This window comes from Notoacmeibacter marinus (assembly GCF_002238045.1).
Classification (GTDB): Bacteria; Pseudomonadota; Alphaproteobacteria; order Rhizobiales; family Rhizobiaceae; genus Notoacmeibacter; species Notoacmeibacter marinus.
Genome location: NZ_NBYO01000002.1, coordinates 735328 through 791153, shown reverse-complemented (window position 1 = coordinate 791153; position 55826 = coordinate 735328). Strand labels below are relative to the sequence as shown.

Below are 55826 nucleotides of genomic sequence, written 5' to 3'. Positions count from 1 at the left end.
CGTCTCGATCAGCGAGAGGCGGTCGGTGATCCACAGAAAGGGCTGCTCCGCCGCACGCAGATGCGCCAGCACGAATCCCGTGCTCGCCCCGTCCGAGGGGCGCGTGGAAAAGGCTTCGGCAAGCCGGGCCCGGCCATCGGGTAGTGGGACGGGCGCAAATGGCTGCCGTGCCGAAAATCGTGGGCGAAATCCGGTCATCAGGCATGGGTCTGCTGCGTTCTAATGTTCTCTATATGTTCTAGTCATGGTTGTTTTAGAGAGTCAAGCGGAGTCCACACCGGTGGATTTTCCGAAGCGGAAAGAATGGCTCACATGAGACGGGCGGAAGCCTTACCCGCTACTCCTTCGACGGCGGTAAATGGGCCAGCCGTTCGAGACTGCGGAGCAGGAGGGACCATTCCTCCGGCGTGAACTGGCGGGCGAGTTCGCGATTATAGGCTTCGGCGGCGGCGGTCAGATCGGCGCAAGCCGCCTGGCCTGCGGGAAGCAACGACAAGATTTCGCGGCGACGGTCTTTCGCCGATGCCGTCCGCTTCAGGAAGTGCTTACGTTCCAGCGCGCTGACGGCGCGTGAAATCTTGGTTTTGTGGATCTTCGCCATCGCGCCGATCTCGGACGCCGACAGATCGCCGTAGCGGCCGAGGTGGAACAGGACCCGCCATTCGGTGCGAAGCAGGCCATAGCGCTCCCGGTAAATGGCGCTGAAGCGCAGGCTGGTCTCTTCGGCTGCCAGATTCAGCAGATAAGGGAGAAATTCCCTCAGGTCGAAATGATCGTTCTTCTCCACCACTAACCCCTCGTTTGCCGCCCTCGCTGCGCTGCGCTGGCCATCATCCAGTACACGCCCGACCGATCTTTTGGCTTGATAGTTACAAAAGCAACCATTATTTGCCTGACGAAAGGTTGGAGGAGATCGTCATGAACAAGCAGACCAAGATCGAGGCGCTGACGCAGGCAGCGACGCCGTTCGGCACAACCGAAGGCTATATGCCGGGTTTTGGCAATGATTTCGAGACCGAAGCGCTGCCCGGCGCATTGCCACAGGGTATGAACAGCCCGCAGCGCTGCAATTACGGCCTCTATGGCGAGCAGTTGACGGGCACCGCCTTCACCGCGCCTAGCCACCAGAACGAGCGGACCTGGTGCTACCGCATCCGCCCCTCGGTGAAGCACACCCACCGCTTCAAGAAGATCGATCTTCCCTATTGGGTGAGCGCGCCGAATGTCGATCCCGACGTGATCTCGCTCGGCCAGTACCGCTGGGACGCCGTCCCGCACTCCGACGAGAAGCTGACCTGGCTGACCGGCATGCGCACCATGACGACGGCGGGCGACGTCAACACGCAGGTCGGCATGGCGAGCCATATCTATCTCGTCAACGAGTCCATGGTGGACGACTATTTCTATTCGGCGGATTCCGAATTGCTGGTCGTGCCTCAGCAGGGCCGTCTGCGCTTTTCGACCGAACTCGGTATCATCGATCTGGAGCCGCAGGAGATCGCCGTCATACCGCGCGGGCTCGTCTATCGGGTCGAGGTCATCGAAGAACCCGCTCGCGGTTTTGTCTGCGAGAATTACGGCCAGAAATTCGAACTGCCGGGCCGCGGGCCGATCGGCGCGAACTGCATGGCCAACCGCCGCGATTTCAAGACGCCGGTTGCGGCCTTCGAAGATCGCGATGCGCCGTCGACCGTGACGGTGAAATGGTGCGGGCAGTTCCACACCACCGAGATCGATCACAGCCCGCTCGATGTCGTGGCGTGGCACGGCAATTACGCGCCGGTGAAATACGATCTGAAGACTTATTGCCCGGTCGGCGCAATCCTTTTCGATCACCCAGATCCGTCGATCTTCACGGTCCTCACCGCGCCGTCCGGCGTGCCGGGCACGGCCAATATCGATTTCGTGCTGTTCCGCGAGCGCTGGATGGTGATGGAGGATACGTTCCGCCCGCCCTGGTATCACAAGAATGTGATGAGCGAGATGATGGGCAATATTTATGGCCAGTACGACGCCAAGCCGCAGGGTTTCGTGCCGGGCGGCACCAGCCTGCACAATATGATGCTGCCGCACGGGCCGGATCGCGAGGCGTTCGACAAGGCGTCCAACTCGGAGCTGAAGCCGGAAAAGCTCGACAACACGATGAGTTTCATGTTCGAAACGCGCTTCCCGCAGCATCTGACGGCCTTCGCTGCGAAGGAGGCGCCGCTTCAGGACGACTACATCGACTGCTGGAAGACCATCGAAAAGAAATTCGATGGAACGCCCGGACTGAAGTAAGCAACCGCGCCCTGACCCAAACCCGGCCGCTCTGGAGGATCGATGAAGCTCGCAACCCTGAAGGATTCCACGCGCGATGGACGGCTCGTCGTCGTTTCGCGCGATCTGACCCGCTGTTCGGAGGTACCGCATATTGCGCGGACCCTGCAGGACGCGCTCGACGACTGGGCCCATATCGGGCCGCGGCTCGAACGGGTGGCGGAAGGCCTGGAAACCGGCAGCCAGCCCAGCCAGCGCTTTCACGAGCATGAGGCGGCTTCGCCCCTGCCGCGCGCCTATCAGTGGGCGGACGGCTCGGCCTATGTCAATCATGTCGAACTGGTCCGCAAGGCGCGCAATGCCGAAATGCCGGAGAGCTTCTGGACCGATCCGCTCATGTATCAGGGCGGTTCGGATTCCTTCATCTGTCCGCGCGATCCAATCGTCTTTCCCTCGAAGGCGGTACCGGACTGGGGAATCGATTTCGAGGGCGAGGTCGCGGTCATCGTCGACGATGTGCCGCTCGGCGCCGACGAAGAGACCGCGCGCGAAGCGATCCGGCTCGTCATGCTCGTCAACGATGTGTCGCTGCGCGGGCTGATCCCGAACGAGTTGGGCAAGGGGTTCGGTTTCTTCCAGTCCAAGCCGTCCAGCGCCTTTTCGCCCGTTGCGGTGACGCCGGACGAGTTGGGCGATGCCTGGGACGGCGGCAAGCTGAGCCTGCCGCTTCTGGTCTCGCTCAACGGCAAACCGTTCGGCAAGGCCGACGCCGGCACCGACATGACGTTCGATTTCGGCAAGCTGATCGCCCATGCCGCGAAGACCCGGCCGCTCGCCGCCGGCGCGATCATCGGCTCGGGCACCGTCTCCAACAAGGGACCTGAGGGCGATCCCGGCAAGCCGGTTTCGGATGGCGGTGCCGGCTATTCGTGCCTCGCGGAAGTCCGCATGGTCGAGACCATCCAGAACGGCAAGCCACAGACCGATTTCATGGCGTTCGGCGACAAGGTCAGGATCGAGATGAAGGATGCGGACGGCCATTCCATCTTCGGCGCGATCGAGCAGACCGTCGAAGAGCAGGGCTGAGCCGGGAAGCAGGACAAAAATATGAGCAAGCAGTTCGCGTCCGCCGGCGACATGGCGGAGAAGAATGTCAGCTTCAGCCAGATCGGCGAGGGGCTTTACGCCTTTACCGCCGAGGGCGATCCGAATTCGGGCGTCATCATCGGCGACGAAAGCGTGATGATCGTCGAGGCGCAGGCGACGCCGCGTCTGGCGCGCAAGGTCATCGAATGCGTGCGCTCGGTAACGGACAAGCCGATCAGCCATGTCGTGCTGACGCATTACCATGCCGTGCGGGTGCTCGGCGCGTCGGCCTTCGATGCGCGCGAGATCATCATGAGCGACAAGGCGCGTTCGATGGTCGTGGAGCGCGGGCAGGAGGACTGGGACAGCGAATTCGACCGCTTTCCGCGTCTGTTTCAAGGCCATGAGGAAATTCCGGGCCTGACCTGGCCGACCCTCAGCTTCACCGGTTCGATGACCGTCTGGCTCGGCAATCGACGGGTCGACATCAAGCAGGTCGGCCGGGCGCACACCGCCGGTGACATCGTTATCCATGTGCCGGACGAGAATGTCATGTTCACCGGCGACATCGTGGAATATCATTCCGCCTGCTATTGCGGCGACGGCCACTTCGCCGACTGGCCGGTGACGCTGGAGGCGATCCGCGCCCACGATCTGGCCGCCATCGCCCCCGGTCGCGGCGATGCGCTGACCGGATCGGACATGGTGAACAAGGCGCTCGACAACACCGCCGATTTCGTCCGCTCGACCTACGATGCGGCGGCAAAGGTGGCGGCGAAGGGCGGCTCGCTGAAGGAGGCGATGGCCGCCGTCCGCACCGCCTGCGATCCGAAGTTCGGCGATTACGCCATTTACGAACACTGCCTGCCGTTCAATGTGGCCCGCGCCTATGACGAGGCGCGCGGCATCGAGCATCCACGCATCTGGACCGCTGCGCGCGACAAGGAGATGTGGTCGCAATTGCAGGGCTGAGGCCCTAGCCGGGAGGAGACGATATGCTTGAAGACCGCTACGCGCTGGCGCATCGGCTGTACCCCTATGCGCGGGTGGCCGACCAGGAAGCGGCTGCGCCAGCACACCATCAGGCCATCGTGATCGGCGGCGGTCCGGTCGGCATGGCGGCGGCGCTGGAGCTCGGCCTGAAGGGCATCGAGACCGTGGTTCTGGACGATCATGAAGGCGTCGGGCAGGGCAGCCGCGCCATCTGCTTTTCCAAGCGCTGCCTGGAAGTGGCGCATCGGCTGGGTGCCGCCGGGCCGATGATGGAAAAGGGCGTCGAATGGAGCCTTGGCCGGGTGTTCCATGGCGACCGCGAAGTGTTCGACTTCAACCTGCTGCCCGAAGAGGGGCACCGGTTTCCCGCCTTCATCAATCTGCAGCAGCCCTATTTCGAGAAATATCTCGTCGAGCGCATCCGCCAGGTTCAGAAAGAGGGTGTGTCGATCGACATTCGCGGCCGCAACAAGGTCATCGGGATCGATCATGAGGGTGATGAAGTCACGCTTCAGGTCGAAACGCCTGACGGTGAGTACCGCCTGACCGCCGACTGGGTGATCGTTGCCGATGGCGCCAGTTCGCCGACGCGCAACATGATGGGCCTCGGCTTCGAGGGCAAAGTCTTCGAAGACAATTTCCTGATCGCCGATGTGCGGATGAAGGCCGACTTTCCGGTCGAGCGGCGGTTCTGGTTCGAGCCGACCTTCAAGGGCTCGGGCGACTCCGCCTTGCTGCATAAGCAGCCAGACGGCGAGTGGCGGATCGATTTCCAGATCGGCTGGGACATCGACCGGAAAGAGGAACTGAAGGACGAGAATGTTCGCGCACGGCTGGACGCCATGCTCGGGCCGATGGGCATCGAGTACGAGGTGGTGTGGACCTCGATTTATACCTTCCAATGCCGGCGCATGGAGAAGTTTCGCCACGGCCATGTGATCTTCGTCGGCGACAGCGCCCATCAGGTCTCTCCCTTCGGCGCGCGCGGATGCAATAGCGGCATGCAGGACGTCGACAATCTGGGCTGGAAGCTGAAGCGGGTGATCGACGGGCAGTCGCCTGAAAGCCTGCTCGACACCTATGATGAAGAGCGGCTTGTCGCGACAGACGAGAACATTCTGAACTCCACGCGCGCGACCGATTTCATCACACCGAAATCGAAGATCAGCAAGATCTTCCGCAATGCGGTGCTTGACCTGTCCGAAGAGAACGACTTCGCCCGGCCCTTCGTCAATTCCGGGCGCCTGTCGGTGCCGGCGACACTCGACGGCTCTTCGCTGAATAGCGAGGACGGTTTGCCGGACGGGCCGGAACGCAGCCGCCCCGGCGCGGTCTGCCCCGACGCGCCGCTCGACGGCGATTTTCTGCTGGACCGGATCGGCGACCGCTTCGCTGTGCTGGCCATCGGGGTCGATGTGCCGGACTTCGAAGGCGATCTCGATGCCGACCGGCTGGTCTTCGCGAAGGGCACCATTCCGGTGCTCGATGAGCGGTATCTCGGCGAGGTGAAGCAGGGGGTCTATCTCATCCGTCCCGACCAGCACGTTGCTGCGCGGTGGGCCGACTGGAACATCAACGCCGTCCGCAAGGCTTTCGAACGGGCCATCGGCAAAGGGGCGGAGGGTTAGGCGATGGCTAAGTTGAACAGAAGCCGAAATATCACGGACGCGGACGATATTTATGCCTCACTGATCGCGGCCCATGAAGGGCTTTCCGACAAGGAAAGCGCGGCACTGAATGCGCGCCTGATTCTGACGCTGTTCAACCATATCGGCGATGCCGAGGTGATCGAGGAAGCGCTGGGCATCGCCAGGCTTTCGCCGCCAGTCGAATGGTGAAGGACGGGCAATGCCGGTCTGGTGCGTTCTCGTCTTCAGGACGCTATTCGGCGCCCTAGATGGAACGGTGGTGCCGTCTTCCGCACCGATGACCGACAAGCGGTTTCAGAAGGGGCATTCCAATCGATTGGGCCAGTGTTCTCGTCGTCTTCCTGGCTTTCGGGCTGGGCGGTATTCTGAAAGGCGCCACCGGCGCGGGTGCGCCGCTCGTGGCCGTGCCGCTTCTGGCGACGCTTTACGACGTGCCCTTCGCGGTCGCCGTGTTTGCCATTCCGAATGTCGTCTCCAATGTCTGGCAGGCATGGCGTTATCGCAGATCGCTCAGTGCGCCGCGTTTCGTGCTGGTCTTCGCCGGAACCGGGGCGATCGGCACGGTGTTCGGTACGATGATGCTGGCCAGCCTGCCGCCACAGGCTCTGCTGCTCACGGTGGCGCTCATCGTCTTTGCCTATGTCGGCTTCCGTCTTCTCCGCCCGGCCTGGCAGCTTTCATGGCGCGCCGCGCACCGCCTTGTCGTGCCGGTCGGCATCGTTTCGGGCGGCCTCTACGGCACAACCGGCGTGTCGGCCCCGGTCTCGCTGACCTTTCTGAATGCCCTTCGGCTGGACCGGCCGGATTTCGTCGCGACGATCTCGCTGTTCTTCACGACCATGGCGATCCCGCAATTGCCGCTGTTGGTCGCCTACGACATATTGACGCCATGGCGTGCCCTGCTTGGCGCCGGCACGCTGATCCCAATCTTTCTGTTCATGCCGCTCGGCGCATGGCTGGCCCGATACATCTCGCGCGAAGCCTTCGACCGCGCGATCCTGATCCTGCTGTCGCTCGTGGCGGTGAAAATTTTGGCCGATGTCGTGTTGAACTAGCGATCTTGCATACCGGCGATGTTTGTCCTACATCGCGATACGGCTCCAGGCGCCAGCCGCTCGCAGACATTTGTCATGGTGAAGTCCTGGTTTGTAACTGCTGATTTTCCCGATGCATTTCGCGAGGATGGCAATGCGAGCGACCCTCCCGAACAGGCGAGATGCTGTTTGAGGAAATCGCGATGAAACCTTCAATATCGGTCGAGGCTGCAAAGCGCTCAGCCAAAACACTACGCGCCGATCTTCAAAAAGACGGCAAGTCAATTTCACACGGCAAGGCGCTCGAACTGGTCGCCCACCAATTCGGCTATGCCGACTGGAACACCTTGCACGCCGCCATAGGAAATCGACCAACCGCAGACTGGACTGTCGGCGCTCGGGTTGGTGGCCGGTATCTCGGTCACAATTTCGATGCCGAGGTCATCAGCGTCAGAAAAGTCGGCGAGGGCTGGTATCGGCTTGTGCTCGATTTGGACGAGCCGGTCGATGTCGTGACGTTCGACAGTTTTTCTGCCTACCGGAAACGGATCGCCGGTACGATCGGGCCGAACGGAACGACACTTGAAAAGACATCGGATGGCCAGCCACATCTTGTCCTTGGCCGTTGATGTCCAGGGCGCCATGTGAAACGGCGGCCCCGGCGCGTACCGGGGCCGCTTTCAGCCCTTAGATGGCCAGGTAGTCGTGGCGGAGCTGCTCATTGTCGAGCACTTCCTGCGCCGATCCCTCATAGACGATCTCGCCCGTATCCATGATGACGGCGCGGTCGGACAGGCGCAGCGCGGCCACCGCGTTCTGTTCCACGATGATGGTTGTGATGCCGATGTCGCGGATCTGTCGGACGATGCCCTCGATCTCCTGGACGATGACGGGCGCGAGGCCCTCATAGGGCTCGTCGAGAAACAGCACCTTGATGTCGCGGGCCAGTGCGCGGGCCACGGCCAGCATCTGCTGTTCGCCGCCGCTCATGGTCGTCGCTTCCTGCTTGCGCCGTTCGGCAAGACGGGGGAAGTGGCTGTAGACCTCGTCGAGATCCCAGCCGACTTCGCCGGAGACCTGGGCCAGAACGAGATTTTCCTCCACGGTCAGCCCGCCGATGATGCGCCGATCCTCCGGCACGAGCTGAATGCCGGACTGGGCGGCCTGATGGGCCTTCCTCTCATGCAACGGTTCGCCATCCAGCCAGATTTCGCCGCTGCGCAGTTGCGGATTGTCGAGCCGGGCGAGCGTGCGCAGCGTGGTGGTCTTGCCGGCGCCGTTGCGGCCGAGCAGCGACAGAACCTCGCCTTTCTTCAGATCGAAGGAGATGCCCTGAACGATGTAGCTTTCGCCGTAATAGGCGTGAATGTCGCGGACGGAGAAGAACTGGTTTTCGCCCTCGCTCATCGTATGCGCTCCCTCAAGCTCCTTGGGATCGGCCGTGACATTCATTGCTGGCTCTCCCCAAGATAGGCTTCCTTAACCTTCGGACTGTTGCGCACCTCGTCGGGCGTTCCCTCGGCGATAATGCGACCCTGCGCCAGAACCGAAATGCGGTCGGCGAGCGAGAACACCACATGCATGTCGTGTTCGATGATGACCTTGGTCATGCCGCGATCCTTCAGCGTCTTCAAAAGGTCGATCGTGGTGTTGGTGTCGTGCCGGCTCATGCCCGCCGTCGGCTCGTCCAGCAGCAGAAGGCGCGGGCTCTGGATCAGCGACATCGCCATTTCCAGCCGCCGCTTGTCGCCGCGGGAGAGCGACGCGGCATCCGTGTGGCGCTTGGCGTAAAGGCCGACCTCCTCAAGATGGCTTTCGGCTTTTTCGCGAATTTCGCCCTCAGCGGACAGTGCGCGGATCGGATTGAACTTGAACGCGCCGTCGCGCCGCGCGAAGGCCGGGATCATCACGTTTTCCAGAAGGGACAGATCGGCAAAGATCTCCGGGGTCTGGAAAACACGGCTGACGCCGAGCTGATTGATCTCGTGCGGCGTGATCTCGTCCAGTACCGTGCCGTCGAAGATCACGTGGCCGGTATCGGGCGGAATGCGGCCGATGCAAACATTGAGGAGCGTGCTCTTGCCCGCGCCGTTCGGGCCAATGATCGCATGAACCGTGCCCTCCTTGACCGAAAGGTCGACATCGGTGAGGGCCTTCAGCCCGCCGAAGCTCTTGTTCACATCGGCGACGTGCAGAACGACATTGTTGTTCGTATCCATCAGATCACTCCGCCGCCACGACGCTGCCTTCGGCGGCGTCATCCTGGGTTTTCTTTTTGGAGAACAGCGCCCTGATCCGGGCGATGCCCTCCATGATGCCGCCGGGCAGGAAGATGACGACGATCATGAAGACCAGACCGAGCGTCAGGAACCAGCCCTCGCCCACGAACAGGGCGGAGAACTCGACCGCGAAATGCCGCAGACCTTCCGGCAGGAAGTCGAAGGTCGCGTTCAGAATGTTCTCGTTGAAGGCGGAGAAGATGTTCTCGAAATATTTGATCAGCGTGGCGCCGATCACCGGGCCGACCAGCGTGCCGACGCCGCCGAGAATGGTCATCAGCACGACCTCGCCCGACGCCGTCCACTGCATCCGCTCGGCACCGGCCAACGGATCGGTGGCGACCATCAGCGCGCCGGCAAGGCCGGCATAAAGGCCGGAAATGACGAAGGCGGCGAGCAGATATGGCTTGGGGTTGAAGCCGGTATATTTCATGCGCGTCTGGTTGGATTTGATCGCCCGCAGCATCATGCCGAAGGGCGAGCGGAAGATGCGGATCGACAGATAGAAGCAAATGATCAGGATCACCGCGCAGAAGTAGAAGCCGGGCATGCCGCCGCCGGAAATATCGATGCCGAAGAAGCTGGTGCGTGGCAGACCGATGCTCTGCGATGCGCCAAGGGCGTTGTCGAGATAGCGCGGATCGCTCAGTTCGAGCTGCAGGCCCGTTTCGCCATTGGTGATGGGCGTCAGCACCGAATAGGCGACATTGTACATCATCTGCGCGAAGGCGAGCGTCAGAATGGAGAAGTAGATACCCGAACGGCGCAGGCTGATATAGCCGATGATGAGCGCGAACAGGCCGGCGCAGATCAGCGCGAAGACCGTCGACAGCACCACGTTCATGCTGAACAGCTTGAACATCCAGACGCCGGCATAGGAGCCGACGCCCAGAAAGGCGGCGTGGCCGAAGGAGAGATAGCCCGTCAGGCCGAACAGGATGTTGAAGCCGATGGCGAAGATCGCGAAGATGCAGAACTTCTCCATGATGGCCGGATAGCCGGCGCCGAGCGGGGCGAGCCAGATCGGCGCGGCCAGAACCAGGACGGTGAAGCCGGCGATCAGCAGCCAGTCGTTGCGAGAAAGATTGCCGAACATGTCAGTCCTCCATGACGCCTCTGCGCCCCATCAGTCCGCGTGGCAGGGTCAGCAGGATCAGCACGGCGACGAGATAGATGATGATCTGATCGATGCCCGGGAAAATCGATTTCACCTCGGTCATCGATGCGAAGGACTGGAGGATGCCCAGAAGGAACCCCGCCAGAACGGCGCCGCCGAGCGAGCCCATGCCGCCAACCACGACGACGACGAAGGACAGCACCAGAAAGTCCATGCCCATATGGTAGTCGGGCGGCAGTATCGGCGTGTACATCACGCCGGCAAGGCCTGCGACGACCGCAGCGATACCGAACACCACCGTGAAGCGCTTTTCGATATCGATGCCCAGCAGGCCGACCGTTTCGCGGTCGCGCATGCCGGCGCGCACCACCATGCCGTAGGTGGTGAACTGGAGAAAAGCGAAGACCGCCGCGATGCACAAAAGCGAGAAGACGAAATAGATCAGCCGCCACCAGGGATAGGCGATGATGCCGTCGAGCCCCAGCATGGCGCCGATATCGGCGCTGCCGTTGACGACGTCCGGCGCGGCCTGGGGGATCGGATTGGCGCCGAAGAAATGCTTGATGATTTCCTGCAGGACGATGGCGAGACCGAAGGTGACGAGGATCTGATCGGCATGGGGGCGGCTGTAGAAATGGCGGATCAGGCCGCGTTCCATGATCACGCCGATGATGAGCATGATCGGAATGGCGAGAATGATCGAGATCGGCACCGAATAGTCGACCAGAAAAGCGCCGAAATCGCCGAGCAGCGACTGGATGTAGGGCTCGCGGATTTCCATGGGCGTGCCCCATGGCGTCGTCTGGGTCTCGTCGATCGTGACCGTCTCGACATTGAGGAGGCGGTCGAAGACCACGGCGCAGAACGCGCCCATCATGAACAGCGCGCCATGGGCGAAGTTGACGACCCCCAGCGTGCCGAAGACGAGCGTCAGACCGAGGGCGATCAGCGCGTAGGCGCCACCCTTGTCGAGCCCGTTCAGAAGTTGAAGAAGAAGCGCGTCCATTGCTCCAGATCCCCCGATACATGCAGCGTTCGCGGCCGGCTGTCCGCGGATAGGGATGGGACCGGCCGTATTGGATACGGTCGGTCCCGGTTGTCCCTAACGATTCGCGGTCAGCACTGTTTCGCGTCTGCCGGTCCGAGGTCTCCGCCGAAGATGGACGGATCGTAGGTCACTTCGTCGCGCGGGACGATCTTGCGGATTTCGAGCAGGTCGAACTTGTCCTTCGGATCGTCCTTGCCCTGCACCACGAGCACATCCTTGAAGCACTGGTGGTCCTCGGCGCGGTAAAGCGTCGGGCCGTTGCCGAGACCATCGTGCTCGTAGCCTTCCAGCGCCGCGATCACTTCGGGAGCGTAGAAGGTGCCGGCGCGTTCGCAGGCATCGGCATAGAGGATGGTCTGGGCGAAGGCGGTCTGCGCGGCCTGGCTCGGCGGCTGGCCGTACTTCTTGCCGAAGGCCTGGGTGAAGGCTTTCGTGCCGGCATTGTTCAGCTTCCAGTCCCAGTTGGCGGTGCCGAGAATGCCCTTGATCGCGCTGCCCGCGCCCTGGGCCATCAGCTCGGAGAAGAGCGGAACGACGACCTGGAAATCCTTGCCGTTGACCTGCTTCTCACGCAGGCCGAACTGCACGGCCTGGGTCAGCGAGTTCACCATGTCCTTGCCGTAATGGTTCAGGACCAGAACGTCGGCGCCGGAATTGAGCACCGGGGTGATGTACTGGCTGAAATCGCCCGCGCCGAGCGGCGTGCGAACGGCCTGGGCCGTTTGCCAGCCCTGTTTTTCGGTAGCGTTCTTGATCGACTCTTCCTGGGTCCAGCCCCAGGTGTAGTCGGCTGTCAGATGGTAGGCCGTGCGCTCCTTGCCATATTCCTCGGCAAGCACCGAACCCAGCGCCTCACCGGACATGTAGGCGTTGAAGAAGTGGCGGAAGCCGTAGCGCTTCTTGTCCTTGCCCGTCGTGTCGTTGGAGTGGGTGAGAGCAGCCATGAAGATGACGCCGCGCTCCTGGCACAGCGACTGCACCGCGATGGCCACGCCCGAGGACGAACCACCGGTGATCATGATCGCGCCGCCATCCTCGATCATCTTCTGGGCCGAAGCACGCGCGGCGTCGGACTTGGTCTGCGTGTCACCGGTCACATAGGTGACCTTCTTGCCCAGAATGCCGTTGCCCTTCAGGTTCCCGGCGCCGGAGAAGGCGGAGATGGCGTCGGCATCGCTATCGCCATTGAGAATGTCGACCGCCATCTGATAGGCGCGCAATTCGTCCGCGCCTTCGTCCGCATAAGGGCCGGACTGCGGCACGTTGAAGCCGAGCACGACCTCGCTGCCCGTCGGCATGTTGCAAGACATCTTATCCTGCGCGTAGGCGCCCTTGACGAAATGAAGCGGCGCGCCGAGCGCAACGCCAGTGGCCGCGCCAGCCTTCAAAAGGCGACGGCGCGATAGAGTCAGCTTGGACATTCTCATCCTCCCAGAGTTTTGTCCTACGGTCCTCCCGAGACCGTTGGTCGGGAGACCCTATGAGGGGCGAGGCCGCTTTTGAAGCAAAGAAGGCAAAACTACGGCGAAGGTATTATGTGCAACGCAATATCTGTGCCGTATCGACGGTTGCGCTGCAGCAGATATGGCCACGGCAGCCACTATTCCGCACCGCTTCGTTCCAGAGGTCGTTGGCCGGCGTTCTCCTTCGATTCATCTCCTCTATGTTCCGTCGGATGGTTCGCAATGGGGTTGTTTCGATGAAACGGAGTGTTTTCAGATCGTTTATGGGTCTTCTCGGACTCGTTTCCGGTCTCGTCATCAGTCCGGTTGTGGCTTCGGACGTCGTGAAGAACGACAGTGGCGGCGGACGAATCGTCGATGCGGCAGGCGACCCGCTCACTTTTGAAGCGCTGCTCGATATGGCGGCCTCGAAGACCTTCGTCCTGATAGGCGAGATTCACCCCGCCGCTGCGCATCACGCTTTTCAGGCAGAGGTCATCGAAGGGCTGGTTCGGCGAAACCGCCGCCCCGCCATTGTGCTCGAAATGCTGCCGCCGGCCGCGCAACCCGAACTGGATCGCTGGATCGCGGGCGACATTGCGGCGCAAGCTCTTGGTGAAGCGCTGGAATGGTCCGAACGGGGTTGGCCCCATTTCGAGATGTACCGGCCAATTTTCGAAGCGGCCCGCCAATACGAACTGCCAATGGTGGCGGCGGCCATGGAGCGATCCGAAATCATGGCGCTCGGCCGGGACGGCGCAGAGGCCGTTGAGCCAATGCGGCGCGGCCAGCTTATGCTCGACCGGCCGCTGGAAGGTCCAGGTTTCGACGTTCTGCGCCGGACCATTGTCGACAGCCATTGCGGCATGGTCGAGGAGAATGCCGCCGGCCCGATGGTGCTGATCCAGCGCGCCCGGGACGGAGCGATGGCGCAGGCCATGATGGAAAGCGGGCCCGATGGCGCGGTTCTGATCGCCGGAACCGGGCATGTGCGCCGTGATCATGGCGTGCCGCGTCTCCTGCCGTCCGGACGCACTTTTGCCATCGGGCAGTTCGAAACCGGAGCCTTTCCCGCCGATGACAGCGCGGTCTTTGATGCGTTTCATCTGACCGAGCCGGTCGATCGGGGCGATCCGTGCGAAGGCATCCGCGAACGAATGAAGCGCTCTTCTAACGCTGCGGAAGGTAGCGGTTCGAAATAAAATCGTTTGAAGTCGGAACCGCAGTCGAAGAAAATATTGAACCTTTATCCGCCCTGCCCAATCTAGCAGTCGGGAGGCTATGCGGTGTCGCGGTGGACGGCTGTTTCGGCCGTGCGGCATCCAAGCAAATGCGGAGAAGCCGATGTTCGATGGATTCGACGCCACGTTTTTGGCGCGCCTGCAATTCGCCTTCACCGTTTCCTTTCATATCATCTTTCCCGCGTTCTCCATCGGGCTCGCCAGCTATCTCACCGTCCTGAACGGCCTCCACCTTGTCACCCGCAAGCCGGTCTATCTTTCCCTGTTCGACTACTGGAAAACGATCTTCGCCGTCGCCTTCGGCATGGGCGTCGTCTCCGGCATCACCATGAGCTACCAGTTCGGCACGAACTGGAGCGTCTTTTCGGACAAGACCGGTCCGATCCTCGGACCGCTGATGGGCTATGAGGTGCTGACGGCTTTCTTCCTGGAAGCCGGTTTTCTGGGGGTGATGCTGTTCGGCCGCGAGCGGGTCGGCGAGAAGCTGCATTTCTTCGCCACCGCCATGGTCGGCATCGGCACGCTGATCTCTGCCACCTGGATTTTGTCGGTCAACAGCTGGATGCAGACGCCGGCGGGCTATTCCATCAACGAGGTCGGGCAGTTCGTGCCGGAGGACTGGTGGGCCATCGTCTTCAACCCATCCTTTCCCTACCGGCTCGTTCACATGGTGCTGGCGGCCTATCTGACGACGGCGCTGGTCGTCGGCGGTGTCGGGGCGTTGCACCTCTTGCGCCGCGATGTCGATACGCCCGGCGCGAAAACCATGTTCTCAATGGCGATGTGGATGGCGGTAATCGTCGCGCCGATCCAGATTTTCGCTGGCGACCTGCACGGGCTGAACACGCTGGAGCATCAGCCGGCCAAGATCGCCGCGATGGAGGGCCACTACGAGGATCATCCCGACGGCGCGCCGCTGATCCTGTTCGGCCTGCCGGACGATGAGGAAGAGACGGTTCATTACCGCATCGAGATCCCCAAACTCTCATCCTACATTCTCACCCATGAATGGGACGGGGCGCTTCGCGGGCTGAAAAGCTGGCCGAAGGACGAGCGGCCGCCGGCGGAACTCATTTTCTGGACCTTCCGCATCATGGTCGCCATCGGTTTCGCCATGCTCGCTCTCGGGCTGTGGAGTCTCTGGGCGCGCTGGCGCGGCCATCTCTACGAGGCGCCATGGCTGCATCGCGCGGCGATTTTCATGGCGCCAATGGGGTTTGTCGCCGTTCTTTGCGGGTGGATCACAACGGAGGTCGGCCGCCAGCCCTATACCGTTTACGGCCTGCTGCGAACGGCCGAGTCCGCATCGCCACTGGACGCCCCGGCGGTGGGCACCTCACTGCTTGCCTTCATCGTCATCTACACGGCCATTTTCGGCGCCGGCACCTATTACATCATGCGGTTGATGAACCGTCCCGCGCTCGCCATCGGCGGCCCTGTCGACCAGGACGGCCCGCTGCGGTCCGGCGGCATCATGCCGGGGCCAAGTCACAAGAAGGATGCGACCGGCAATGTTTGAGCTCGATCTGGCCTTCATCTGGGCGGCGCTGATCGCCTTCGCCGTTCTCGCCTATGTTATTCTGGACGGGTTCGATCTAGGCGTCGGCATCCTGTTTCCCTTCTTCCCGGCGGGCGAGCAGCGCGACCTGATGATGAATTCCGTGGCGCCCGTCTGGGACGGCAACGAAACCTGGCTGGTGCTTGGTGGCGGCGGATTGATGGCCGTCTTTCCGCTGGTCTACGCCACGGTGCTGCCGGCCCTTTACGTGCCGATCATCGCCATGCTGCTCGGCTTGGTCTTTCGCGGCGTCGCCTTCGAATATCGCTGGCGCACCCATCGCGGTCGTTGGATCTGGGACTGGGCCTTCTTTCTCGGCAGCGTGGTCGCAGCGTTCGCGCAGGGCATCGCCCTCGGTGCGCTCGTGCAGGGCATCGCCATCGAGAACCGCGAATATGCCGGTGGCTGGTGGGACTGGCTGACACTCTTCTCGATCGTGACCGGCACCGCTCTGGTGGTCGGTTACGCGCTTCTCGGCGCGACCTGGCTCAACATGAAAACCACCGATCCCGTCCGCAAGCGGGCGCGCGGTTTTGCCTGGGCGACCATGATCGGCACATTGGCGCTGATCGGCCTCGTCAGCCTCTGGACGCCCTTCATCGATGCCATCTATTTCGAGCGCTGGTTCCGCTTCCCGACGATCATCTTCTCGATCATCGTGCCGCTGGCCATTCTCGGCTGCGTCTGGGCCATGTGGCAGGGGCTGAAACAGGAGCGTGACGCCTGGCCATTCCTCGCCGCGCTCGGCATTTTCATCCTCTGCTATGTCGGTATCGGCATCAGCTTCTACCCCTATATCGTGCCGGGATCGCTGACGATCTGGGAAGCCGCCGCGCCGGAAAGCTCGCTGAAATTCCTGCTCGTCGGCGCAGTCGTCCTCATACCGATGATCCTTGCCTATACGGCCTATGCCTATTGGGTGTTTCGCGGCAAGGTCGATCCGGAAAGCGGCTACCATTGAGCGGGGTCGGCAAACCAAGATCCAAGGGCGGAATGGCCCGCAAGCTGGGCTGGTTCGTCCTTCTATGGCTGGCCGGTGTGGCCGCCGTTTCGATTCTCGCCTATGGCATTCGGCTGATGATCGTGGCATGAAGGAATGACTGACCGACCGGTCGGGGATGAACGGTCCGGTCGGCGCGCGATGATGTTCTGGAGGAGACACCGATGGCCGAAGCCTTTATCTGCGATTACATCCGTACACCGATCGGCCGTTATGGCGGCGCGTTGTCGGCGGTCCGTGCCGACGATCTGGGTGCCATTCCGCTGAAGGCGATTGCGGAGCGCAACCCTTCCATGGATCTCGAGGCCATCGATGACGTTGTTCTCGGCTGCGCCAACCAGGCGGGCGAGGACAACCGCAATGTCGCGCGCATGGCTGTGCTGCTCGCTGGCTGGCCGGACGCCGTTCCGGGCGGCACGCTCAACCGTCTTTGCGGTTCCGGGCTGAACGCCATTGCCGACTGCGCCCGGGCGATCCGCGCCGGCGATACCGATCTGATGATCGCCTGCGGCGTGGAGAGCATGAGCCGCGCGCCCTTCGTCATGCCGAAGGCGACCAGCGCCTTCACCCGCAACAATGCCGTCTACGACACCACAATCGGCTGGCGCTTCGTCAATCCGAAGTTGGAAGAGCAATACGGCATCGAATCCATGCCGGAAACGGGCGAGAATGTCGCCGCCGATTTCGGCATCAGCCGGGAGGATCAGGACGCCTTTGCCGTGCGTAGCCAGCAGAAAGCGGCCGCAGCGATGCAGAATGGCCGTTTCGCCAAGGAGATCGTGCCGGTCACGATCCCGCAGCGCAAGAAGGATCCCATCGTTGTCGACACCGACGAGCATCCGCGCGCCGACACCACGCTGGAAAAGCTTGCCAAACTGCCGACGCCTTTCCGCAAGGACGGTACGGTTACGGCAGGCAACGCATCCGGCGTCAACGATGGCGCGGCGGCGCTGATCATCGCTTCGGAAGAAGCGGCGAAGAAGCACGGCCTGACGCCCATCGCGCGTATTCTCGGCGCAGCTGCGGCCGGCGTGCCGCCGCGCATCATGGGTATCGGACCGGCTCCGGCGACCAAGAAGCTCTGCGCGCGGCTCGGCATCAAGCCGGGCGATTTCGACGTGATCGAACTGAACGAAGCCTTCGCCAGCCAGGGCATCGCGGTGCTGCGCGAACTCGGCATCGATGAGGATGCCGAGCATGTGAACCCCAATGGCGGGGCCATTGCGCTTGGCCATCCGCTCGGCATGAGCGGCGCGCGAATCGGCGGCACGGCAGCCCTCGAACTGAAGGAGCGCGGCGGCAAGCTGGCGCTCGCGACCATGTGCATCGGCGTCGGCCAGGGTTTCGCGCTGGCCATGGAAGCAGTCTGACCGGGGCGCTCAGGCCGCCATCAGTTCGCGCACGGCGATCATATCGTCACGGAAGCGGGCGCGTTCGTCCGCTTTTCGCCTCTCATCGGGGATGCGCAGCAGAAAGGACGGGTGGACGGTGATGAAGACCCGCTGGCCCTCGTCGCTCTCGACGATCCGGCCGCGCTCCTTCGTCACCGCCACCGAGCGACCGAGCAGGCTTTGCGCAGCGGTTGCGCCGAGCGCGACGGTCAGGTCGGGGTCGATCAGCTTCAATTCCTGACCGAGCCACCACCGGCAGGTCTGAATCTCGTCGCCATTGGGCTTCTGGTGCAGGCGGAACTTGCCGCGCGGCTGGAATTTGAAATGCTTGACCGCATTCGTGACATAGACGGTCGAGCGGTCGATCCCCGCATCCTGAAGCGTCGCATCGAAAAGCTGGCCTGCCGGGCCGATGAAGGGCTGGCCGGAAATATCCTCCTTGTCGCCAGGCTGTTCGCCGACGAAGACGAGCGGCGCATCCGCCGGCCCTTCGCCGAACACGGTCTGGGTTGCCGGTTCGTGCAGCGGGCAGAGCCGGCATGTCTCGGCCTGTTTGCGCAGGGTTTCGAGATCGTTGGCGGGCGGAGGCAGCGTGTTTCCGGTTTCGCCCATTTCCGCGCCTTTCCAATGGCGGTCGCGGATCGCCGCATGGGTCGGCGGAGGCACACTCGGCATCGCGGCGACCATGGCCTTCGCCCGGTTTTCCGCGCCGGCGATGAGGTCCGGGATGAGCGCGGCCTCCGGCATGTTCTTCCAGTATTTCTTTGGCATTTCCGACTGCATGGCTTTCACCTTCAAGCGCGCCGGGTTAAAGATATTGGAGAAATAGGTGCGCCAGAGCTCTTCGGTGGCATCCTCCGCCGGCGCATCCGACCTTTTGGCGGGCGGGCCGACCGTCAGCGTCTGGCGGTTCCAGTGGATCGATCCCTTCGGTGTCAGGATCGACCAGTTCATCTGCGCGAAACGGCGCATGAAGAAGCCGGCCTCCCGCTCCACAATGAAATGGTCTGGCTCGAACCAGGCGACGTAGCGCGCCTCATCGTCGCTCGCGTCGACTTCGCCGACTTTCCGAAAGCGAACGAAGGCGTGCATTTTGTGCGCATCGCGCCGGACCGATTTCACCATTGCTTCAAGCCGACGAATATCGCTGTCCGAGGCAATCCTCAGCAGGTTCGGCTCGTCCAGAACCCGGACCAAAAGATGATAGAGGAAGTCGTAGCGATCGGGATCGGAATGGTGGCTTGCCGTCTGCGCCTTCTCTACGAAGATCTTGGAGACATTAAACGTCGTGTCGCCAGCCGGTTGCGGGAGCGGTGAAGACGCCTCAGTGAAGAGGAACTGCGAGGCTGCCGATGGCGTCAGGAAGGTAACGGCGGAAGACGGCGCGCCCGCCAGCGCCAGAGTGCGCGCAGCCTTTCGCCAACCGTCGAAATCCATCTCGCTATCGAGCGAAATGGTGAACTGCTCTGCGAATTTCCGCGCGCTTTCCATCGCATCGCTCTCTCACTCTAGAACAGCGATAGCTGCTGTGGCTGAGGCGTTAAACGCGCGCGAAGATTTTCGGTTTCCGTCAAGCCACCCGGCGACCATCCCGCAGCTGTGATGAAAGGACGGATTTTCTGGATCGACTGGACGATCGCGCCAACATCTTCCAGCCGCAACGTGCGGTAACGCCGCACTTGCAGGATTTTTGCCACCGCCTTCGTGCCGAGACCAGGAATGCGCAGCAGCATTTCCCTGTCGGCACGGTTCACATCGACCGGAAAGACATGGCGGTTGCGAAGTGCCCAGGCGAGCTTCGGGTCGATGGCGAGATCGAGCATTCCATCGGGCGATCCATCCAGAATTTCTTCATTCGCAAAACCGTAGAACCGCATCAGCCAATCCGCCTGATAGAGACGGTGCTCACGCATCAGTGGCGGTTTCATCAGCGGCAGGGCAGCGGATGAATCCGGAATGGGCGAGAAGGCCGAATAATAGACCCGGCGCAAATGGTAAGAGCTGTAGAGCCGAGCCGAGCTTTTCAGAATGATCGCATCGGAGGTCGGATCGGCGCCGACGATCATCTGCGTGGACTGACCGGCAGGTGCGAAACGCGGCTTGCGTTTCGTCCTCATCGTCGGCTCACTTCGGTTTTCGATGGCCCCGCGCACCGTACCCATGGCCCGGCGGATCGTCTGCGGCTTCTTTTCAGGAGCGAGCCGCTCGACGCCGCTATCGGTAGGCAGTTCGACATTGATGGATAGGCGATCGGCGTAAAGGCCTGCCTGTTCGAGCAGGGCAGGATCGCATTCGGGGATGGATTTGAGGTGGATGTAACCCTTGAAACAATGATCGATACGCAAACGCCGCGCGATCTCCACCATCTCGCCCATCGTATCGTCCGGCGAACGGATCACACCCGAAGACAGAAATAATCCTTCGATATAATTGCGCTTGTAGAACTCCAGCGTCAGATCGACCACTTCCTCAATAGTGAAGCGCGCGCGCTTCGTGTTCGATGAGGATCGGTTGATGCAATAGCTGCAATCGTAGATGCAGAAATTCGTCAGCAAAATTTTCAAAAGCGAGATACAGCGTCCGTCCGGCGCGTACGCATGGCAGATGCCCATGCCTTCGGTCGAACCGATTCCACCCTTGCGGCTGTCGCGCTTCGACGAGCCGCTCGATGCGCAGGACGCATCGTATTTCGCGGCATCGGAAAGAATCGCCAGTTTCTCACGAACACTGATCTTACTCATCCGTTCAATTTATGTTCTTGAAAAGTTCACGTCAATGGAACAACGATTCGCTTTCGATTGATAAAAGCGAATCTGAAGAAGACGTTAAGTGAACAGCTATGCGTTCAATCGTGAATATCGACGATGCCGCAATCGCCGGCTTCGGATGCGAAGGCGAGACGCCGGCCGCTTCCGTCCCATGCCATTGCCGTTAGCGGTCCTTGGCCGGGGCGGCGCATCAGTGCTTCCTGGGCATCGGCGAAACGCACGGCGAGAATCATGCCGTCGCGATAGCCGATGGCGACCATCGGTTCGGTTGGGTGGCAGGCCACCGCCGTGACCAGGGAATCGCCACGCGTGCCGAGTTCCAGCGGGGCCTTGCCCATCGGCCCGTCTTTGCCCTGGAACGGCCAGACGATGGCGGCGCTGGCGCCGGATGAGGCCAGCCATTTGCCTTTGGCGCTCCAGGAAAGGCTTTTCACCTTGGCGGGGTAACCTTCCATGCGCATGTGACGGCCATCGGCCAGTCGCCAGCCATGCAGCGCCGGCTCCTGCATGGCAGTGACGAGGCTGTCGCCATTCGGCGAAAAGGTCGCCAGCAGATGGGCGCCCTGCCAGCCGAGAACGGTCGGCAGGCTGTCGGTCGCAGGGAAGTGCAGGCTGACGCCATTATAGTGCGAGCAGGCAAGGCGCAGACCCTTCGGCGCGAAGGCCATCGATTCGACACTGCGTTCGTGCTCGATGGTTTTCGTGCCGTTCTTCAGCAAAACTTTCGCAAACTTGCCGTGAGCATAGGCAACCGTTCCATCCGGCGCGCTGGCGATGGCGGCAATCCACTTGCCCTTCTCGTGCGCCAGTTCCTCGCAAGCGCCGTCCGCGCTCGTCGCGACGATCCGGCCATCTTCGCCGCCCGTCAGAATGCGCCGGCGCTTCGGATCGGCCACAAAGCACAGAAGGCCGTCATGCGTTTCGGTCGCACCGGTATTCTCGCCAAGTCTATGCAGCACACCGTCCGCGTCGCCGAAAAAGGCGGTCTCGCCGAGCCAGCCCACATGGCCGACATGGCCGTCGAGATCGAGCGGAGCGACGGAGGGCATCAGCCGGTCGCCAAACAGGATTCGAAGCCATCGCGCAGCGCGGCCTCGTCCAGATCGCGGCCGATGAAGACCAGCCGGCTTTCGCGCGTCTCATCGTCCCGCCAGGGGCGCTGGTGATCGCCCTCGATAATCATATGCACGCCCTGAACGACGTAGCGTTCATCGTCGCCTGCAAAGGCGATGATGCCTTTAAGGCGCAGAATGTTCGGCCCCTGATCCTGTGTCAGGTTCTGAATCCATGAGAAGAAGCGATCCGGGTCCATTGCGCCGGCGCGCAGCGACACGCTCTTCACCGTCAGGTCGTGAATGGCGGCAGGACCATGACTGTGATCATGATCATGGTGATCGTGATCGCAGGCCGGGCCGCATTCATGGTGTGGGTCTTCGTGATCGAGGAAATGCGGATCGTTGTCGAGCACGCGCTTCAGATCGAACGCGCCGCGATCCAGCACATGGGCCAGATCGACATTGGAGCGCTCGGCGTGGTGGATGGCGGCGACAGGGTTCAGCGCGCGGATGAGCCGTTCGACCTCGGCCAGTTCGTCCGGCGAGACCAGATCGGTCTTGTTGAGAACGATCACATCGGCGAAGGCGATCTGATCCTCGGCCTCGCGGCTGTCCTTCAGGCGCTGGGGCAGATGCTTGGCGTCGACCAGCGCCACCACGGCGTCGAGCGCAGCCTTTTCCTTCACATCGTCGTCCATGAAGAAGGTCTGGGCTACGGGCGCGGGATCGGCCAGGCCGGTCGTCTCCACCACGATGGCGTCAAAGCGGCCGGGCCGGCGCATCAGGCCCTGCACCACGCGCACCAGATCGCCGCGTACCGTGCAGCAGATGCAGCCATTGTTCATCTCGTAGATCTCTTCGTCGCTTTCGACGATGAGGTCGTTATCGATGCCGATCTCGCCGAACTCATTGACGATGACGGCATAGCGCCTGCCATGGGCTTCGGAGAGGATACGGTTGAGGAGTGTCGTCTTGCCGGCGCCGAGATAGCCGGTAAGGACGGTGACGGGCGTAAGCTGCCGTTCGGCGGTGTCGGTCATGGAACCCTCGCATGTTCGTGCCGCTCATATAGGCGAGGGGGACTGCGCCTTCCTAGGGGCCGAGCGTGAAAAGGTCGCGAGATCGAAAGCGGCCATGTCACGCGCCAGTTCGGCGAGACCGCTTCCGGCCCGATCGATGAGTTGTCGACCGATTGCGGCCGAGGCGAGGGCGGCGTTGCCGGTGGCGCCGTCGGGGTTGAGATCGTCCATCAACCAGCCGAAAGCATGCGGGCCATAGGCGCGCAGATGGGCAAACCGTTCGGCAAGGTCTTTCTGGGCGCTTGGAAAGTCGCGTGCCTTCTTCATATTTACCCGGTCCGGTGCAATGGCCAGCATCACGGAGGTTTCGATCTGGCCGGCATGGATGCCGAGCGCGCGTTCGTCCGCCGATACGATCTCGCCGGGCCGGATGAAGCGGTGCCAGTTGGTCGCAACGGCCAGTATAGCGTGCTTTCGGCGCAGTTCGGTCGCGACGATTGTGAGAAGCGGTGAATTGCCGCCATGGGCGTTGAGGAGCAGAAGGCGGCGGATGCCCCGCGCCGCCAGAGCGTCGCCGATCCCGATCCAGCGGTGAATGGCCTCGTCCCAGTCGAGCGATTGCGTGACCGGCCAGTTCAGATGCTCCGGCGAATAGCCGAGCGGTTCGGCGGGAAGGATGCTTAGCGGCAGGTCCGGTGCAGCAGCCTTCAGCGCGTCCGCCATGGCGGTGGCGATCAGCGTGTCGGTCTGCGGCGGCAGATGCGGGCCGTGCTGCTCGGTCGCGCCGAGTGGCAGAACGGCAATCGTCGCCGCTGCGGTGGACCTTTGTCGGCTATCCATCATAAAAGATGTCCATTGTTTCGCTGGCTGATTTTATCAGCAGCAGTTCGTCCGGCTAGCGGTCAAGCGTCAAGAAAGGTTCGAAAGCAGAGATGACCAAGATCGACAGGCAGGATATGGGGCGCCTGCCAGCCAATCCGAAAAAGATGAACAAGGTGCCGAAGGGCGCCATGCTAAGCCAACTGGTCTCGACCGCCCGCGGCGCCCGTACGGCCTTGTCTGCGCGACTTTCCGAACTGGGCCTTCACGCCGGCCAAGAGCAAATCCTGCTTGCCTTGAGCGATGAGGAGCAGTTGCCCCTATCCTCGATAGCGGACCTTCTCGGCGTGCGTGCGCAGACCATAACCCGCGCCATCACAAGGCTCGAAGCGCAGGGGCTGGTCTTTCGTACGCCATCGCAAGAGGATGGCAGGGTCAGCTTCATCGCTTTGACACAGGCCGGACGCGATATCGTCGGTGATGTGAAAAAAGCGGTAAAGAAGGTCGAGCGCCAGATGCTCAGATCGCTGGACAAGGTTCAGCAAAAAACGCTTCTGCGACTTCTGGAAACCGTCGACATCGAATTGGCCTCCATTGCGACGAAGCGGTCCGGCGGATAGGTCATGAGCTCATAAATGGAGCTGTTTTGGCGGCTGAATGGGCAAAGAGATGGGCGGAAGCGCTTGAAAAGCGTGTCGGCCACACGGTTGAAAGCGCTGACAATGCAGATCGAAGCCCATTCGCCGTTCGGAGAATATGGCTGATTTGCCCACCCAATGCGTTGCGAAGGCATAGAAAATGCAGACATTTCCTTCGCCTTCGCGCCTGTTGTCCGGCCAAATCCGCTCATACCAAAATCAACCCCATTTATGAGTTCATGACCTGGCCTTACACTATCGTCTCGGGTCGGACGGCATTTGATTTCGCGCGGCGATGCGGCATAATTAAACTGTTTAAACGCCGCTCGAGGACCGCATCCTGGCACAGAAAATCAAATTATCGACGATTGCCGACGCACTGGGCGTATCCACCGCGACGGTTTCGTTGGCGCTGCGCGACAGCCCGCTGGTGGCGGAAACGACCCGCGAACGGGTCAAGGCCCATGCGCTTGAGATCGGCTATATCTACAATCGCCGGGCCGCTTCGCTCCGCACGTCGCGCTCGGGCATTGTCGGGGTTGTCGTCTATGACATCATGAACCCGTTCTTCGCCGAAATCCTGAAATCCATCGAGAGCGAGCTGGACCGAAGCAAGCAGACCTTCATTCTGTCCAACCACTACGATTCGGTGGAAAAGCAGCGCAATTTCATCGAGACGCTGCTTCAGCTCGGCGCCGATGGCATGATTATCAGCCCGGCCATCGGTACGCCGTCGGACGACATCAACCTGGCCGAAAAGAATGGTATGCCCGCGGTGCTGATCGCCCGCTCGGTGGAGGGTGTGTCCGCGCCGGCCTTTCGCGGCGACGACGCGTTCGGCACGGGCCTTGCCACCGATCATCTGATCGGCCTTGGGCATAGGCGGATCGCCCATGTCGGCGGAACGGATCAGACCTCGACCGGTCGCGACCGCTATGCCGGCTATCGCATGGCCATGCAGCGGGCGGGACTCGACGTGCGAGACGACTGGCGCATCTCCGGCCCGCGTACCAAACTGGCCGGTTTCGAGGCCACCGAAGCGTTTCTCAACCTTCCGGATCAACCGACCGCGGCCGTCTGCTGGAACGATCTTGTCGCGATCGGTCTCATGAACGGCCTTGCACGTGCCGGTCATCAGGCCGGCAAGGACTACTCCATCACCGGCTATGACGATCTGCAGGAGGCGGCGATCGCGACCCCGGCTCTGACAACGGTGTGGAACGGCCAGCGCGAGGTCGGGCGCATGGCGGCCAAGACGCTGGTGGCGCGGATCAACAACCACCCGACGATCAGCGGGCTGCAGCTTATCTCGCCAGAGCTTCACATTCGGGATTCGACCGCGACGCCATAGGTTTGCAGGCCCGATCTCGGCTATTTCGCGTAACGGCCCATTAACCAGAAACCTGCGAGCATGAACGCCGTTCATTCTTTGCGAGTCGTTTCATCATGCGTGTCCTTTTCAGCCTCGGTCTTTTCGTCGCCTTTGGATCGGCTGCCTTTCTGGTCGATGGGGGGCGCTGGCACGCCGGTCCTGTTTCAACGGACAATGTCGTGACCGGTTCGGTGAGCAGGGCTACTCCCGTTTATCAGGCGGTCGTCGAAGGCGAGCGCGTGAGATGCTGGTTGAATGCGTCCCGGAAGAGCGCCGATTACCGGTTCGTCGGTGCGGAATGCGGTCGGCTGGGTATCGAACAGATAGAAGCGGCTTCCGTCGGCATCGAACGAACTGGCGATCTGGAAGTGACAGACAAGGCCGGCAAAACGCTGCTGCACTTCTTCTCGGCCGATGGCGATGGTTGGGAGGCCGCGCCCGAAACCGGCCAGCTCATCGATCTGATCGCAACCTCCGACTGACCATCGCTGTCAGAGCCGATGGTGGGCGATCCGCCTTCCCGGCAGCACGCTCTTCTCATCAATGTCGATGATCCTCGTGGCCGTCATGATCGTTTGGTCTGCCGTGACCGATCGGGGCTGCATCGGTACAGGCATGGGCGGCGCACTCGCATTCCAGCGTGGCGTGAGCGATCGCGAATTCGTCCGTCAACCGTTGCTTTACGGCTTGCTTGATCGCATCGGCGTCGGCCCAGCGGCCGGCCTTTATCGCCAAATGCGCATCGACCGCGTTCTCGTGTTCCTGCATCTGCCAAAGATGCAGATGATGAACGTCCGCCACGCCATCCACGCTGCGCATCCTGTCCAGCACGTCGCTGACGTCGATCTGCGGCGGGCTGCCGAGCATTAGAATGCGGATCGCGCCGCCGATCTCGGCGAAGGACTGCCATAGAATGTAGGCGGCGATCATCATCGTCACGATAGGATCGATCAGGCGCCAGTCGTATAGGATGATGAGCGTGCCGGCAAAAATGACCGCAATGGAACCGAGCGCGTCCGCGACATTGTGCAGGAAGGCGGCGCGGATGTTCATACTCTCCTTGGAGAGGGAAAAGGTCAGCAGCGCGGTGAGGGCATCGACCACCAGCGCTACGCCCGCAATGATGACGACCAGCCAGCCATCGACGCCCTGCGGGTCGATCAGCCGCAGCACGGCTTCGTAAACGAGGTAGAGGCCGATCACGATCAGCGTGGTGTAGTTGATGAGGGCGGCCACGATCTCGGCGCGACCATAGCCGAAGGTCATCGTGGCATCGGCCTCGCGCCGGGCGATCTTCCGGGCAAAGAAGGCAATGACGAGTGCCAGTGCGTCGGACAGGTTGTGAATGGCGTCGGCGATCAGCGCAAGGCTACCGGACAGGATGCCGCCGGCGATCTGGGCGACGGTCAGGCCGAGATTGACGACGACCGCCCAGAAGACCCGCGCATCGCCGGTTTCGGGGTCGAGATGGGCGTGGCCGTGATGGCTATGCGGCATGATGTATCCTTGATCCTCCGGCCAGCGTTTCGACTTCGATCTGCGTGGTCATGGCGTGGTCTTTCCCTGACATGCCGAACTGTCTACAACCTCTAGCGGCTAGAGGTTCAAGAGGCTTTTTTGCGATGTTCTCGATAGGCGAACTGTCCCGCCGGACTGGCGTCAAGGTGCCGACGATCCGCTATTACGAGCAGTCCGGCCTGATGGAACAGCCGGAGCGCTCCGCCGGTAACCAGCGGCGCTATTCGGTGGCGGCGCTGGAGCGGCTGTCCTTCATCCGCCATGCGCGGGCGCTCGGCCTGTCGATCGATGACATTGGCGAACTCGTCGAACTGGCCGCGGACCCGGAGCGGCCTTGCGGCGAAGCCCACGCCATAGCCTCGGCTCATCTTTCCGCCGTCCGCGCGCGAATCGCGAAACTACGGAAGCTCGAGCGCGAACTGAAACGGATCGTCGGTCTCTCAGATGCCGGATGCCTCGGTGAATGCAGCGTCATTCATTCGCTGGCCGATCATCGTTACTGCGCAAGTGAGCATTAGGCGTCTGCGGACCGCCTACAATCTGCTGGCGGCATGATCGCGCACGGCATCGCCGAACGCCTCGAAAATGCGACGCGACAGGTCGTCATCCTTTGCCCAATATTCGGGGTGCCACTGGAAGCCATAGGCAAAGGCTTCGGCATTTCTGACCCGCACGGCTTCCACCGTGCCGTCCGGGGCGCTTGCTTCGACGGATAGGCGATCCGCCACACGATCGATCGCCTGGCGATGGAGCGAGTTGACGGCGATGTCGGTCTTGCCGAACAGTTCGGACAGCGCGCTGTCTTCGGAAACCCTGACGTTTTGCCGAATGGCGAAACGTTCGTCCTGCTCATCGGACGGGACGAAGCGATGATCCATCCGACCGGGCAGATCCTGAATGTCGTTGGCCAGCGTTCCGCCCAGCGCCACGTTAAGCTCCTGATGGCCACGGCAAATGGCCAGAAGCGGCAAGCCCCGGTCCAAAGCCGTCCGGATAAAGGGCAGGGAGGTTGCGTCGCGAGCCGGATCGAACGGGCCATGCTTCTCCGTTGCGGGCTCTTCATAATTGTCCGGATGCACATTGGAGCGCGCGCCAGTCAGCATCACCCCATCGACCGCCTCGAAGATGGACGGATAATCGGTTCTGTCGCCGAAGGCCGGAACGATCAGCGGTTGCAGGCGGGCAACGTCCAGCGCGGCTTTCAGATAGGTGTCCGGTGTGGCGTGCCAGACATAACTGTCCTGAACCAGCGTATCGGCGACGATGGCGATGAGCGGCGATGACATGGAGTGGCGTTCCGTCTGTTGGCCTCGATCGGTCAGAGTCTGTTTGTGAGTGGGCCGCAGCCGGAAGTCAAAAGGATAGACGACACCAATTTGTATGCCTATGGTCCGTTCCAGCTCTGAGAATGGCGGCCAACCGCCATCCGTGCTGTTACATATACGAACGATACCGAACCGGGAGGAATTTATGGATCGTCGCGACTTTTTGCGTAAGGCGGGTGTCGCCGGAGCCGGCGCAGCAGCTGCAACAGCGCTGCCATCGGCCACGGCCATCGCTCAGGATGGGGATATGCCGGAGATCACCTGGCGTTGTACCTCGTCTTTTCCGAAGGCGCTGGATACCATCTATGGCGCAGCCGAGACCATGGCCAAATTCGTCTCCGATGCGACCGGCGGCAAGTTCAACATCCAGGTCTTCTCGGCCGGTGAGATCGTTCCGGGCCTGCAGGCTGCCGACGCAGTCAGCCAGGGAACGGTGGAACTGTGCCACACGGCCTCTTACTACTACTGGGGCAAGGACCCGGTCTATGCGCTCGGCACGGCGATTCCGTTCGGCCTGAATGCGCGCCTGCAGAATGCCTGGTTCTACTATCCGACGACCGATGGTGTTTCGGGTATCGACCTGCTGAACGAGTTCTACGCCACGGAAGGCCTGATCTCCTTCCCGTGCGGCAATACCGGCGTTCAGATGGGTGGCTGGTACCGCAAGGAGATCAACACGCCCCAGGACCTCAACGGCCTGAAGATGCGTATCGGCGGCATGGGCGGCAAGATCATCGAGAAGCTCGGCGTCGTGCCGCAGCAGATCGCTGGCGGCGACATCTATGCCGCACTCGAAAAGGGCACCATCGACGCAACCGAATGGGTCGGCCCTTACGATGACGCCAAGCTCGGCTTCAACAAGGTCGCCCAGTACTATTATTATCCAGGTTGGTGGGAAGGCGGTCCCGTTCTCAACACCATGGTCAATCTGGATAAGTGGAACGAGTTGCCGGACGCCTACAAGGCCGTTCTGGAAGTCGCCTGCCGTGCGGCCAACACCGATATGATGGCCAATTATGACGCCAAGAACCCGGCGGCGCTGAAGCAGTTGCTCAATGAGGGCGCGCAGCTTCGTCCGTTCAGCCAGGAAATTCTCGAAGCCGCGTACAATGCGGCGCGGGAAACCTATGAGGAAATCTCGGCGGAAAACGCGACCTTCAAGAAGATCTACGACCACCAGCTTGCGTTCAAGAAGGACGCCTATCTGTGGATGCAGCTGGGCGAAAACACCTACGATACGTTCCTGATGATCCAGCAGCGCAACAACGCGCTCTGATCGCCGCACAAGGTGAACATCGAAGCCCGGCGGTCGTCAGACCGCCGGGTTTTTGTTTGGAGGTCAAACTATGTGTGATTTTTGGCAAGGTTTCGCAGGAGTAGCCATCGGTGCGATTGTCACGATTATAGGTCAATTTGCGAGAGATCGGTGGCTTAGCCGCGATCAAAGGATCTTGGATGAAAAACGAAAGGCTTTACTCCGCTCAATGCTTGAGAAGCCGGGACCCGAAGGTTGGCGAAAGATGGAAACACTCTCGGGTGTCATCGGAGCTGATCGCGAAGAAACTGCGCGGCTATTGATCGAAATGGATGCTCGCTCATCCGAAAGAGGTACGGATGTGTGGGCATTTACTAGAGATAAACCTCTGCCTAAGGCCGACAACTAAAGGAGACGGCCATTTCCTCAAAGCTTGCGCATCGCGACCCGGCAATCGTGGAATGCCGCGCCGCCATGGGGGGCGATGGGATCGGCGCCGATAAGCGTGTTGATGCCCCGCCCGTTCTCGTGCGCCCTGTTCGGCCAGATGCCTTCGGCCACGACGGTGCCGACAACCGCGCTCTGCGCAACGGTCGCGTGCAGGACGACCTCGCCCCGCAGGTTGGACAATGCGATCCGGTCGCCATCGGCGATGCCGAGCCGGGCGGCGTCGACACTGTTCAGCATCGCCGTCGGACGGTTCTCCTTCTTTCGCGATGTCGGGGTCTCGGCAAAAGAAGAATTGAGGTAGTTGCGTGCCGGCGCCGTCACCAGGCGGAACGGATGAGCCGCGTCGGCCTCCTCCAACAGATCGCCCGGATGGTCGGGCAGGGACGGCATGGCAGCGACAGGGCCCTGCAGACCCAGGCTGTCCGCCGGGCGCTGGCCATTCTGGACCCCGGTCCAGTCGGGATCGAAGTGAAACAGCCCGTCCGGATGGGCGAAGCCGTTCATATAGTGGGCCTCCTTGAAGGGAAGCGCCTTGTCCACCCAGCGCTTTTCGACCAGTTCATCATAGGTCCCGAGATCGCTCCGCTCGGCCAGATCGTCGAGCATTTCGCGCTCGGTCAGTCCGAACCCTTCCATCTCGGCGACGTCCAACCACCGCGCCAGTTCCTCGAACACGAAATGGTTCGGCTTCGGCCCCTCAGGGGGATCGATCAGCTTGGGGCCGGGCAGGATATGGGTGTGGCCGCCGCCGCGATAAATATCGTCGTGCTCCAGAAACATGGTGGCCGGCAGAACGACGTCGGCCAGTTCCGCCGTCTCGGTCATGAACTGCTCATGGACGACGGTGAAGAGATCGTCGCGCATGAAGCCGTTCCGCACCAGGGTCTGCTCCGGCGCGACATTCATCGGGTTGGTGTTCTGGATCAGCATGGCGGTAACGGGCGGGCCGCCATTCAGCGCGTCGGGATCGTTCGTGAGAATTGCTCCGATACGGCTCTGGTCGAGATGGCGGATGGACGGATCGGCCAGCGTTTTGCCTTTGACGAGCGATGAATCGATGCCGAAAATATCGCCATTGCCATGGAGGGCGCCGCCACCCTTCACCTGCCAGGCGCCCGTGACCGCCGGAATGCTGAGCGCGGCATGCATGGAGACCGCGCCGCCACGGCCGCGCGTGAAGCCGTAGCCGAGCCGGAAGAAGCTGTTCTTGGTGCGCCCGACGAGATGGGCGAAGGCTTCGATCTGCTCGACGGAGAGCCCCGTGATCGGCGCGGCCCATTCCGGCCCACGTGTCTCAAGGTGCGCCTCAAGCGCATCTGCGCCGCGCGTGTAGCGCGCCATGTAGTCGCGGTCGGCAAGGTCATCACGGAAGAGGACGTGCATCACGGCGCATGCGAGCGCCGCATCGGATCCGGGCTTCAGCATCAGGGCCGTATCGGCCTGACGCATCGTCTCGGTCTCGTAAACATCGATGACAACGATCTTAGCGCCCCGTTCCTTTCGGGCCAGGGTGGCGTGACGCATCACGTTGATCTGCGTGGCAACCGCATTGGTGCCCCAGATGACGATCACATCGGACTGATGCATTTCACGCGGATCAAGGCCGCGGATCGCGCCGCAACCGGCGTGGTAGCCTGTCCATGCCGGGTTGATGCAGATCGTGTCGAACTGATAGCTCCAGCGCATGGCATGACGCAGCCGGTGGATGCCGTCGCGCTGCACCAGCCCCATTGTGCCGGCATAGTAATAGGGCCAGACCGTTTCGGTGCCATGGGTTTCAGCGGCCTGTCGGAAGCGATCAGCCACGAGGTCCAGCGCCTCGTCCCAGCCTACCTGCCGCCACTGCCCGCCGCCTTTCGGCCCGGTGCGGATCAGCGGCGTCGTCAGGCGATCAGGGTGATGGACACGTTCTGCATAGCGGGCGACCTTGGCGCAGATCACGCCGTCAGTGTAGCTGTTCTCCTTGGCCCCGCGCACACGACCGATCCGCCCGGAATCGAGCAGCTCGACCTCCAGAGCGCAGGTGGAGGGACAATCATGCGGGCAGGCCGTGTGGCCGATACGGACAGTCTGGTTCATAGCCGGCACCATGCGTCGAAATCGCCGAAAATCGTGAGCGAAAAAACGTCATCATGACGCATTCGTCCACGATTCGGATCGGTCAGTTCTGGCGGCTGGGCTCCTGCTGCGGTGCGCCGAGTGGCTGGAGGTCCGGCAATTGCAATCCGGCTGGAACGCCGGACCCTGCCGCGTTGCCCGTCGCATCGCCAGTTCCTCTGCCGGTCTGCGACGGGTCTTCGGATGGCGGCGAAGAAGGCGTCGACTGACCGGGCGTATTGATGGGCGGCAATTGCAGATTGGGCAGTTGGAGGCCCGGTGTGCTGCTATTGGATTGGCCATTGCCATTGCCAGTGCCGCTGGATCCCGATGAAGACGGGCCGAGATTGAGTGGCGGCAATTGCATCGGATTGCCCGGTTGCTGACGCTGCTCCGGCGTCTGCTGGCCGCCGGCGTTCGGCTCGGGCGGCGGGGCGACAGTGACGGGCTCGTCCTTATAGTGAGTGACCAGGCGCGGGAAAGCGATGATCAGGCCGATCACAATGGCCTGCAACACGATATAGGGGATCGCGCCCTTGTAGATTTCCGTGGTTTTGACACCCGGCATGACCTTGTTCGTGACCTTGTCGAGCCATTCGGCTTTCGGCGCGATCGAACGCAGATAGAACAGCGCGAAGCCGAAGGGCGGCGTCAGGAAACTGGTCTGCAGGTTGATGCCAAGGATGATACCGAACCATATGAGGTCGATCTCCAGCTTCTCGGCGACCGGTGCAAGAAGCGGTACGAGAATGAAGGCGATCTCGAAGAAGTCCAGGAAACAGCCAAGAATGAAGACGATGATCGTCACGGCGATGAGGAAGCCAATCTGCCCGCCTGGCAGCGCCAGCATCAGATCCTCGATCCACACATTGCCGTTGATACCGTAGAAGGTGAGGCCGAAAACGCGTGCGCCGATGAGGATGAACATGACGAAGCTGGCGAGCTTCGTCGTCGAATAGAGCGCCTGGCGCATCACGCGAACGCTCATTCGGCCTTTCAGCATCGCCAGAACGAGCGCGCCGGTCGCGCCCATGGCGCCGCCTTCTGTGGGCGTCGCGATGCCAAGGAAGATCGTGCCCAGCACGAGGAAGATCAGCGCCAGCGGCGGAATGAGGACGATAATAACCTGTTCGGCCAGCCGGCTTATCAGGCCGAGTTTGGCGTAGCGGTTGATCAGCGACACCGTCAGGGCGAAGGCGACGGCGATCACGGCCGACCAGACGACGGACACCTCAAAGCGCGCATCGGCGAAGAAGTAGAGCCGGCCGACAAAATAGATCGCGACCGACAGAGCGAACATGACGAGCAGGGATATCACGCCCTTGCCCAGCGTTCGCGCTTCCGGCGGCAGGGCCGGAGCCCATTTGGGTTTCGCCAGCGTGACGCCGAAGACGTAGAGACAGTAAAGGCCGATGATGATCGCCGCTGGTAGCAGTGCGCCGACATACATATCACCGACCGACCGGCCCAGCTGGTCGGCCATGACGATCAGGACAAGGCTTGGCGGCACCACCTGCGCCAGCGTGCCCGCGCCAGCGATGGTGCCAGTCGCGAAGGACCGGTCATAGCCGTAGCGCATCATGATCGGCAGCGATATCAGGCCCATGGCGATGACGGATGCGGCGACGACGCCGGTCGTCGCTGCCAGAAGCGCGCCGACCAGGACCACAGCATAGGCCAGACCACCGCGTATCGGGCCGAAGAGCTGCCCGATCGTATCGAGCAGGTCTTCCGCCATGCGGCTGCGCTCGAGTATCAGGCCCATAAAGGTAAAGAAGGGGATCGCCAGAAGGGTGTCGTTGTACATCACCCCGTAAATTCGTTCCGGGTGGCTGCCGAGCAGTGGCCAGAAAAGGCGGATTTCGTTGGAGAATATGCTCATTTCCACGCCGATGACGAAGAAGAGCAGGCCGCCCGCGGCAAGCGTGAAGGCAACCGGATAGCCGATCAGAAGCAGCGCCATCACCGAGATGAACATGATGGGCGCCAGCTGATGTGCGATGATATCGATCATGGGCGGCTCCCCCCGATATCGTCATCGTCGTTCAGACCGCCGCCCTTCTCCATTTCCGCCACGGCTGGCGGAAGGTCGGAATCGTCCAGATGCGGGTCTTCCATGTCCCCGCGCAGAACGGCCAGGCGCTTGATCGCCTCCGACACGCCCTGCGCGAACAGCATGATGAATCCGACCAGAAGGATGAGTTTGGCCGGCCAGAGGATGAGCCCGTTGGCATTGCCGGAAATCTCGCCGCTATTGTAAGATCGCCAGAACCAGGGCCATGCCAGCCATATGAGTAGTCCGGCGAAGGGTAGCAGCGCCAACAGGTGCCCGCAAAGGTCGATTATATCGCGGGTGCGCCTGGACAGACGGTTGGAAACCAGATCGATGCGGATATGTTCATTGTCCTGCAGGGTCCATGCGGCGGCCATGAGGAAGACGGCGCCGTAGAGATACCATTGCAGTTCCAGAAGGGCGTTCGATGCACGGGGTATCGGCACCCAGTCCGGTACGGAACCGCCGAGATAACGGACCGTGGCATTATATGCCGAAACCAGAACGGCGACGAGAACAAGCCAGGAGACGGCCTTGCCGATGAACCGCGTTATCGCATCGATGATCGACGACAGGCCGATGAGAAGCGCCATGGCGTCCTGCTCCGAAGCTGGCTTTGCTATTTGCGGATTTTTACCCCTCCCGCTGGGGCATTTATTGGCACGGTCCCTTTGGCCTTGTCCAGTTGGTTTTCGTTCCCGTCGCGCACTTGCGGGTTCGATCGGCGTGGTCTTGGCGGTTCTTTCGATGCTGGCCGCACCCGCCGCGGCGCAGGAAAGGAATGCCGGTTCCGGGCCTGCCGAAACGGCAACGGAAAAGCGCGCGTCTGAACAAGGCAGGAGCGCTGCGCTGCCGGAAGAGCCCCTGAAAATTCTGTATTTCCGTCGCGCAGAGCGGCGGGCCGATGGGGCGGCGGAATTCGGCGAAGGTCTTGTCGATGCCGTAACGGCAATCAATGGGCGGGAAGGCGGGGTCAACAATGTCCCGGTGGTCCTGCGCCAATGCGACGCCCTGCCTGTCGATGGCGCAACATCGCTTTTGGATGACAGCGCCTGTGGCGGCGAAGCGAAGGGCGCTCTTCTGGCCATCGTATGGCCGCGCGAGCCGGTTGAGCGTTTCGTGATGGCGGGCGAACAGGCCGGCTTGCCCCTTCTTGCGCCGGTCAGCCGCGACATTCTGGCCGATGGCGAGCGGCTTCGCTGGTCGTTCGCCCCGCCGGTTTCGGAGGCAGGGCAGGCGGTTGCCCTCTTGCAACTGGTCCGGCAGGCCGACGCGAATGGTGAGGTTGCCAGCCGGATCGGACTCTTTCATACCACGGATGCGTGGGGCGTCGGCATGCGGGACACGCTGATCACCCTGGCGGATCTCGGTGGCGTGACGCTGCAGACATATTCGGTCCGGCCCGGCGAAGCACAGGATGTCGTTTCGACCTTTCGTGATTTCGGCGGCAGTCCGCCGGAGCGCCTGATCGTTTGGGGCAACGACAGTCTTTCCGACACGGTGCTGCGCGAGGCGGTCAAACGCGATTATCCGACAGTTCGTATTGTCGGCGGCTTTGCCGACGGCGCCTTCGAAACGGTACAGGATCTCGGAATGCGTGCGAAAGGCTTTCGGGTAGCAGCGCTGGCGGCGTTCGGCAGCCTGGACGCATCGACCAGAACGACAGTGGAGAGCGGCTTGCCCGATGAGGACGCTGCGCCGGTATCGCCACTCCGCATGGCGGGCCAGTTGATCGGCGCATTTTCGATCGAGGCATTGGGCGCTGCGCAGGAACTGGCCGAAGCGCGAATGCCGGCCCGCGCCGACGTTCGAAACGCGCTCGAACGGGTCAGGCTAAGGCCGCAGCGCATGCGGGCGTTGGACCTCGCCGAACCCTCCGCTGCCATCGGGCTGTCGTGCGAAGATCATGCCGGCGCTTTGCAGCCCACGCTGCTGCAATGGGATGGCGAGCGTTTCGTGCGGCTGGCCGCCCCTGAGGCGAAATCGGTTCCGCTGGCGCTTATTGCCGCTCGGGGCGACCGCGCGAAGCGGATCGTCAGCGAGATGGGCGGGAAACCCGCTGCGACGCCGGCCTGTCCGCAAACCGATCGCGCGGGCTGATCGCAGGCATCCTTTCTCGATGGGAACATACGGCCCGCTTGCCGAGCCTGCCGCATTTCGCTATTGGCTGGCGGAGTGGACGCACACAATGCCAACGAGGAGACCGTTCCATGGCCGAGCATCATCACGATAGCGCAGTCGAGACAGGCGCCGAGATGGACTATGGTCAGCATGAGAAGACCTACTCCGCCTTCGTCGATTTGACGAAATGGAGCGTGCTCATCAATGTTGCGCTGCTTGTGGCCATGGCGTTCGGTTTCTTCACCGCCGCCGGCTTCTTCTCCGCGACCGTTCTCTTCATCATTCTGCTTGTGGTCGGCTACTTCTTCATCAAATAACGACACGTTCTTCGTCGTCAGTGCCTGATTGAGGTGTTTGTGAACGCCGCCGTGGCCGACGGTCGTTCGGCGAACTTCTTTCGCTCGTGCATCGTTCCGGATTGCAATTCCGTCCGATCTGCCTTGCTGCCTGCTAGCGGTACTTTTGCTTTCGACTCAGTCTTTTAGCGGAACATGAGAGGTGTTCGCCTCCGTCATCGTAACCGAAGTGTGAACGGGTGAATTGAACCTTTTGCTCTGCCACGGCGTTCATATGCCACTAAGCGTATGATGCCTGGAGCGGGACATGGGTTTGATCGCGGGAGAAAGAACGGGACGGATGGCGGCAGGCGTTGCCCTCCTTGCCGCTGTTGCCGTGGCCTCGCCTGCCTATGCCGGCTATTACGACACCCTTCCCGAAGAAGCGCGCCGCAACATCCAGGATTATCTGGTCTGGACGGGCCATTACGACGCACCGATCGACGGTTCGATCGGTCCGCAAACCATCTCCGCCATTCAGGCGTGGCAGGCCGAACACGGCCACGCCGCAGACGGCATCCTTGCCGTCCTTGAAGCCGAAGCCATGGGCGAGGCAGCGCGCGAAGCCTATCGCCGCGCGCAGTTCACGATCGGCACCGATGGCGATGCAGGGCTGACCTACGGCCTGCCTTACGCCCTTGTCACCGTCGATGGGGACAATGGCTGGAACGGGCTGAATTTCGCCGATGCCGAGAAGCGCCTGCGCATCTCGTCCTTCCGTATGGACGAGATGGATGCCGAAAAGGTCGAATTGTTTGGCCAACATGTTTTCGACGACGTTCCCGGCTTTGAGACAACGACAGTCCGTTTCGACAACGGCAATTTGACCGTTCGCGGCGGTGACGATACCGAAATCATGCGTCTGGACGCCAAACTCTTCGGCGATCAGCTACGCGGCATTTTCGTCTGGATGGACCGGGCGCTGGTCGAGAAAAACCGTCATTTGCTGGCCGCGATGACCAACAGTCTGCAACTGGCGCCGGTCGAATCGCAGTCGCTTTTCGCCTCGAATGCGGATGATGGCGATGGCATTCGCGCGATCTCATTGCCCAATGCGCCAAGCGATGGCGAGTTTCCGAACGGGTCGGGCACGGGCTTCGTCGTGGATGCCAACGGTTCGATTCTCACCAATGCCCATGTCGTTTCCGGCTGCGGTCGCATTGAAGTGACGGGCGTTGGCGATGCGGCCATCATGGTTGCCGATGACAGCCTCGACCTCGCATTGCTGAAGGTCGAAGGCGCACACAGCCTAAAGCCCGCGACCATTGCCCTGGACGATCCCATGCTCGGCGAAGACGTGTTCGCCTTCGGCTATCCGTTGCCACAGGCGCTCGGCAGCGAGCTCGGATTTTCTCGCGGCAGCGTTTCGTCCATGGTCGGCCTGCGGTCCGAGCCCACACAGTTTCGCATGACCGCGTCTGTGCAACCGGGCAATTCGGGCGGCCCGTTGGTCGACGAAGAAGGCCGGGTCATCGGGATGGTCACCGCCAAGCTCGATGCAATGGCGGTCGCCAACGCGACGGGCGACATTCCCCAGTCGATGAATTTCGCGATCCGCTCGTCAGTTCTGCGGGATTGGCTGTCGGCGCAGGATATCGCTTTCGATGCAGCCGATCGTCAGGACGCCTACAAACGGGCTTCGGCCGTCGCCAGGACGGCGGCAGGCTATACCCACCAGATCGTCTGCTACGAAGAATAACAACAAACGACAGACGTAAGAGCGCCGCCGCGATCGTATCGTGGCGGCGTTCGTTTTTGTTCGATGCCGACGGCGAACCGTCAGCCTTGGCGGATTCCTGACGGTCTAGCTGGTAACGCGTCGCAGGCCTTCGCGGGCCGGTGCGTAGGACGGATCGAGCTTTGTCGCCTGCAGATAGGATTTACGCGCGCGGGCCGAGTCGCCACGGCGTTCATAGATCAGCGCCTGGTTCGCCCAGCTTTCCGCCACTTCATTGTCGAGCTTGATGGCCTGATTAAAGTCGGCGAACGCATTGTCCTCGTCGCCCTGGGCCAGATAGGATAGGCCACGTCCATTGTATGGCGCGGGTGCGTCGTTTTGCAGCGAGATGGCGGAAGCGAAGTCCTCGATGGCGTAATTGTGCTGACCCTGCTGCTGATAGAGCAGCCCACGATTGTAATAGGCGCGCGCATCGGTTGTATCGAGCCGGATCGCCTGCTCGTAATCCTGGAAGGCCGCCTGCGTGCGGTTCAGGTCGCGATAGAGGTTGCCGCGACCGATATAGGCGGCGTCATAGCTCTGATTGATCGAAATGGCGCGGTTATAGTCGGCCAGAGCGCCAGTGCGGTCGCCCTTCAGGCGCTTGATCAGGCCGCGGTTGGCCCAGGCCTGATAGTAGTTCGGGTTGATCTGCAGCGCCCTGTCGAAATCGGCAAGGGCCGCATCGTAGCGGCCAGCCTTGCCGTAAGCCGATCCGCGCACATTGTAGGCTGCCGGATCGTTGGGACTGCGCTGGATCACGGCGCTCAGGGAGGCGATATTCTCGGTCGAGCCTTCGGCAGTGTCGAGCGCGGTCAATTGTTGGCCGGTGCCGGTCTGACAGGCCGCCAGCGGCACGAACAGACACAGGGCCATGACGCGAAGCGCCGGAAACGGACGGTTCGCCGTTCGTGAATGGGATGCTTGCGACATGGCTTGCCAGATTGGCGTCTCGCGGAAGGTCGGTTTCAGCACGTCGTATGGTCCCCCTCAGGACAGTCCGGCTCCTGCCGGCCAACGTCTCGGTCGGCATATGAAAATGGCGGTAGGTTCCCCCACCGCCATCGGCACATAACGTTCGATTCGGTCAAAAAGGCGGCGCGATCAACGCGCGCCAGGACGACCGCCAAGAAGGCCTTCGCGCTGCGCGCGCTTGCGGGCCAGCTTGCGGGCGCGGCGAACGGCCTCGGCCTTTTCGCGGGCGCGCTTTTCGGACGGCTTCTCGTAATGGCCGCGCATCTTCATTTCGCGGAAGATACCCTCGCGCTGCATTTTCTTCTTCAGCGCGCGAAGAGCCTGATCAACATTGTTGTCTCGAACGAGTACCTGCACTTAAACGACCGTCCTGTCTTTTTTGCCCAAGCCATGGGCCGGTTGATAGATAAGCGAATGTCCGTTCCCGCTGGAACGCCCGAACCACCATGGGGTTGAGGAGCAAGACAAGCGCCGCGGTGCCGCCCGGCACTACGAATTGGAGCGGCCTATAGCAAAGAAGGGGCAATCTGTCCAGCCATTGTTGCCATCGGTACGCTGGCAGCGGACAGTCCTTTATCCCACATAAGGAAGCCGTAGGCGACGAGGTGTGAGGGCCCGATGACGCAAATCGCTATTGGACCGGGTCTTGCGGAACGAATCGTCGCCCTGGACGCCGAGGGCTATGATCGCGCGGATATTGCGATCTGGCTTCAGCAGCAGGGCCTGCCCGCCGAACATGCATCGACGCTCGTCGCAGAAATTCTCGAGGCCGAAGCGATGGGGGAGATGGCCCGGCGGGGCGCAAAACCTCCCCTGCCGCCGGTTGCGAAGGCCTCGCGCGGAGTGTTGCGTTTCGCCGCAGCCGCATTGCTGGTTCTGGCCGCATCGTCGCTGACGGCCTGGCTGGCGGGGTTTCTGCCGGACATTTTCGGCTGGGTGAAACTTTACGGTATCGGGCTTCTGTTCGGCCGGCTACTGGCCACTGTGGCCGGGCTCGTCTTCGCGCTGATCGGTATCGCGATGGGCGCGGACGGCCGCGATTACCCGCTCATGGCCGGTGCGCTCGCCGGGGCGGCGCTGTTCTACGGCTTCGTTCTGCAATGGGGCGGCTTCTGATCGCCGCAAGCGAGGAACGAAAGGCGGGATTGCCGCGTTTGCCGTTCATAATCCAAAACGATTGAGGGACTTACGATGACCGATCTTATTGCTTCACAATCGATTGCCGAGCAGGGTTTCCTGGCCACGCTTCTGCTGGGCGGCGACAAATCGCCGGCGGACGAATTCAAGGAAGACCGCAAGAAAGACAAAGGCAAGATGATGGAGGACGAAGAGGTCGATGAGGGTCTGGAAGACACATTCCCCGCATCCGACCCAGTTTCGCCGACGCGCACTGACAAGCCTGCCGGCGCGGCGGACTGAATTCGTTTTTACCTGTACGTCACGATACGACCCCGCACGATTGTGCGGGGTTTTTCTATATCGACCCGATACCGCCATCCACGGCGATTGCCTGACCTGTCATGAAGCCATTTGCCGGATCGGCAGCGAACAGGATCGCGGCGACCACCTCGCTGACTTCACCAAGACGGCCCATCGGCACGCCGCGTGTCATGAAGGCCTCGGCCTCCGCTTCGGGTTGGCCGGATCGGGCGATTTCGTCGAGCGCCATCGGGGTGCGGGCAAATGCCGGACAGACCGCGTTGACGCGAATGCCGCGTCGCGCGTTTTCTGCCGCCGCCGTTTTCGTCAGCCCGACCACGCCATGCTTGGCTGCGGCGTAGACGCCGAGACCCGGCGCGCCGCCGAGGCCCGCCACCGATGCGATGTTGACGATGGCGCAGCCATTACGTGTTTTTGCTTCCGCCTGTAGCGCGGGGATCTGGGCAGCCAGTGCATGAAAGACTCCCATCAGGTCCACTTCGACGACCTTTCGGGCAAGATCGGCCGGAATGTCTTCCAGCCGACTGTACGAATGCGCGATACCAGCATTGTTTATCGCGATATCGAGACGTCCGAACCGCTCTTTGGCGACCGTCACCAATGTGTCGTGAAGGGATGGTTCGGTGACATCGCCCGACACATAGGCGAACCGGTCCGGCTCCAGTTCCGCCAGTGCTTCCGACGGTTCGCCGGCGAGATCGGAAAGGACGAGCAGGGCGCCTTCCGCCGCGAGTGCCTTGGCCGCCGCCGTGCCGAAGCCGCCATTGGCGCCGGTAACAATGATCGTGCGGTTTTCGAAGCGGTTCATGATCGTGCGTCCTCACTCAGCGACTTCACAGCGAGCTGGGCGAGAAGCGGCACGGCCCGGCCCATCTGTTTGCCGCGTTCGGGATTGGCCGCGTTGCCGTCAAGCGCGCGGCGGTAGACGCCCTGAAGGATGGCGGCCAGCCGGAAGAAGGAAAAGGCGATGTAGTAGTTCCAGTTGTCCGGTCGGGCGATGCCGCGCCGTTCGCAATAGCGCGCAACGTAATCCTCTTCCGAGGGCAATCCGTGTGACGCGCGATCGATGCCTCCAAGGCCCTTGAAGCCGCCCTGATGCGGCAGGCGCCATTGCATGCATTGATAGGCGAGATCGGCGAAGGGATGGCCGAGCGTCGACAGCTCCCAGTCGAGCAGTGCGATAACTTGCGGCCGGTCGGGTGCGAACATCATATTGTCGAGACGATAATCCCCATGCACGAGGCTGACATGGCCGTCATCCTCCGGCTCGTTCTCATCCAGCCAGGCGATCAGCCGGTCCATGGCTTCGATGGTGTCGGTTTCGGATGCGCGATACTGCTTGGTCCAACGGGAGAACTGCCGGGAGAAATAAGAGCCGGGCTTGCCGTAGTCGCTCAAGCCGACCGCCTCGACATCCACCGAATGAAGGGCGGCGAGCGTGGCGTTCATCGCATCGTAGATCGCCGCGCGCTCCTCGTTCGATTTCGTTTCGGGAACCAGCGGGTCCCAGAAGATGCGGCCTTCCTTGAACTCCATAATGTAGAATTGTCGCCCGATCGGGCTTTCGTCCCCGTCCGGCGACAGCGCGTAGACCTTCGGTACTGGCACATCGGTATCCGCGAGGGCGGATATAACGCGGTATTCCCGATCGACCTGATGGGCTGACTTCAAGAGGTCGCCCGGCGGCTTGGCGCGGAGCACATAGCGGCCGCTTTTCGCATCGATCCGGTAGGTCGGGTTCGACTGGCCCGCCGTTATCTTCTCGATCGCCTGGAAGGCCTCGAACCCTTCGACATGCTTTTCGAGCCACGGTGCGATGCCGTCAGCGGAGATGCCTTTCGGTTCATTTGTCATTTGGCTGCCTCCTCGATCATGGCCAGCGTTATCCACCGCGCGATCAGGGCGGGCCGTTCCTGCCCTTCGATCTCCACCTCCACGCGCCAAGTGAATTGAACATGGCCAGAGGGCCGCGTCGACAGATCGAGCAAGGTAAAGTTTCCGCGGGTCCGGCTTCCCGAAGGAACGGGCGCAAGAAAGCGGATTTCGTCGAAGCCGTAATTGATGCCGGTCGTCTGACCTTCCAGGGGCGGGATCGCCTCATAGGCGAAGGCCGATAGAAGCGAGAGCGTCAGAAAGCCATGGGCGATGGTGGTCGGAAAGGGCGTTTCGGCCCGGACCCGTTGTTCGTCCAGATGGATGAAGTTGTGGTCGTCGGTGATGTCCGCGAAGGCGGCGATCCTCGGCTGGTCGATGAGATGCCAGCTCGAACGGCCTATGGGTTTGCCGATACTGCCGCGCAGATCATCGAAAGAGACGCTTTGCAAGGGCTCGGCATCCTGCGTTCCGACGCTTTTGCGAGTGGTCACGATCTAGTCCTGAAACAGCTTCATGCCGTGCTGCACCGACTGCCCGCCATCGAGTGGCAGGATCGCGCCGGTGACGTATGCGCCGGCGCGCGAACACAGATAGAGGATGGCGCCGGCCATGTCGTCCGGCGCGCCGATGCGACCGAGCGGCACCTGCTTGCCGACCGCTTCGGCCTGCTCGTCGGTTGCTGTGGCGAACGCTGTCATGCGACTCTGGAAAGGGCCGGGCGCGAAGGCGTTCACCGTGATCCGGCGCTCGGAGAACTCATTGGCAAGCGTTCGGGTCAGATGATGAACCGCCGCCTTGGAGGCCGTATAGGAATAGGCGCCCTCGGCAATCGGCTGCGTGCCCATGACCGAGCCGATATTGACGACGCGCGCCGGGTCCTCGTCGGAGGCAGCTTCTTCCAACAGGGGCAAGAGGTTGCGGGTCAGATGGAAGATCGCAGCCACATTGATGCTCATCACCTTCTGCCATGCGCCGTAGGGAAAATCCTCGAAGTGGGCGCCCCAGGAAACGCCGGCATTGTTGACCAGGATCGACAGGCGGTCCGTTCGCTCCTTCACCGCAGTAGTAAGCGCTTCGAGACCTTCCTCGGTCGACACATCCGCGCCGAACCCTTCGGCCGAGCCAGGCGCGTCCATGCCGTTCAGTTCGTCGGCAACGGCCTTGCAGTCCTCTGCCTTGCGCGAGGCGATCATCACATGAGCGCCGCCATGTACGAGACCGGTAGCGATCATTCGGCCAATGCCGGTCGCGCCGCCCGTCACCAGCGCAGTCTTGCCCGCCACCGAGAAAAGGTCTGAAGTGAAATCGTTCATCGCGGCCTCCCAACCTGGCGCGGGGCGAAAACCGCTCTCCGCGTTGACAACATACCGAGTAGTATGCTCACATCGTCAAGAAGCACAAGAGCCGCCGGGAACGGTTCGCCGAATTGAAGGACCGGGACTCTTTCAAACGGGCGCTGCGAGGAGGAGAGGATGGCCAGCCAAGTCTCAAGCGAGAACTGGATGCCGGAGAATTCCCGCCTGGAGATTCTGCAGGCGGCGGCGGAAAGCTTCGAGCAACGTGGATTCTCCGCCACGTCGATTGATGATGTCGCGCGAATGCTCGGTTGCACCAAGGGGCGGATCTACCATCATTTCGGCTCGAAGGCCGATCTCTTCGCGGCGGTTTTCCGCCTGGGCATGGAGATGAATTTCGCCGCCGTCGAACCGCTGACCCATACCGATGCAAGCGCTGCCGATAAGTTGCGGATGATGGCGGAAGAGCATGTCCGCCAGATGGTGACTACGAAATCGTTCCAGCGCGTTGTCTGGGAGGGCGTGGAACTCTTGATGCGCGGTGCCTTGACGCCCGAGCAGCGGGACGAATGCCTGCGTCTTCAGCAGAGCCGCAAGCGCTATAGCGCGCTCTTTCGCGCGCAGATGAAACAGGCCAAGGCCGATGGCGCACTTCATTACGATGATCTGTCGGTTGCCACGCAGGTCCTCTTCACCTGCCTCAACTCGCCCGTCTTCTGGTACCGGCCGCGTATCGCCGACCTGCGCAAGGATCAGGACGCGGTGATCGAGCAGGTGGTGCGTTTCGGGCTGAACGGTCTTGGATTGAAGGAAGGATAGAAGCATGCCCGACATGAATCTGGGAATGACGGAACGCGCCGAGGCGCTGCGCGAACGAATCCGTACGATGATCGTCGACGAGATTCAGCCGCTGGACGACGAGTATCTGGCCGAGGTCTCAAATGGCGACCGCTGGACGCATACCGAACGCCAGATCGAGATTCTGGAGGGGCTGAAGCGAAAGGCCAAGGATGCCGGGCTCTTCAATTTCTGGCTGACCGATTCCGAACGCGGTTTCGGGCTGACGACCGTGGAATACGCCTATCTCGCCGAGGAGATGGGCAAGAGCCATCTGGCGGCCGAGATCTTCAACTGTTCCGCTCCCGATACGGGCAATATGGAGGTGTTCGAGCGCTACGGCACAGAGGCGATGAAAGAACGCTGGCTGAGGCCGCTTCTGGACGGCGAAATCCGCTCGGCCTACGCGATGACCGAGCCGGATGTCGCATCCTCCGACGCCACCAATATCTCGATGAGCTGTGTGCGCGACGGCGACCATTACGTGCTGAACGGCGAGAAGCACTGGATTTCCGGAGCGGGCGATCCCCGCTGCGCCGTCTATATCGTGATGGTCAAAACCGGTGGGGAAGACGACCCGAAACACCGTCGGCATTCGATGATCGTGGTGGATGCCGAGACGCCGGGTATCGGGATCGTGCGGCCCATGAAAGTCTTCGGCGAGGATGACGCGCCGCACGGCCACATGCATATGCGTTTCGACAATGTGCGCGTGCCGGCAGAGAACATGCTGGTGGGCGAGGGGGCCGGTTTCGAAATCGCGCAGGGACGGCTCGGGCCGGGCCGCATCCACCATTGCATGCGCGCCATCGGCAATGCCGAACGGGCGCTCGACATGCTGTGCCAGCGTTCGTTGAGGCGGGAAGCCTTCGGTAAGAAGCTGGCGCATCTCGGCGCCAATTACGACATCATCGCCGAGTGCCGGATGGAGATCGAACAGGCGCGGCTGCTTTGCCTGAAGGCGGCGTGGATGATGGATCAGGGCGACCCGCGCGCGGCTGCGCCGTGGATCAGTCAGATCAAGGTGGTGGCGCCGCGTGTTGCGCTGAAGGTCACGGACGAGGCCATTCAGATGTATGGCGGCACCGGCATCAGCCAGGACGTGCCGCTCGCCCGCATGTGGACCAATCTGCGGACGCTCCGCTTCGCCGACGGGCCGGATGCGGTGCATCGGCGACAGGTCGCCCGCGCCGAACTCAAGAAGCACACGCAGGAGAAGATTTGACCATGCGGGCAATCCTCGCCGAACAGTTCGGTCCGGTCGATGGGCTGTCCCTTGCGGAGATCGACGATCCTTCGCCCGGCAAGGGTGACGTCGTCGTGCAGGTCGGTGCCGCGGGCGTCAACTTCCCCGACGGGCTGATGGTACAGGGGCTTTATCAGGTCAAACCGCCTCTTCCCTTCGTACCGGGCATGGAGGCCGCAGGCACCGTTACGGCCGTGGGCGAGAGAGTGACTCATCTGAAGGCAGGCGACCGCATTATGGCGCTTTGCGGCACGGGCGCTTTTGCAGAACAGCTTGCTGTCTCGGCCGCCCGCTGCGTTCCGCTACCCGATGGCGTTTCGTTCTCGGACGCCTGTGCGTTGGGCGTGGGCTATTCCACCTCCCATCACGCCCTGAAACAGCGGGCCGATCTGAAAGAGGGCGAAACGCTGGTCGTGCTCGGCGCGGCGGGCCTGACCGGCCTTGCGGCGATCCAGATCGGCAAGCTCATGGGCGCGCGTGTGATCGCGGTGGCCTCAACGGACGACAAGCGCGCGCTGGCCTTGCAGAACGGCGCGGACGAGGCGATCGGTTACGACAATCTAAAGGACGATCTGAAGGCGCTGACCGGCGGCAAGGGCGTCGATGTCGCCTTCGATCCGGTCGGCGGAGACGCGTTCGACGTGCTGTCTCGCGCCATGGCATGGAACGGGCGGCTGCTCGTCATCGGTTTTGCATCCGGGCGCATTCCCGAACTGCCAATCAATCTGACGCTGGTGAAGGGCTACAGCCTGGTGGGCGTGTTCTGGGGCACCTTCACTGCAAAGGAACCCGATGTCTATGCCGACAATATGCGCGAACTGTTCGGCTGGTACGCTGCCGGAAAGATCAAGCCCGTCGTCAGCACCCGCGAGGGGTTGTCTTCGGTCACGAGCGCGCTGGCCGAGGTGCTGGGCCGCCGGGCCACCGGCAAGATCGTTATCGTCCCGGAGGAGACCCGATGAACCTTCCGAAGGCCATGAAGGCGCTGATACAGAAGCATGACGGCTATGCCGGCGACAACGAACGCAGCGGCTTTTCCCTCGAAGCGCTCGACCCTTACGTCGAACTGGCGGAAATTGACCTGCCATCGCCGGACAAGGGGCAGGTTCTGGTGAAGGTGGCGCGGGCGGCGGTCAATCCGTCCGATGTCATGTTCATCAAGGGCATGTACGGCCAGCCGCGCCGAAAAGGCCTGCCAGCCGGCTTCGAGGGCTGCGGCACGGTCGTCGCCACCGGCGCCGGGGCGGAAGGACTGGAAGGTATGCGGGTCGCATTCGTTGCAGGGCGCAGCGGCTTCGGCTCCTGGGCCGAATATGCCGTGGCGGATGCGGCGATGTGCATTCCGCTGATCGATGGGGTCTCCGACGAGGACGGCGCGTCGATGATCGTCAACCCGCTGACGGCGCTGGCGATGCTTTCCATCGTCAAGGAGGCGGGGTCCAAAAGCTTCATCGTGACGGCGGCAGCGAGCCAGCTTTGCAAGCTCATCATCGGCCAGGCGGCGGCGGACGGGCTGTCCGCCATCGGGATCGTGCGGCGCGACGAGCAGATCGACCTGCTCAAGGGGCACGGCGCGGCGCATGTCCTCAACCAGAAGGCCGACGATTTCGACGAGCGGATCGCCGAGATTTGCCGCGTGGAAAAACCGCTCATCCTGTTGGATGCCGTGGCTGGTCCAAGCTCTTCCACGGCGTTTCACGCCATGGGCAGGGGCGCGCGCTGGGTAATTTACGGACGGCTGGAGGAAGAGCCGCCCGTGCTTCACGAGCCGGGCGAGCTGATTTTCCTGCAGAAGCGGATCGAAGGGTTCTGGCTGACGGGGTGGCTGGCCAGTGCCAGTGAGAAGGAGCGCGCGGCCATGGCCATGCAGGCGCAGTCGAATTTCGCCAGCGGACGATGGAAAACCGATGTGACGGCGGTGGTTTCGCTGGACGATGCGAGCGGCAGGCTGCCCGATGCGTTGGGCGAGCCGAACGGTAAGGTGCTTCTGGCACCCTAGCAATTTCGGGGGCCGTTGGGAGGCGGTTCTCGGCAAACGGGCAGGCGGATGGCACCGACCATTCGCCGATGGGAGGAGACGGCGGATGGAAACCATCCAGCTGCTGGTCAGCGGACTGGCAAACGGCTGTATCTACGGGCTTATCGCCCTCGGTTTCGTGCTGATCTACAAGGCGACGGAAGCGGTCAATTTCGCGCAGGGCGACATGATGATGCTCGGCGCTTTTCTGACGCTGGGCTTCGCCAACAGCAATTTTCTGGGCCTGCCCTTCCTTATCGCGGTGCCGCTCGCGATCCTTTCGATGGGCGTGATCGGCTATCTCATCGATATCGTCATCATTCGCCGGCTGTTCGGCCAGAGCCAGGTGGCGATCGTCATTGTGACCATTGCGCTCGGTTTCGTGATGCGGTTCGCCGCCGGCAATATTTTCGGTTTCGAGCCGCAAACGCTGGAATCGCCGTTGATCGGTCGGGATGTCACTGTCGGTGGTATTTTCCTCGGTCTCGACGAATTGCTGGTGATCATCGCGACCATCGGCCTGACCGTCGGCTTCTGGCTCTATTTCAGCAACACCAAACTCGGCATTGCCATGCAGGCCGCCTCGCAGAACCAGCTGGCCGCCTATTATATGGGCATTCCCGTCAAACGCGTGCAGTCTCTGATCTGGGCGATTGCCGGCATGATGGCGGCGGTGGCCGGCATCCTCTACGCATCGAAGGGGTCGATCGATCCCAATGCCGGCCTTCTCGGCATAAAGGCCTTCGCGGCGGCGGTGATCGGCGGCATGGGCTCGCTGCCCGGCGCCCTTCTGGGCGGTATCATCGTCGGCATGATCGAGCCTTTCGCGAGCCGATACATTCCCGCAGGCTACAGTCAGGTCATGCCGTATCTTCTGCTTTTCCTCATGCTGGTCTTCCGTCCCCACGGCATTCTGGCCCAGGTCCATCGGAAGAAGGTCTGAGCGGATGCGCGTACAGTTCAAAACGAGCTACGACACCGACATCCGCCTTTTCAAGGACCGCTATCAACTGGCCTGGTACGCGGTGCTCGGTGCGACCCTGATCGCCTTGCCGTGGCTGATCGACGTTTTCATGCTTGGGGAGATCACCAATGTTCTGATCTTCGCGATCGCCGGCATGGGTCTGATGATACTCGTCGGGCAGACCGGCCAGGCGTCGCTCGGCCATGCCGCATTCCTTGCGGTGGGCTGCTACGCCAATGTGATCCTTCAGCAGCGGGCGGGCCTGCCCTTCGTCGTCGCGTTTCCGTTGGCGGGTCTCATTTCCGGCGTTCTCGGGGCGTTGATCGCGCTGCCCATGGTGCGGCTGCATGGCATTTATCTGGCCATCGCGACGCTTGCCATGTCGGTCATCACCGAAGACATCATCATCATCGCCGAGCCACTGACTGGGGGCGTCGGAGGCTTGTTTGCGCCCGACATCTCGCTGTTCGGCTATGTCATCAATCGTTATGGCGATCCGGCGGCGTTCTACTGGTTCACGCTCGCCGTTACGCTCTTTTGCGTGTGGATCTATCGCAACCTGCTGCGCAGCCCGCTGGGCCGGGCCTTCGCGGCCGTGCGCGATTCGGAAGTTTCGGCCCAGGCAATGGGCGTAAACGTGCCAAAGACCAAGGCCATCGCCTTCGGCGTGTCCACCTTCATCACCGGTCTGTCGGGCGCTATTCTGGGTCACTATATCGGCGTCTTCACGCCGGAAGCCTTCAACGTTCTGGTCTCGATCCAGCTGCTGCTGATGATCGTCGTCGGGGGGCTCGGCACCATTCACGGCGCGTTCTTCGGCGCGCTTGTCATTGCCTTGCTGCCGACCGGTATCGGCATGGCGCGCGACTGGCTCGCCGCCAATGTGGGCTTGACGACAACGGCGATCCCGGGACTCGAAACCGCGACCTTCGGTGTGATCCTGATTGCCTTCATGCTGTTCGAGCCGATGGGTCTTTACGGCATATGGGCGAAGATGCGGACCTATTTCGAACTCTTCCCCTTCTATCGACAGGGCATGTTCGTTCGCCAGAAGAGCTATTTGAAGACGGAGCGGATGCGATGAGCCTTCTTTCTGTCCGCAACGTCACGATGAAGTTCGGCGGTCTCGTGGCGGTAAACGACGTATCCTTCGATGTCGAAAAGGGCGAGGTCTTCGCATTGGTCGGGCCGAACGGGGCCGGCAAGTCGACCGTCTTCAACCTGATCAGCCGCTTCTATGACCCTTTCGAGGGCGAGATCGTCTTCGACGGGGAGAATCTGCTGGACCATGCGCCATCTGACATCGCGCAGCTCGGCATCGCCCGGACCTTCCAGAATATCGAACTGTTCGAGAACGCCACGGTCCTGCAGAACATGCTGGTCGGCCGCCACACGCATCGCACGAGCAATCTGCTGTCCGAACTGTTCTTCCTGCCCTCGGTTCGCCGAGCGGAGATCGCGCACCGACGCGCCGTCGAAGACGCCATCGATTTCCTGAACCTGCATGCCTATCGCGACCAGCTTATCGCCGGGCTGCCCTATGGCGTCCGCAAGGTGGTCGAGATGGGTCGTGCGATGGCGATCGGTCCGAAGCTGCTGCTGCTCGACGAGCCGGCATCGGGCCTTTCGATGGAAGAGACGCAGGACGTCGCCTTCTGGGTCGAGGACATCAAGAAGATTCGCGGCATTACCGTGCTGATGGTCGAACACGACATGCATCTGGTCGCATCCGTTTCCGACCGCGTGATGGCGCTGGCGGACGGCAAACGGCTGGCGCTCGGCACGCCGCAGGAGGTGCAGAACGATCCGGAGGTCATCAAGGCCTATATCGGCGCGCCGGATGACGAACAGGAGGCGGCATGATGGCGGTAGCATCGACGACCGCTGCACCGGCAACGACCGAGAGCAAGGACGATGTGGTTCTGCGGATCAGCAATCTGGAGAGCTTCTACGGGCCGATCATGGCGATCCGCGGCGCCTCGCTGATCATCCGCAGGGGACAGATCGTCACGGTGCTGGGCGCAAACGGCGCAGGCAAGACGACGCTTCTGAAGACGATTTCCGGCGTGATGGACCCGGAGAAGGGCGAGATTCTCTATCACGACAAGGACATCGCCGGCAGCGAGCCGGACAGGATCGTCCGCCAGGGTATCGTCCACGTGCCCGAAGGCCGCGAGGTCTTTCCGCTTCTGACCGTGGAAGAGAACCTCCGAATGGGCGCGTTCACCCGTTCGGATGGCGGGATCGGCGACGATATCGAAATGGTCTTCGGCTATTTTCCGATCCTACGCGAGCGACGCAGGCAGAGTGCGGGCACGCTGTCGGGCGGTCAGCAGCAAATGCTGGCGATTGGTCGCGGTCTGATGGCGCGGCCGGAGGTCATGCTACTGGACGAGCCGTCGCTCGGGCTGTCTCCCCTTCTGGTCAAGGAAATTTTCGCAATCATACGCCGACTCAATGTCGAGCGGGGCGTCACCATGCTTTTGGTGGAACAGAACGCCAAGGTCGCCTTGGATGTGGCGCATTATGGCTATGTAATGGAGCTCGGCAGGCTGGTCATGGATGGGCCGGCAGCGGACCTTGCGCAATCGAAGGACGTCCAGGAATTTTATCTGGGCGTTCGCGAGGACGAAAATCCACGCGGGCAACGTCGCTGGAAACAGCGCAAAACCTGGCGATGAGAGAAGGGGTGCGGCAATGAATGCGGACGTCAAGAGCGCAATCGGAACGTCGGTTTCCGGCATTGCCATCGAAGCCGACAGTCAAGACGGCCCATACCGGATCGACGGCTGCGATACGTTGCCCAAACTGTTCGAAAAGCGCGCCAAAGCATGGGGTGAACTGACAGCCAACCGCGAAAAGGAATACGGCATCTGGCTGTCCTATAGCTGGGCGGACTTCTACACCCATGCGCGGCTGATCGGCCTGGCCCTGCGTCAGCTCGGGCTGGAGCGGGGCGACGTGGTCTCGATCCTGTCCGAAGGCTGCAGGGAGTGGATCTACACCGATCTGGGTGTGCAATGCGTCGGCGGTATCGCTTCGGGCGTCTACACCACCGACAGCGCCAGCCAGCTTGCCTATCTGGTCAATGATAGCGGCAGCCGCTTTCTGTTCGTCGAGAATGACGAGCAACTGGATAAATATCTCACCGCTGCCGGGGAGATGCCGGACCTCAAGGGTGTCGTCGTCTTCGATGCGAAAGGGTTGCACGATTTCGAAGACAGGCGGGTGATGTTTCTGGACGATCTCTACGCCATCGGGCTGGAGGTGCTGAAGGCCGATCCGGATGCTTTCGAGGCCGAGACCGCCAAGAGCAGGCCGGAGGACACCGCCATACTGGTCTATACGTCCGGCACGACCGGCATGCCGAAGGGCGCGATGATCACGCAGGCCAACATCATCGCTGCCTGTGCCACCACGCTGTCCGCCCTGGAGCCAGGGCCGGAGGACGAGCAAGTCTGCTTTCTGCCGCTTTGCCATATCTATGAGCGCGTTTTCGGCGGCTTTCTGCCGATCGCGACCGGCTCGACGGTCAATTTCGCCGAAAGCCCGGAAACCGTTTTCGACAATGTCCGCGAGGTCTCGCCCCATGTTTTCGCGGCGGTGCCGCGCGTCTGGGAGAAGATCTATTCGCAGGTCATGATCCGGCTGTCCGAAGCGACTGCGTTGCAGCGCTGGGCGTTTTCGCGCGCGTCGCGGGCGGGCGGTCTGCGCGCCGATGCGTTGATGGCGGGGCGTAAGCCGTCGGCGGCGGTTCGGCTGTCTTACCGCTTCTGGGACTGGATGGTTCTGCGCAATGTGCGGCGGATGCTGGGTATGGATCGTTTGCGGCGCGGTACATCGGGTGCTGCTCCGATCGCGCCGGAACTGCTGCGCTGGTTCCGCTCGATCGGCGTGCCGGTTCTCGAAGGATACGGCATGAGCGAGACAACCGCCGTCATTTCGACCAATCGCGAGGAGAGCAATGCGGTCGGCACGGTGGGTCTGCCGCTGCCGGGCACGAAGGTCCGGATTGGCGAGGGCGGCGAGATCCAGGTCAGGGCGCCGACCGTCTTCAAGGGTTATTGGAACAAGCCGGACCAGACGGCCGAAACGTTCACCGAGGATGGCTGGCTGCGGACGGGCGATGTCGGTGAAGTGGCCGGAAGTGGTCATGTGCGGATAACAGGCCGCCTCAAGGACATCATCATTACCGCCGGCGGCAAGAACATTACGCCTGCGGAGATCGAGAACCGGCTGAAGTTCAGCCCTTATATTTCCGACGCGGTGGTGATCGGCGACCGGCGCAAATATCTCACCTGCCTCATCATGATCGATCAGGAGAATGTCGAGAAGTTCGCCCAGGCCCAGCGCGTTCCGTTCTCCGATTTCCGCTCGCTTTGCCGGGCGCCGGAGGTGCGCGATCTCATCGGCGGCGAGGTGGAGGCCGTGAACAAGGACTTCGCCCGCGTCGAGCAGATCAAGAATTTCCGTCTTATCGACCAGCTTCTGACAGCCGAGGATGAGGAACTGACGGCGACCATGAAGCTGAAACGCAAGACAGTAGAGACCAAATATGCTCCTCTGATCGAGGAGATGTATCAGACTTGACCGTTTCGCGCCGTTTGGCGGTGCGAGACCGCGATCTTGACCGGGAGGACACTATGAAGACTGCAATGACCAGGACGCTGTTGGCCGGCGCATTGGCCGCCGGGCTGTCGGGCGGCGCATTCGCCCAGCAGGGCGTCACCGATACGGAGGTGGTGATCGGCTCCAATGGAGACCTGTCCGGCATTTTTGCGCCCTTTAACGTGCAGGCCATCAAGGCCGCACAGCTGCGGTTCGACCAGCAGAACGAAGAGGGTGGGGTTCACGGCCGCAAGCTGCGTCTCGTAACCGAGGATCACGGCTATCAACTGCCCCGCGCGCAAGCCAATTTCAACAAGCTGGTGAACTCCGACAAGGTGTTCGCCATGATCCTCAATCTCGGCACGCCGATGAATCTTGCGGGCTATCAGATCATGGACCGGGTCAAGGTGGCCAATATCTCGCCACTGACATCGGCCAAGGCTCTGCTGGAGCAGGACGATCCGCACGGGCTGCATTATCTGGCAGGCTCGTCTTATTACGATCACCTCCAGCAGGGGGTGGCCTATCTGGCCGAAAGCGAAGGCGCACAGAACATCTGCGCCATGTATATCCCGTCCGATTTCGGCAAGGAAATCCAGAATGGGGCGAAGGACAAGGCCGAGGAACTTGGTCTGAACTGGGCAGCGGAAACCACGCACAAGCCCGATGAACAGGAGTTCGTCGGCGCGCTGACGAAACTGCGCGATGCCGGATGCGACACGGTGGCCCTGGCGCTCGGCGTCCGGCAGATCATCATCACGCTCGGCACCGCCAGGAAACTCGGCTGGAACGATGTGAACTTCATCGGCTCATCCGCCGGTTTCCACGAAGCCATCGCCAGCCAGCCCTTTGCCGACGGCTATTATGCCGCCGCTGCCTGGGCGGATTACAAGCCGCGCCTCGACACGCCCGAAGTGAAGGAGTGGTATGACGCCTACAAGGCTCGATACAATGAAGAGCCCGGCATGGCCGCAATTCTCGGATTTGGCGCCGCCGAAACCGTCATAGCAGGCCTCGAACAGGCCGGTCCGGAACTGACGCCCGAAAGCTTTCGCGAAGGCATGGAGAAGGTCCAGTTCCACGACGCGGTCGGCGATGTCGAGGTAACCTATGGACCTGGCGATCGCCAGGGCGGCGATGTCATCGTCATCAGCCGCGTCGAAGCCGGCGAGTTCAAGGAAGTGGCGCGCGTGACGGCTGATGGGAGCGAGGTTCCGGAGCGCGCGTCTGCTGGCGAAAAAGCGGTCGAATCCGCCAACTGACGTCGCGCCGGTATGGGCGCACTGATCGTTCCGGAAATTGAGGAAAGGGCATGACAACGCCCTTTTCTTCAGCGAAGGGCGGCGCACCGATCCCATGCCAGCATTTAGGGCGTCCCGGACAGCAAGTCCGGGACGTTCTTGTTCGATACCAGCGCGACGACGCTGGCCGGATGTCAGGCGGTTTCCTGGCGCTGGAGAATGCGCCGCGCGGCCACGATCATCGCTTCGAGGTTGCGCGCCTCGTGAGCATGATCGGAGTTACCCTCGTGGAGGAGACGTTCGGCGAGCGCGCGAGCATGTTCTTCCAATTCCGCGAGTATGGAATCGTGATGAAGACGTTGCAGTGATTTCACCCAAAATTTCTAAAGTCTGCGTCCCTATGGGCTGATTATCACGTTTTTTGGAAAAGAAGAGCCCTTCTGCATTAACACATGTGAAGTGGGGCACGGAAAATCGCTGTTTCGTCCGTTGGATCACGCATTCTATGCGAGAATATTCCCAAACTCCTCGCGCAAGACGTTTTTCTGGACCTTGCCCATCGTGTTGCGCGGCAGTTCCTCGACAAAAACGACACGCTTCGGCTGCTTGAAACGGGCGATTCGCCCATCGAGTGCGGATTGAATATCAGCTTCGCGCATCTCGTTCCGGCCGACGACTACGCCAACGAC

Annotated in this window: 56 protein-coding genes (2 of these 56 only partly in view); 32 read left to right on the top strand and 24 right to left on the bottom strand. The window is 61.8% G+C overall.

What is annotated here, in order from left to right; all coding sequences use genetic code 11:
- Positions 1-198, bottom strand: the start of a protein-coding gene (locus tag B7H23_RS11915; protein ID WP_193791514.1) for an ImuA family protein. It extends 474 nt beyond the left edge of the window; the window shows 198 of its 672 coding nt (coding positions 1-198); it begins with the start codon at positions 196-198; its stop codon lies off the left edge, out of view.
- Between the two features lie 139 nt (positions 199-337).
- Positions 338-790, bottom strand: coding sequence for a MarR family winged helix-turn-helix transcriptional regulator (locus tag B7H23_RS11910; protein WP_206608896.1), 453 nt, complete (start codon positions 788-790; stop codon positions 338-340).
- Positions 791-918: 128 nt separating this feature from the next.
- On the opposite strand from B7H23_RS11910, the gene hmgA reads away from it, so the two are divergent.
- The 7 genes from hmgA to B7H23_RS11875 all read left to right on the top strand — a co-directional run bounded on the left by hmgA (position 919) and on the right by B7H23_RS11875 (position 7650).
- Positions 919-2280: a homogentisate 1,2-dioxygenase gene (hmgA, locus tag B7H23_RS11905; RefSeq protein ID WP_094077778.1), complete on the top strand. Its 1362-nt coding sequence runs from the start codon at positions 919-921 to the stop codon at positions 2278-2280.
- 42 nt (positions 2281-2322) lie between these two features.
- On the top strand, positions 2323-3345 hold the full coding sequence (locus tag B7H23_RS11900) for a fumarylacetoacetate hydrolase family protein (RefSeq protein WP_094077589.1): 1023 nt from the start codon (positions 2323-2325) through the stop codon (positions 3343-3345).
- A gap of 21 nt (positions 3346-3366) precedes the next feature.
- A complete protein-coding gene (locus tag B7H23_RS11895; RefSeq protein ID WP_094077588.1) occupies positions 3367-4317 on the top strand; it encodes an MBL fold metallo-hydrolase in 951 nt (316 codons plus the stop codon).
- A gap of 23 nt (positions 4318-4340) precedes the next feature.
- The gene (locus B7H23_RS11890; protein ID WP_094077587.1) at positions 4341-5966 is read left to right on the top strand and encodes an FAD-dependent oxidoreductase; all 1626 of its coding nucleotides are present in this window, start codon (positions 4341-4343) and stop codon (positions 5964-5966) included.
- A 3-nt stretch (positions 5967-5969) separates the two neighbouring features.
- Complete coding sequence (locus B7H23_RS11885) at positions 5970-6176, top strand: DUF2783 domain-containing protein (protein ID WP_094077586.1); 207 nt, start codon at positions 5970-5972, stop codon at positions 6174-6176.
- A gap of 116 nt (positions 6177-6292) precedes the next feature.
- Entirely contained in the window at positions 6293-7042 is a 750-nt protein-coding gene (locus B7H23_RS11880; RefSeq protein WP_206608905.1) for a TSUP family transporter, read from the top strand.
- A gap of 182 nt (positions 7043-7224) precedes the next feature.
- Positions 7225-7650: a glyoxalase superfamily protein gene (locus tag B7H23_RS11875; protein WP_094077777.1), complete on the top strand. Its 426-nt coding sequence runs from the start codon at positions 7225-7227 to the stop codon at positions 7648-7650.
- 58 nt (positions 7651-7708) lie between these two features.
- Here B7H23_RS11875 and B7H23_RS11870 read toward each other — a convergent pair whose 3' ends face one another.
- From B7H23_RS11870 to B7H23_RS11850, 5 genes are all read right to left on the bottom strand, one after another.
- A complete protein-coding gene (locus B7H23_RS11870) occupies positions 7709-8473 on the bottom strand; it encodes an ABC transporter ATP-binding protein (RefSeq protein ID WP_420814482.1) in 765 nt (254 codons plus the stop codon).
- Complete coding sequence (locus tag B7H23_RS11865; RefSeq protein WP_094077775.1) at positions 8470-9240, bottom strand: ABC transporter ATP-binding protein; 771 nt, start codon at positions 9238-9240, stop codon at positions 8470-8472. The genes B7H23_RS11870 and B7H23_RS11865 overlap by 4 nt, the downstream gene beginning before the upstream one ends.
- 4 nt (positions 9241-9244) lie before the next feature.
- Complete coding sequence (locus B7H23_RS11860) at positions 9245-10396, bottom strand: branched-chain amino acid ABC transporter permease (protein ID WP_094077584.1); 1152 nt, start codon at positions 10394-10396, stop codon at positions 9245-9247.
- Between the two features lies 1 nt (position 10397).
- A complete protein-coding gene (locus B7H23_RS11855) occupies positions 10398-11423 on the bottom strand; it encodes a branched-chain amino acid ABC transporter permease (protein WP_094077583.1) in 1026 nt (341 codons plus the stop codon).
- A 110-nt stretch (positions 11424-11533) separates the two neighbouring features.
- Positions 11534-12892, bottom strand: a complete 1359-nt coding sequence (locus B7H23_RS11850) for a substrate-binding protein (RefSeq protein ID WP_094077582.1) — start codon at positions 12890-12892, stop codon at positions 11534-11536.
- Between the two features lie 299 nt (positions 12893-13191).
- Between B7H23_RS11850 and B7H23_RS11845 the strand changes: the two genes are divergently transcribed.
- The 4 genes from B7H23_RS11845 to pcaF all read left to right on the top strand — a co-directional run bounded on the left by B7H23_RS11845 (position 13192) and on the right by pcaF (position 18076).
- A complete protein-coding gene (locus tag B7H23_RS11845) occupies positions 13192-14109 on the top strand; it encodes a ChaN family lipoprotein (protein WP_206608895.1) in 918 nt (305 codons plus the stop codon).
- 142 nt (positions 14110-14251) lie between these two features.
- Entirely contained in the window at positions 14252-15667 is a 1416-nt protein-coding gene (locus B7H23_RS11840; protein WP_094077580.1) for a cytochrome ubiquinol oxidase subunit I, read from the top strand.
- Positions 15660-16667, top strand: a complete 1008-nt coding sequence (cydB, locus tag B7H23_RS11835; RefSeq protein WP_094077579.1) for a cytochrome d ubiquinol oxidase subunit II — start codon at positions 15660-15662, stop codon at positions 16665-16667. The genes B7H23_RS11840 and cydB overlap by 8 nt, the downstream gene beginning before the upstream one ends.
- 203 nt (positions 16668-16870) lie before the next feature.
- The gene (gene pcaF / locus B7H23_RS11825; protein WP_094077577.1) at positions 16871-18076 is read left to right on the top strand and encodes a 3-oxoadipyl-CoA thiolase; all 1206 of its coding nucleotides are present in this window, start codon (positions 16871-16873) and stop codon (positions 18074-18076) included.
- A gap of 9 nt (positions 18077-18085) precedes the next feature.
- Here pcaF and B7H23_RS11820 read toward each other — a convergent pair whose 3' ends face one another.
- The 5 genes from B7H23_RS11820 to B7H23_RS11800 all read right to left on the bottom strand — a co-directional run bounded on the left by B7H23_RS11820 (position 18086) and on the right by B7H23_RS11800 (position 23782).
- Positions 18086-19588, bottom strand: a complete 1503-nt coding sequence (locus tag B7H23_RS11820) for a UdgX family uracil-DNA binding protein (protein WP_094077576.1) — start codon at positions 19586-19588, stop codon at positions 18086-18088.
- A 17-nt stretch (positions 19589-19605) separates the two neighbouring features.
- Entirely contained in the window at positions 19606-20838 is a 1233-nt protein-coding gene (locus tag B7H23_RS11815) for a putative DNA modification/repair radical SAM protein (protein WP_094077575.1), read from the bottom strand.
- Between the two features lie 104 nt (positions 20839-20942).
- Positions 20943-21914, bottom strand: a complete 972-nt coding sequence (locus B7H23_RS11810; protein ID WP_094077574.1) for a WD40 repeat domain-containing protein — start codon at positions 21912-21914, stop codon at positions 20943-20945.
- Positions 21914-22960 (bottom strand): CobW family GTP-binding protein, encoded by a 1047-nt coding sequence (locus B7H23_RS11805; RefSeq protein ID WP_094077573.1) that lies wholly within the window; start codon positions 22958-22960, stop codon positions 21914-21916. The genes B7H23_RS11810 and B7H23_RS11805 overlap by 1 nt, the downstream gene beginning before the upstream one ends.
- A gap of 24 nt (positions 22961-22984) precedes the next feature.
- The gene (locus B7H23_RS11800) at positions 22985-23782 is read right to left on the bottom strand and encodes a creatininase family protein (protein WP_094077572.1); all 798 of its coding nucleotides are present in this window, start codon (positions 23780-23782) and stop codon (positions 22985-22987) included.
- An 89-nt stretch (positions 23783-23871) separates the two neighbouring features.
- Between B7H23_RS11800 and B7H23_RS11795 the strand changes: the two genes are divergently transcribed.
- The 3 genes from B7H23_RS11795 to B7H23_RS11785 all read left to right on the top strand — a co-directional run bounded on the left by B7H23_RS11795 (position 23872) and on the right by B7H23_RS11785 (position 26250).
- Positions 23872-24378 carry a MarR family winged helix-turn-helix transcriptional regulator gene (locus tag B7H23_RS11795; protein WP_094077571.1) on the top strand — a complete coding sequence of 169 codons (507 nt, stop codon included), beginning with the start codon at positions 23872-23874 and terminating at the stop codon, positions 24376-24378.
- Positions 24379-24736: 358 nt separating this feature from the next.
- Positions 24737-25747, top strand: coding sequence for a LacI family DNA-binding transcriptional regulator (locus B7H23_RS11790; RefSeq protein ID WP_094077570.1), 1011 nt, complete (start codon positions 24737-24739; stop codon positions 25745-25747).
- Positions 25748-25842: 95 nt separating this feature from the next.
- On the top strand, positions 25843-26250 hold the full coding sequence (locus tag B7H23_RS11785; protein WP_094077569.1) for a hypothetical protein: 408 nt from the start codon (positions 25843-25845) through the stop codon (positions 26248-26250).
- A 58-nt stretch (positions 26251-26308) separates the two neighbouring features.
- Here the strand turns inward: B7H23_RS11785 and B7H23_RS11780 are convergent, their stop codons facing one another.
- The gene (locus B7H23_RS11780) at positions 26309-27265 is read right to left on the bottom strand and encodes a cation diffusion facilitator family transporter (RefSeq protein ID WP_094077568.1); all 957 of its coding nucleotides are present in this window, start codon (positions 27263-27265) and stop codon (positions 26309-26311) included.
- 125 nt (positions 27266-27390) lie between these two features.
- Here B7H23_RS11780 and B7H23_RS11775 point away from each other — a divergent pair, with 125 nt between their 5' ends.
- Positions 27391-27804, top strand: a complete 414-nt coding sequence (locus B7H23_RS11775; protein WP_094077567.1) for a MerR family transcriptional regulator — start codon at positions 27391-27393, stop codon at positions 27802-27804.
- Positions 27805-27819: 15 nt separating this feature from the next.
- On the opposite strand, the gene B7H23_RS11770 is transcribed toward B7H23_RS11775, so the two are convergent.
- Positions 27820-28572: a gamma-glutamyl-gamma-aminobutyrate hydrolase family protein gene (locus tag B7H23_RS11770; protein WP_094077566.1), complete on the bottom strand. Its 753-nt coding sequence runs from the start codon at positions 28570-28572 to the stop codon at positions 27820-27822.
- A gap of 184 nt (positions 28573-28756) precedes the next feature.
- Between B7H23_RS11770 and B7H23_RS11765 the strand changes: the two genes are divergently transcribed.
- A complete protein-coding gene (locus B7H23_RS11765) occupies positions 28757-29887 on the top strand; it encodes a TRAP transporter substrate-binding protein (protein WP_094077565.1) in 1131 nt (376 codons plus the stop codon).
- 405 nt (positions 29888-30292) lie between these two features.
- Here the strand turns inward: B7H23_RS11765 and B7H23_RS11760 are convergent, their stop codons facing one another.
- From B7H23_RS11760 to B7H23_RS11750, 3 genes are all read right to left on the bottom strand, one after another.
- Complete coding sequence (locus B7H23_RS11760; protein ID WP_094077774.1) at positions 30293-32395, bottom strand: molybdopterin oxidoreductase family protein; 2103 nt, start codon at positions 32393-32395, stop codon at positions 30293-30295.
- 82 nt (positions 32396-32477) lie between these two features.
- Complete coding sequence (locus B7H23_RS11755) at positions 32478-34427, bottom strand: TRAP transporter large permease (RefSeq protein ID WP_094077564.1); 1950 nt, start codon at positions 34425-34427, stop codon at positions 32478-32480.
- A complete protein-coding gene (locus B7H23_RS11750) occupies positions 34424-35059 on the bottom strand; it encodes a TRAP transporter small permease subunit (protein ID WP_094077563.1) in 636 nt (211 codons plus the stop codon). Before B7H23_RS11750 ends, B7H23_RS11755 begins: the two co-directional genes overlap by 4 nt.
- 154 nt (positions 35060-35213) lie before the next feature.
- On the opposite strand from B7H23_RS11750, the gene B7H23_RS11745 reads away from it, so the two are divergent.
- The 3 genes from B7H23_RS11745 to B7H23_RS11735 all read left to right on the top strand — a co-directional run bounded on the left by B7H23_RS11745 (position 35214) and on the right by B7H23_RS11735 (position 38621).
- A complete protein-coding gene (locus B7H23_RS11745) occupies positions 35214-36566 on the top strand; it encodes a type 1 periplasmic-binding domain-containing protein (protein WP_206608894.1) in 1353 nt (450 codons plus the stop codon).
- 110 nt (positions 36567-36676) lie between these two features.
- Positions 36677-36904 (top strand): aa3-type cytochrome c oxidase subunit IV, encoded by a 228-nt coding sequence (locus B7H23_RS11740; RefSeq protein ID WP_094077561.1) that lies wholly within the window; start codon positions 36677-36679, stop codon positions 36902-36904.
- 319 nt (positions 36905-37223) lie between these two features.
- Complete coding sequence (locus tag B7H23_RS11735) at positions 37224-38621, top strand: trypsin-like peptidase domain-containing protein (RefSeq protein ID WP_158215828.1); 1398 nt, start codon at positions 37224-37226, stop codon at positions 38619-38621.
- Between the two features lie 105 nt (positions 38622-38726).
- On the opposite strand, the gene B7H23_RS11730 is transcribed toward B7H23_RS11735, so the two are convergent.
- Positions 38727-39515 (bottom strand): tetratricopeptide repeat protein, encoded by a 789-nt coding sequence (locus B7H23_RS11730; protein ID WP_420814485.1) that lies wholly within the window; start codon positions 39513-39515, stop codon positions 38727-38729.
- A 228-nt stretch (positions 39516-39743) separates the two neighbouring features.
- Complete coding sequence (rpsU, locus tag B7H23_RS11725; protein WP_094077559.1) at positions 39744-39971, bottom strand: 30S ribosomal protein S21; 228 nt, start codon at positions 39969-39971, stop codon at positions 39744-39746.
- A gap of 261 nt (positions 39972-40232) precedes the next feature.
- On the opposite strand from rpsU, the gene B7H23_RS11720 reads away from it, so the two are divergent.
- Together B7H23_RS11720 and B7H23_RS11715 are read left to right on the top strand one after the other, a co-directional pair.
- Positions 40233-40730: a hypothetical protein gene (locus B7H23_RS11720; protein WP_094077558.1), complete on the top strand. Its 498-nt coding sequence runs from the start codon at positions 40233-40235 to the stop codon at positions 40728-40730.
- Between the two features lie 75 nt (positions 40731-40805).
- Positions 40806-41033, top strand: coding sequence for a hypothetical protein (locus B7H23_RS11715; protein ID WP_094077557.1), 228 nt, complete (start codon positions 40806-40808; stop codon positions 41031-41033).
- Between the two features lie 55 nt (positions 41034-41088).
- Here the strand turns inward: B7H23_RS11715 and B7H23_RS11710 are convergent, their stop codons facing one another.
- From B7H23_RS11710 to B7H23_RS11695, 4 genes are read right to left on the bottom strand one after another with little or no spacing between them, the layout of a single operon-like run.
- Positions 41089-41862, bottom strand: coding sequence for an SDR family NAD(P)-dependent oxidoreductase (locus B7H23_RS11710; protein WP_094077556.1), 774 nt, complete (start codon positions 41860-41862; stop codon positions 41089-41091).
- Entirely contained in the window at positions 41859-42908 is a 1050-nt protein-coding gene (locus B7H23_RS11705; protein WP_094077555.1) for a phosphotransferase family protein, read from the bottom strand. Before B7H23_RS11705 ends, B7H23_RS11710 begins: the two co-directional genes overlap by 4 nt.
- Positions 42905-43420 carry a MaoC family dehydratase gene (locus B7H23_RS11700; protein ID WP_240535080.1) on the bottom strand — a complete coding sequence of 172 codons (516 nt, stop codon included), beginning with the start codon at positions 43418-43420 and terminating at the stop codon, positions 42905-42907. Before B7H23_RS11700 ends, B7H23_RS11705 begins: the two co-directional genes overlap by 4 nt.
- A 3-nt stretch (positions 43421-43423) precedes the next feature.
- The gene (locus B7H23_RS11695; protein WP_094077554.1) at positions 43424-44242 is read right to left on the bottom strand and encodes an SDR family oxidoreductase; all 819 of its coding nucleotides are present in this window, start codon (positions 44240-44242) and stop codon (positions 43424-43426) included.
- Between the two features lie 159 nt (positions 44243-44401).
- Here B7H23_RS11695 and B7H23_RS11690 point away from each other — a divergent pair, with 159 nt between their 5' ends.
- The 11 genes from B7H23_RS11690 (at position 44402) to B7H23_RS15940 (ending at position 55505) form a co-directional block, all read left to right on the top strand.
- On the top strand, positions 44402-45043 hold the full coding sequence (locus B7H23_RS11690; RefSeq protein WP_094077553.1) for a TetR/AcrR family transcriptional regulator: 642 nt from the start codon (positions 44402-44404) through the stop codon (positions 45041-45043).
- Positions 45044-45047: 4 nt separating this feature from the next.
- Positions 45048-46286, top strand: coding sequence for an acyl-CoA dehydrogenase family protein (locus B7H23_RS11685; protein ID WP_094077552.1), 1239 nt, complete (start codon positions 45048-45050; stop codon positions 46284-46286).
- Positions 46287-46288: 2 nt separating this feature from the next.
- Complete coding sequence (locus B7H23_RS11680; RefSeq protein WP_094077551.1) at positions 46289-47269, top strand: NADPH:quinone oxidoreductase family protein; 981 nt, start codon at positions 46289-46291, stop codon at positions 47267-47269.
- Entirely contained in the window at positions 47266-48306 is a 1041-nt protein-coding gene (locus B7H23_RS11675; protein ID WP_094077550.1) for an alcohol dehydrogenase catalytic domain-containing protein, read from the top strand. Before B7H23_RS11680 ends, B7H23_RS11675 begins: the two co-directional genes overlap by 4 nt.
- Positions 48307-48391: 85 nt before the next feature.
- Positions 48392-49267 (top strand): branched-chain amino acid ABC transporter permease, encoded by an 876-nt coding sequence (locus tag B7H23_RS11670; RefSeq protein WP_094077549.1) that lies wholly within the window; start codon positions 48392-48394, stop codon positions 49265-49267.
- A 4-nt stretch (positions 49268-49271) separates the two neighbouring features.
- On the top strand, positions 49272-50372 hold the full coding sequence (locus tag B7H23_RS11665) for a branched-chain amino acid ABC transporter permease (RefSeq protein ID WP_094077548.1): 1101 nt from the start codon (positions 49272-49274) through the stop codon (positions 50370-50372).
- The gene (locus B7H23_RS11660; protein WP_094077547.1) at positions 50369-51151 is read left to right on the top strand and encodes an ABC transporter ATP-binding protein; all 783 of its coding nucleotides are present in this window, start codon (positions 50369-50371) and stop codon (positions 51149-51151) included. The genes B7H23_RS11665 and B7H23_RS11660 overlap by 4 nt, the downstream gene beginning before the upstream one ends.
- Entirely contained in the window at positions 51148-51969 is an 822-nt protein-coding gene (locus tag B7H23_RS11655; protein WP_173861903.1) for an ABC transporter ATP-binding protein, read from the top strand. The genes B7H23_RS11660 and B7H23_RS11655 overlap by 4 nt, the downstream gene beginning before the upstream one ends.
- Positions 51970-51985: 16 nt before the next feature.
- Positions 51986-53878, top strand: a complete 1893-nt coding sequence (locus B7H23_RS11650) for an AMP-dependent synthetase/ligase (protein ID WP_094077546.1) — start codon at positions 51986-51988, stop codon at positions 53876-53878.
- Between the two features lie 65 nt (positions 53879-53943).
- Positions 53944-55158: an ABC transporter substrate-binding protein gene (locus B7H23_RS11645; RefSeq protein WP_205320035.1), complete on the top strand. Its 1215-nt coding sequence runs from the start codon at positions 53944-53946 to the stop codon at positions 55156-55158.
- A gap of 50 nt (positions 55159-55208) precedes the next feature.
- A complete protein-coding gene (locus B7H23_RS15940; RefSeq protein WP_143534767.1) occupies positions 55209-55505 on the top strand; it encodes a hypothetical protein in 297 nt (98 codons plus the stop codon).
- Positions 55506-55640: 135 nt separating this feature from the next.
- Here B7H23_RS15940 and B7H23_RS11640 read toward each other — a convergent pair whose 3' ends face one another.
- Positions 55641-55826: the 3' portion of a malonate--CoA ligase gene (locus B7H23_RS11640; RefSeq protein ID WP_094077544.1), read on the bottom strand. It continues 1338 nt past the right edge of the window; 186 of the gene's 1524 nt are visible here — the last part of the coding sequence; the start codon falls outside the window, past its right edge; it ends in the stop codon at positions 55641-55643.

What these genes read in the sequence shown, in the direction of transcription:
- B7H23_RS11775 (WP_094077567.1), top strand. Translation starts at nt 27,391, where the DNA reads ATGTTCTCGATAGGCGAACTGTCCCGCCGGACTGGCGTCAAGGTGCCG.
- B7H23_RS15940 (WP_143534767.1), top strand. Translation starts at nt 55,209, where the DNA reads ATGACAACGCCCTTTTCTTCAGCGAAGGGCGGCGCACCGATCCCATGC.
- B7H23_RS11780 (WP_094077568.1), bottom strand. Translation starts at nt 27,265, where the DNA reads ATGCCGCATAGCCATCACGGCCACGCCCATCTCGACCCCGAAACCGGC.
- B7H23_RS11680 (WP_094077551.1), top strand. Translation starts at nt 46,289, where the DNA reads ATGCGGGCAATCCTCGCCGAACAGTTCGGTCCGGTCGATGGGCTGTCC.
- B7H23_RS11745 (WP_206608894.1), top strand. Translation starts at nt 35,214, where the DNA reads ATGCTGGCCGCACCCGCCGCGGCGCAGGAAAGGAATGCCGGTTCCGGG.
- B7H23_RS11870 (WP_420814482.1), bottom strand. Translation starts at nt 8,473, where the DNA reads ATGAATGTCACGGCCGATCCCAAGGAGCTTGAGGGAGCGCATACGATG.
- B7H23_RS11655 (WP_173861903.1), top strand. Translation starts at nt 51,148, where the DNA reads ATGATGGCGGTAGCATCGACGACCGCTGCACCGGCAACGACCGAGAGC.
- B7H23_RS11770 (WP_094077566.1), bottom strand. Translation starts at nt 28,572, where the DNA reads ATGTCATCGCCGCTCATCGCCATCGTCGCCGATACGCTGGTTCAGGAC.
- B7H23_RS11795 (WP_094077571.1), top strand. Translation starts at nt 23,872, where the DNA reads ATGACCAAGATCGACAGGCAGGATATGGGGCGCCTGCCAGCCAATCCG.
- B7H23_RS11900 (WP_094077589.1), top strand. Translation starts at nt 2,323, where the DNA reads ATGAAGCTCGCAACCCTGAAGGATTCCACGCGCGATGGACGGCTCGTC.
- B7H23_RS11855 (WP_094077583.1), bottom strand. Translation starts at nt 11,423, where the DNA reads ATGGACGCGCTTCTTCTTCAACTTCTGAACGGGCTCGACAAGGGTGGC.
- pcaF (WP_094077577.1), top strand. Translation starts at nt 16,871, where the DNA reads ATGGCCGAAGCCTTTATCTGCGATTACATCCGTACACCGATCGGCCGT.
- B7H23_RS11730 (WP_420814485.1), bottom strand. Translation starts at nt 39,515, where the DNA reads ATGGCCCTGTGTCTGTTCGTGCCGCTGGCGGCCTGTCAGACCGGCACC.
- B7H23_RS11720 (WP_094077558.1), top strand. Translation starts at nt 40,233, where the DNA reads ATGACGCAAATCGCTATTGGACCGGGTCTTGCGGAACGAATCGTCGCC.
- B7H23_RS11650 (WP_094077546.1), top strand. Translation starts at nt 51,986, where the DNA reads ATGAATGCGGACGTCAAGAGCGCAATCGGAACGTCGGTTTCCGGCATT.
- B7H23_RS11865 (WP_094077775.1), bottom strand. Translation starts at nt 9,240, where the DNA reads ATGGATACGAACAACAATGTCGTTCTGCACGTCGCCGATGTGAACAAG.
- B7H23_RS11685 (WP_094077552.1), top strand. Translation starts at nt 45,048, where the DNA reads ATGCCCGACATGAATCTGGGAATGACGGAACGCGCCGAGGCGCTGCGC.
- B7H23_RS11740 (WP_094077561.1), top strand. Translation starts at nt 36,677, where the DNA reads ATGGCCGAGCATCATCACGATAGCGCAGTCGAGACAGGCGCCGAGATG.
- B7H23_RS11715 (WP_094077557.1), top strand. Translation starts at nt 40,806, where the DNA reads ATGACCGATCTTATTGCTTCACAATCGATTGCCGAGCAGGGTTTCCTG.
- B7H23_RS11820 (WP_094077576.1), bottom strand. Translation starts at nt 19,588, where the DNA reads ATGGAAAGCGCGCGGAAATTCGCAGAGCAGTTCACCATTTCGCTCGAT.
- hmgA (WP_094077778.1), top strand. Translation starts at nt 919, where the DNA reads ATGAACAAGCAGACCAAGATCGAGGCGCTGACGCAGGCAGCGACGCCG.
- B7H23_RS11760 (WP_094077774.1), bottom strand. Translation starts at nt 32,395, where the DNA reads ATGAACCAGACTGTCCGTATCGGCCACACGGCCTGCCCGCATGATTGT.
- cydB (WP_094077579.1), top strand. Translation starts at nt 15,660, where the DNA reads ATGTTTGAGCTCGATCTGGCCTTCATCTGGGCGGCGCTGATCGCCTTC.
- B7H23_RS11840 (WP_094077580.1), top strand. Translation starts at nt 14,252, where the DNA reads ATGTTCGATGGATTCGACGCCACGTTTTTGGCGCGCCTGCAATTCGCC.
- B7H23_RS11875 (WP_094077777.1), top strand. Translation starts at nt 7,225, where the DNA reads ATGAAACCTTCAATATCGGTCGAGGCTGCAAAGCGCTCAGCCAAAACA.
- B7H23_RS11895 (WP_094077588.1), top strand. Translation starts at nt 3,367, where the DNA reads ATGAGCAAGCAGTTCGCGTCCGCCGGCGACATGGCGGAGAAGAATGTC.
- B7H23_RS11645 (WP_205320035.1), top strand. Translation starts at nt 53,944, where the DNA reads ATGACCAGGACGCTGTTGGCCGGCGCATTGGCCGCCGGGCTGTCGGGC.
- B7H23_RS11755 (WP_094077564.1), bottom strand. Translation starts at nt 34,427, where the DNA reads ATGATCGATATCATCGCACATCAGCTGGCGCCCATCATGTTCATCTCG.
- B7H23_RS11710 (WP_094077556.1), bottom strand. Translation starts at nt 41,862, where the DNA reads ATGAACCGCTTCGAAAACCGCACGATCATTGTTACCGGCGCCAATGGC.
- B7H23_RS11670 (WP_094077549.1), top strand. Translation starts at nt 48,392, where the DNA reads ATGGAAACCATCCAGCTGCTGGTCAGCGGACTGGCAAACGGCTGTATC.
- B7H23_RS11815 (WP_094077575.1), bottom strand. Translation starts at nt 20,838, where the DNA reads ATGAGTAAGATCAGTGTTCGTGAGAAACTGGCGATTCTTTCCGATGCC.
- B7H23_RS11660 (WP_094077547.1), top strand. Translation starts at nt 50,369, where the DNA reads ATGAGCCTTCTTTCTGTCCGCAACGTCACGATGAAGTTCGGCGGTCTC.
- B7H23_RS11805 (WP_094077573.1), bottom strand. Translation starts at nt 22,960, where the DNA reads ATGACCGACACCGCCGAACGGCAGCTTACGCCCGTCACCGTCCTTACC.
- B7H23_RS11705 (WP_094077555.1), bottom strand. Translation starts at nt 42,908, where the DNA reads ATGACAAATGAACCGAAAGGCATCTCCGCTGACGGCATCGCACCGTGG.
- B7H23_RS11665 (WP_094077548.1), top strand. Translation starts at nt 49,272, where the DNA reads ATGCGCGTACAGTTCAAAACGAGCTACGACACCGACATCCGCCTTTTC.
- B7H23_RS11810 (WP_094077574.1), bottom strand. Translation starts at nt 21,914, where the DNA reads ATGCCCTCCGTCGCTCCGCTCGATCTCGACGGCCATGTCGGCCATGTG.
- B7H23_RS11800 (WP_094077572.1), bottom strand. Translation starts at nt 23,782, where the DNA reads ATGATGGATAGCCGACAAAGGTCCACCGCAGCGGCGACGATTGCCGTT.
- B7H23_RS11675 (WP_094077550.1), top strand. Translation starts at nt 47,266, where the DNA reads ATGAACCTTCCGAAGGCCATGAAGGCGCTGATACAGAAGCATGACGGC.
- B7H23_RS11765 (WP_094077565.1), top strand. Translation starts at nt 28,757, where the DNA reads ATGGATCGTCGCGACTTTTTGCGTAAGGCGGGTGTCGCCGGAGCCGGC.
- B7H23_RS11845 (WP_206608895.1), top strand. Translation starts at nt 13,192, where the DNA reads ATGGGTCTTCTCGGACTCGTTTCCGGTCTCGTCATCAGTCCGGTTGTG.
- B7H23_RS11890 (WP_094077587.1), top strand. Translation starts at nt 4,341, where the DNA reads ATGCTTGAAGACCGCTACGCGCTGGCGCATCGGCTGTACCCCTATGCG.
- B7H23_RS11735 (WP_158215828.1), top strand. Translation starts at nt 37,224, where the DNA reads ATGGCGGCAGGCGTTGCCCTCCTTGCCGCTGTTGCCGTGGCCTCGCCT.
- B7H23_RS11785 (WP_094077569.1), top strand. Translation starts at nt 25,843, where the DNA reads ATGCGTGTCCTTTTCAGCCTCGGTCTTTTCGTCGCCTTTGGATCGGCT.
- B7H23_RS11750 (WP_094077563.1), bottom strand. Translation starts at nt 35,059, where the DNA reads ATGGCGCTTCTCATCGGCCTGTCGTCGATCATCGATGCGATAACGCGG.
- B7H23_RS11695 (WP_094077554.1), bottom strand. Translation starts at nt 44,242, where the DNA reads ATGAACGATTTCACTTCAGACCTTTTCTCGGTGGCGGGCAAGACTGCG.
- B7H23_RS11850 (WP_094077582.1), bottom strand. Translation starts at nt 12,892, where the DNA reads ATGAGAATGTCCAAGCTGACTCTATCGCGCCGTCGCCTTTTGAAGGCT.
- B7H23_RS11885 (WP_094077586.1), top strand. Translation starts at nt 5,970, where the DNA reads ATGGCTAAGTTGAACAGAAGCCGAAATATCACGGACGCGGACGATATT.
- B7H23_RS11690 (WP_094077553.1), top strand. Translation starts at nt 44,402, where the DNA reads ATGGCCAGCCAAGTCTCAAGCGAGAACTGGATGCCGGAGAATTCCCGC.
- B7H23_RS11860 (WP_094077584.1), bottom strand. Translation starts at nt 10,396, where the DNA reads ATGTTCGGCAATCTTTCTCGCAACGACTGGCTGCTGATCGCCGGCTTC.